Here is a 57,077-nt window from a genome sequence, read left to right as displayed (position 1 = left end):
ATCCGGGGTGGCCTCCGACAGGCCGAAAGACTGCCCGGACTCACCGTCGCAGTGCCGTGCGGCACTCGTCAAGGGTCCTCTGGGCAGCCTCTTTGATCGCCGCCGGACTCGGTCCCTGCCGGGCGATTTCGCGGGAATAGGACGGAATTGCCGCCACCGCCGCGCGTCCCAGAACACGTTTGAGGTCGGCCGGTTTGCCACCTTGCGCACCCATGCCCGGGACCAGAATCGGTCCATTGATCTTCATCAAATCGTGAGCGGAGTCACTCTGTGGTGTCGCGTGAGTGATTCCGTGTGTGTGCTCCCGCACAGCGGTGATCGACGCGGAGTTCTCCGCGCAGGCGCCCTTGACGGTGGCTCCGATGACGGCTCCGATCGAGCCCAGGGGCTCGGCGTCCTCATTGAGGCTCGCGATATCGTCCACAATGGACTGAGCCACGGTGCGGCCGTCGGAGCGCCGCGCCCGCTGCACCGAGGCGCCCTCGGGATTGGACGTCAGGGCGAGCACGAACACGCCGCGGTTGTGCGCTTCGGCGAGATCGAACATGGGGGTGAGGGAGCCGAAGCCGAGAAACGGACTCGCGGTCACCGCGTCGCACGACAGCGGGCTCGCCGGGTCGAGATAGGCCTGCGCGTAGGCCGACATGGTCGAGCCGATGTCGCCGCGCTTGGCGTCGACGATCACCAGGACGCCCGCGGAGCGCAAGTCGGAGATCACCTTCTCCAGGACCGCGATGCCCTTGGAGCCGAAGCGCTCGAAGAACGCCGACTGCGGCTTGGCGAAGGCGGCCGTCTCGGCGATCGCCTCCACCATGGTCCGGCAGAAGCGCTCAAGGCTCGCGACGTCGTCGGAAAGCCCCCAGTGCCGCAGCAGACCCGCGTGCGGGTCGATGCCGACGCACAGGGGCCCGCGTTTGGCGAGCGCGTTGTGGGCCTTGGCCCCGAAAGTCTTGTCAACCACTGGGTCTACTCCTTCAAAGTCGTTTGCGCGCGTCCAGCGCGATCTGCCGGGGCAGGGAGGGGCCTTGGTAGATGAATCCGGTGTAGAGCTGCACCAGACTCGCGCCGGCGTCGAACATCCGCGCCGCGGCGTCGGGCGTGTCGATCCCGCCGACGCCGATGATCGGCAGCTTCCCGCCGGTCTCACGGTGGGCGAAGGCGACAACGGCTCGTGCTCTGGCACCTAGTGGACGCCCGGACAGCCCGCCGGGTTCCACGCCGCGGGGGCGGTCGGATTCGGTGAGTCCGTCGCGTGACAGGGTGGTGTTGGTGGCGATGAGTCCGTCGACACCGACGTCGGCGCACACGTCGAGGACCTCCGCGACCGCCGACTCGGTCAGGTCGGGGGCGATCTTGACCAGCAGCGGCTTCACCTTGTCCGGCGCGCCGGGCGAGGTCTCCGCCAGTCGGGCGCCCTCCTCGCGCAGCGCCGCCAGAAGGGTGCGCAGCTGCTCCTTGTCCTGGAGGCTGCGCAGGCCCGGGGTGTTGGGCGAGGAGACGTTGACGGCGAAGTAGTCACCGAACTCGTAGAGGACCCGCAGCGAGGCCAGGTAGTCGCCGACGGCGTCTTCCAGGGGCGTCACCTTCGACTTGCCGAGGCTGATGCCCAGTGGGACCGGCAGGGGCTCCAGGTCGGCGAGCCTGGCGCCGAGGGAGATGGCCCCTCGGTTGTTGAAGCCCATCCGGTTGATGAGGGCCTCGCTGTCGCGCAGACGGTAGAGGCGGGGCCGCGGGTTTCCCGGCTGCGGGCGCCAGGTGACCGTGCCGACCTCGATGAAGCCGAAGCCCAGGGCGGGCCACGCGTGCAGGGCCCGTCCGTCCTTGTCCATGCCGGCGGCCAGGCCGACGGGGTTGGGGAACTTCAGCCCGAAGACCTCGGTGGGACGCGCGCGGGCGTTGAAGGACAGCAGCGTCTCCCGCAGCCTCGGCCGCCTTGCGACCTGCGAGAGCGCCCACATGGTGCGCTCGTGGGCGTCCTCGGGGTCGGGTCCGCCGAACTTGAACAGCAACGGCCTGAGCACCTGGCGGTAGAACACGGGTGTCCTCCTCATGGGTGGCCCGGCGCCCCGCGGCAATGCGCGGGACGCTCGGGCGTCGTGTCCCCGGCCGTCAGGCCGCCGGGGCATCGCCGTTCCCCTCGGCACCGGCGCGCAGCGCCGCGTGCAGCTTCTGCAGGGGCCGTACCGTCAGGTCGCCGCGGATCATCGCCTCGATGCCCATGACGGCGGCGGCGGCGCCCTGGATCGTGGTGATGCAGGGCGTGTCGGAGGTGACCGCGGCCGAGCGGATCTCGTAACCGTCGGTCCGCGGGCCCGCCGAGTTCGTCGGCGTGCTGATGACCAGGGAGAACTCCCCCGCCGAGATGAGCTCCACCGGGTCGGGCAGGGCCTGCTCGGCGACGGTGTCGGAGTGTCGCCGGACGGGCCGGAAGTCGATCCCGTGGCGGCGCAGCACCTCGCCGGTGCCGGTCGTGGCGTAGACGGTGAACCCGAGGTCGACGAGGCGCTTGACCGGGAAGACGACCGCGCGCTTGTCGCGGTCGGCCACCGACACGAAGACGTTGCCGCCGGTCGGGACGTGCCCGTACGTGGCGGCCTGCGCCTTGGCGAAAGCGTGCCCGAAGGCGGTGTCGATGCCCATGACCTCACCGGTCGACTTCATCTCGGGGCCGAGCAGCGCGTCGACTCCCTTGCCCTCAACGGTACGGAACCGCTTGAAGGGAAGCACGGCCTCCTTGACCGCGATCGGCGCGTGCGGGGGCAGGGCGCCGCCGTCGCCGGTGGGCGGGAGCAGGCCCTCGGTGCGCAACCGGGCGATCGTCGCGCCGAGCATGATCCGCGCGGCGGCCTTGGCGACCTGCACGCCCGTCGCCTTCGACACGAAGGGCACGGTGCGGCTGGCACGCGGGTTGGCCTCCAGCACGTACAGGGTGTCGTCCTTGAGCGCGTACTGGACGTTGAGCAGGCCGCGCACGCCGATGCCCTTGGCGAGCGTCTCGGTGTGGCTGCGGATGGCCCGCATGACCGAGGCGCCCAGGGTGATGGGCGGCAGGGCGCAGGAGGAGTCGCCGCTGTGCACGCCGGCCTCCTCGATGTGCTCCATGACGCCGCCGAGGAAGACCTCGTCGCCGTCGCAGAGCGCGTCGACGTCGATCTCGACGGCGTCGTCGAGGAAGCGGTCGACGAGGACCGGGTGCTCCGGGGAGATGTCGGTGGCCCGGGTGATGTAGGCGCGCAGCGCGTCGTCGTCGTAGACGATCTCCATGCCGCGCCCGCCGAGCACGTAGGACGGGCGGACCAGGACCGGGTAGCCGATCTCGTCGGCGATCTCCTTGGCCTCCGGGAAGGACGTGGCCGTCCCGTACTTCGGCGCGGGGAGGCCGCTGTCGGTCAGCAGGCGCCCGAAGGCGCCGCGGTCCTCGGCGAGGTGGATCGACTCCGGGCTGGTGCCCACGATGGGCACACCGGCGTCCTTGAGGCGCTTGGCCAGGCCCAGCGGGGTCTGCCCGCCGAGTTGGACGACGACGCCGACGACGCCGGGCCCGCCGGCGGCACGGCCCGAGGAGTCCTCGGCGTGGACGACCTCGAGGACGTCCTCGAAGGTCAGCGGCTCGAAGTAGAGGCGGTCGGCGGTGTCGTAGTCGGTCGAGACCGTCTCCGGGTTGCAGTTGACCATGACCGTCTCGTACCCGGCGTCGCGCAGTGCCATGACGGCGTGCACGCAGGAGTAGTCGAACTCGATGCCCTGGCCGATCCGGTTGGGCCCGGACCCGAGGATGAGCACCTTCGGGCGGTCGCTCGGCGACACCTCGGTCTCGTCCTCGTAGGTCGAGTAGTGGTACGGGGTGTTCGCGGCGAACTCGGCGGCGCAGGTGTCGACCGTCTTGTACACCGGGCGCAGGCCAAGGCGGTGGCGGAGGCGACGTACGCCGTCCTCACCGGCGAACTCCGGGCGCAGCGCGGCGAGCTGGACGTCGGAGAAGCCGGCCCGCTTCGCGCGGCGCAGCAGCGACTCGTCGAGGACGGCCGCGGCGGCGATCTCGTCGCGCTGCCCGAGCAGGGCGGCCAGCTCGTCGATGAACCACGGGTCGATGCTCGATGCCTCGCAGACCTCGGCGACGCTCGCGCCCAGGCGCAGGGCGCGTTCGGCGGTGTAGAGGCGCCCGTCGTGCGGGATGCGCAGCGCCGCCAGGGAGTTCTCCCTGGTCGCGCCCTCCGGGTCCGGCTTGGTCCACAGGCCGGGGGTGCCGGTCTCGGCCGAGCGCATCGCCTTCTGCAGCGACTCGCCGAAGGTGCGGCCGAGCGCCATGGCCTCGCCGACGGACTTCATCGTCGTGGTCAGCAGCGGGTCGGCGCCGGGGAACTTCTCGAAGGCGAAGCGCGGGATCTTCACCACGACGTAGTCCAGGGTCGGCTCGAAGGCCGCCGGGGTCGCCTTGGTGATGTCGTTGGGGATCTCGTCGAGGGTGTAGCCGATGGCCAGCTTCGCGGCGATCTTGGCGATCGGGAAGCCGGTGGCCTTGCTGGCCAGGGCCGAGGAGCGCGAGACGCGCGGGTTCATCTCGATGACGACGATGCGGCCGTCGGCGGGGTCGACGGCGAACTGGATGTTGCAGCCGCCGGTGTCGACGCCGACCTCGCGCAGCACCGCGATGCCCAGGTCGCGCATGTTCTGGAACTCGCGGTCGGTGAGCGTCATCGACGGCGCGACGGTCACCGAGTCACCGGTGTGCACGCCCATCGCGTCGATGTTCTCGATGGAGCAGACGACCACGACGTTGTCGTTGCGGTCGCGCATGAGCTCGAGCTCGAACTCCTTCCAGCCGAGCACGCTCTCCTCGATGAGGACCTCGGTGGTGGGGCTCTCGGCGAGACCGGAGCCGGCGATGCGCTCCAGGTCCTGCTCGGTGTGGGCCATGCCCGAGCCGAGGCCGCCCATGGTGAAGCTGGGGCGGATGACCACGGGGAGGCCGAGTTCGGCGACGGTCGCGCGGACCTCGTCCATGGAGTGGCAGACCGCGCTGCGCGGGACCTCGCCGCCGGCGCGGCGGACAACCTCCTTGAACAGCTGGCGGTCCTCACCGCGGCGGATCGCGTCGATGTCGGCGCCGATCAGCTCGACGCCGTACTTGGCCAGCGCGCCCGACTCGTACAGGGCGACGGCGGTGTTCAGCGCGGTCTGGCCGCCCAGGGTCGCCAGGATCGCATCGGGGCGCTCGGCGGCGATGACCTGCTCGACGAACTCCGGCGTGATCGGCTCGACGTAGGTCGCGTCGGCGAACTCCGGGTCGGTCATGATCGTCGCCGGGTTGGAGTTGACCAGGCTGACCCGCAGGCCCTCCTCGCGCAGGACGCGGCAGGCCTGGGTGCCGGAGTAGTCGAACTCGCAGGCCTGGCCGATGACGATCGGGCCGGAGCCGATGACGAGGACGTGCTTGATGTCGGTGCGCTTAGGCATTGGCCGGCTCCTGCTCCGCGAGTTCAACGAGCCGGTCGAACAGGTAGTCCGCGTCGCGCGGGCCGGCCGCCGCCTCCGGGTGGTACTGGACGGAGAAGGCGAGGACCTTCCCGTCGGGGTCGGAAAGTCGAAGCCCTTCGACGACGTCGTCGTTGAGGCAGATGTGGCTGACCTCGGCCGTCCCGTAGGGGGTGGCGAAGGTCGTGCCTGATTCGGGGGCCTTCACAGCGAAGCCGTGGTTGTGCGCGGTGACCTCGACCTTGCCGGTGGCGCGGTCGAGCACGGGCTGGTTGATCCCGCGGTGGCCGTAGCGGAGCTTGAAGGTGCCCAGGCCGAGCGCGCGGCCGAGGACCTGGTTGCCGAAGCAGATGCCGAAGATCGGCACACCGCGCTCCAGCAGGCCCTTGGTGAGCGCCAGGTCGGCCGTCGCCGGGTCGCCGGGGCCGTTGGAGAGGAACACCGCGTCGGGCTCGACCGCGAGGACGTCGTCGATGCCGGCGTCGGCGGGGAGCACGTGCGTCTCGATGCCGCGCTCGGCCATCCGGCGGGGGGTGTTGCGCTTGATGCCGAAGTCGATGGCGGCGACCGTGAGCCTCTTGTCCCCGACGGCCTCGACCACATAGGACTGTCGCGTTGAGACGTCGGCGAGCAGGTTCGCGCCCGACATCTGCGGCGCGCCGGTCACCTTGCGCAGCAGGGCTTCGACGTCGGTGTCCACACTGGAGATACCGGCGCGCATGGCCCCGCGTTCGCGGAGGTGGCGGGTCAGCGCGCGGGTGTCGACACCGCAGATCCCGACGATTCCCTGGTTGGCCAGTTCGTCCTCAAGGGACCGTTTCGCCCGCCAGTTGGAGGCGGTCCGGGACGGTTGGCGCACGACAAATCCGGCGACCCAGATGCGGGAGGACTCGTCGTCCTCGTCGTTGACCCCGGTGTTGCCGATGTGCGGGGCGGTCATGGTGACGATCTGCCGGTGGTACGAGGGGTCGGTCAGCGTCTCCTGGTAGCCGGTCATGCCGGTGGAGAACACCGCCTCCCCCAGGGTTTCGCCGACGGCTCCGTAGGCCTCGCCGTGGAACGTGCGCCCGTCTTCGAGCACCAGGACGGCCGGGGCCCTCCTGGTCGTGGAGAGTCCGGTCATTTCGTCGCCTTTCCTTCGAGTACCGTCGCTTCCCCGCGCAGGAAGGTCGCCCGCACCGTCGCGGGGAGCGTCATCTGCGCGTAGGGGGTGTTGCGGCTGCGGCTGGCCAGTTCGTTCGGGACGACCGTCCAGTTCGCGGCGGGGTCGACAAGGGTGAGGTTGGCCGGGACGCCGGGGGCCGGGTCGAGGCCGTGGCCTTCGAGGCCGGCGATGCGAGCCGGGCGGCGGGACATGCGCTCGGCGAGGCCGTCCCAGTCGAGCAGGCCCGGCTCGACCATGGTCTTGACCACGATCGACAGCGCCGTCTGGAGGCCGAGCATGCCCGGGCGGGCCGCGGCCCACTCGCACTCCTTGTCCTCGGCGGTGTGGGGGGCGTGGTCGGTGGCGACGATGTCGATGACGCCGTCGGCGAGCGCGGCGCGCAGGGCCTCGATGTCGGCGTTCGTGCGCAGGGGCGGGTTGACCTTGTTGACCGGGTCGTAGCTGGTGGCACGCTCGTCGGTGAGGAGCAGGTGGTGCGGGCAGACCTCGGCGGTGACGCGCCATTCCTTGGTCTTCGCCCAGCGCAGGATCTCCACCGAGCCGGCCGTGGAGACGTGGCAGACGTGCAGGCGGGAGCCGACGTGGCCGGTGAGCAGGCAGTCGCGGGCGATGATCGCCTCTTCGGCCACGGCGGGCCAGCCGGCGAGGCCGAGCTGGGCGGAGTAGTCGCCCTCGTGCATCTGGGCGCCCTGGGTGAGGCGGGGCTCCTCGGCGTGCTGGGCGATGATCCCGTCGAAGGCCTTGACGTACTCCAGTGCGCGGCGCATGAGCTTGGGGTCGGCGACGCAGAAGCCGTCGTCGGAGAAGATCCGCACGCGGGCGGCGGAGTCGGCCATGGCGCCCAGTTCCGCGAGCTGCTCGCCGGCGAGGCCGACGGTGACGGCGCCGATGGGCTGGACGTCGACGAGGCCGGCGTCGCGGCCGAGGCGCCAGACCTGCTCGACGACTCCGGCGGTGTCGGCGACCGGGGAGGTGTTGGCCATGGCGCACACGGCGGTGTAGCCGCCGAGGGCGGCGGCGCGACTGCCGGTGAGGACGGTCTCGGCGTCCTCGCGGCCGGGTTCGCGCAGGTGGGTGTGCAGGTCGACGAGGCCGGGGAGGGCGATGAGCCCTTCGGCTTCGAGAACCTCGGCCCCTTCGGGGGCGGTGAGGCCGGCGCCGACGGCGGTGATGACACCGTTCTCGACGGCGATGTCGGCGGTCTGGCGGCCGAGCACGGACGCGTTCTTGATCAGCCAGTCGTTGTTCACTCGGCCGTTCCCTTCTCTCCCGACAGCAGCAGATACAGGGCCGCCATCCGTACCAGTACTCCGTTGGCGACCTGCTCGACGATGGCCGAGCGGGGTGAGTCGGCGACCTCGGGCGCGATCTCCATGCCGCGCACCATGGGGCCGGGGTGCATGACCAGTCCGTGCTCGGGCAGCATCGCCGCGCGGCGGACGTCGAGTCCGTACCGGCGCGAGTACTCCCGCACGGAGGGGAAGAAAGAGTCGGTCATGCGTTCACGTTGCACCCGCAGCATCATGACGACGTCGGTTTTGGGCAACATCTCGTCGAAGTCGTAGGAGACCTTCGCCGGCCAGGACTCGACGCCGACCGGCAGCAGCGTCGGAGGGGCGACGAGGGTGACCTCGGCGCCGAGGGTGCGCAGAAGCAGGACGTTCGAGCGGGCGACGCGGCTGTGCAGGACATCGCCGACGATGGCGACGCGCAGCCCTTCGAGGCGGCCCATCCGCTCACGCATCGTGTAGGCGTCGAGGAGTGCCTGGGTGGGGTGCTCGTGGGTGCCGTCGCCGGCGTTGAGGACACTGCCGTCGACCCACTGGGCGAGCCGGTGCGGCGCGCCGGATGCGGGGTGGCGGATGACGACGGCGTCGGCGCCCATCGCCTGCAGGGTCCAGGCGGTGTCCTTGAGGCTCTCGCCCTTGGAGACGCTGGATCCCTTCGCGGAGAAGTTGACGACGTCGGCGGACAGGCGCTTGGCGGCGGCCTCGAAGGACACGCGGGTGCGGGTGGAGTCCTCGTAGAAGAGGTTGACCACGGTCCGGCCGCGCAGGGTGGGGAGCTTCTTGACCTCCCTGCCGGACAGGGCCGCGCCGAGCTGGCGGGCGGTGTCGAGCAGGAGCGTCGCGGTGTCCCGGTCGAGGTCGGCGGCCGAGAGGAGATGGGTGATCACTTGTCACCTCCGTTGAGGGGGTTCTTCTGCTCTCCGCCGGAGAGGAGGACGGCGTCGCGGTCGTCGATCTCGCGCAGCAGGACGCTGACCTTCTCGCTCTGCGAGGTGGGGATGTTCTTGCCGACGTAGTCAGCGCGGATCGGCAGTTCGCGGTGGCCGCGGTCGACGAGGACGGCGAGCTGGACCTGGAGGGGCCGGCCGACGTCGTAGAGCGCGTTGAGGGCGGCCCGGACGGTGCGCCCGGAGTAGAGGACGTCGTCGACGAGGATGACGCGGCGGCCGTCGATGCCGCCGGAGGGCACCGAGGTCGGGCCGAGCGGGCGGGCGCCGCGCATGCGGAGGTCGTCGCGATAGAGGGTGACGTCGAGTGCGCCGTGCGGGACTTCGACGCCCTCGAAAGAGCGGATGCGCTCGGCGAGTCGTACGGAGAGTGGTACACCGCGGGTGGGAATTCCGAGCAGCGTCACCTCACGGGCGCCGCGGGTTTTTTCCAGTATCTGATGCGCGATTCGGTCGAGCACTCGGCCGATATCGGCGTCGGACAGCAATTCTCGGGATGGTTCGGGCGTGTTCTGGACACGGTCCGCCATTCCGACCTCCCTTCTCCGCCTCACGGGACGGGTCTTTAAAGGTGATCGCCGCGGAGCCTATCAGCGCGCTGGTCACCGGGCATCCGCGGACCAGATGACCTGCGCCACTTGACCGGGGTACCCCCACCCGCCTAACCTCACTCTCCGTAGTGAAAACTGGGGTCCCCCCAACCTCGACAAGACTGGAGTCCTAGTCAATGCCGTCTGAGTACGCCAAGAGTCTCGGCAACCGCCTCCGCCAGATCCGGCAGCAACAGGGCCTGTCGCTTCAGGGTGTGGAGGAGAAGTCGGCCGGCAAGTGGAAGGCGGTCGTCATCGGCTCGTACGAGCGCGGGGACCGTGCGGTCACCGTCGCCCGACTGGCCGAGCTGGCCGCTTTCTACCGGGTGCCCGTCTCGGAGCTCCTCCCCGAGGGCACGCCCATGAAGTTCGAGCCCGCCGGGAAGATCATTCTCGACCTTGAGGCGCTCTATGAGCACCCCGCCGACGAGGTCGCGCCCATCGCCCGGTACGCGCGAGCGATTCAGCAGCAGCGTGGCGACTACAACGGCCGGATGCTCTCGATCCGCGCCGACGACCTCTCCGCCCTCGCCATTGTTTACGACACCACGCCCTCCGGCCTGGTGGAGCGGCTGACCGAGCTGGGTGTGCTGATCAGCGACCCGCACGAGTTCCTCAACCGCGAGAACTAAGCCCCACAGCGACGTGAAGAGCGGGCCCCACGGCAGGGGGCCCGCTCTTTATATATGTACGCGTTGCGGCCCTAGGCCTGGTTCCCGGCGAGGTGGTTGAGCACGCCGTTGATGAAGCCGGGCGAGTCGTCGGAGCACAAGATCTCGGCGAGCTTGACGGCCTCACTGATCACGACGGGGATGTCCACGTCGACCTGGTGGCGCAGCTCGTAGACGGCGACGCGCAGGATGTTGCGGTCGACGGCGGGCATGCGGGCCAGGGTCCAGCCGTGGGCGGCGCCGGCGATCTCGAAGTCGATCTCCTTGCGGTACATCGACACGCCCTCGACGAGGACGGTGGTGTACTCGGGGATCGTCGGCATCTCCTTGTCCCGCTCGCCGAGGTCGCGGCGATCGTCGAGCACCCGGGTGAAGGGCAGGTCGCGCTGCTCGGCCTCGTAGAGGACGTCGACGGCGCGCTTGCGCGCCTTGCGCCGCGCGGGGAACGACGAGAAGGACGAGGGCTTGCGGTCGGCGGGGGTCCGCTCCTGCTCAGGCACGGCCGAGGTAGCTGCCGTCACGGGTGTCGACCTTGATCTTCTCGCCGGTGGTGACGAACAGCGGCACGGCCACCTCGGCACCGGTCTCGACGGTCGCGGGCTTCGTGCCGGCCGAGGAGCGGTCGCCCTGCAGGCCCGGCTCGGTGTAGGTGACCTCGAGGACGACGGAGGTCGGCAGCTCGACGTAGAGCGGAACGCCCTCGTGCATGCCGATGGTGGCCTCGGACTCGGGGAGCAGGTACTTCGCGCCGTCGCCGATGGTCTCCTTCGAGACCGGGATCTGGTCGAAGGTGTCGGTGTCCATGAAGATGAAGTCGTCGCCGTCGACGTAGAGGAACTGGTAGGTCCGCTTGTCCACCGTCGCGGTGTCGACCTTGACGCCGGCGTTGAAGGTCTTGTCGACGACCTTCCCGGACAGCACGTGCTTGAGCGTGGTCCGCACGAAGGCACCGCCCTTACCGGGCTTGACGTGCTGGAACTTCACGACGGTCCACAGACCGCCGTCGAGGTTGAGCACCAGGCCGTTCTTGAGATCGTTCGTGGAAGCCATGCTCGCGGGTGTCTCTTTCAGTTGAGAAGCTACGGACCGACAGGCAAGTGTACCGACCTGCCCGAGGGCCCCACGCGCTGGCGTTGTCATCATCGTCGGATGACCCACACGAACGTGTACACCGCCGGGACCGAACTCTTCGCCGAACTCGGCCGGGTGAGCGCGGCCGCGCAGGAGCTGTTCGCGAGCGCCGGAATCCACCTGCCCGACGACGACCCGGAGGCGACCCTGCGGCACGCGTCGGCGGTGCTGGCCGCCGGTACTCCCCCGGTCGGGTTCGCCGCCCTGACCCTTGTCGACGGCGGCGTGCACCTGGAGGAGCTGGCCGTCGACCCCGCCTTCGGGCGCCGGGGTGTGGGGTCGGCGCTGCTTGAGGGGGTGTGCGACTACGCGCGGGAGAAGGGGTCGGCGGCGGTCACACTGACGACTTTTCGTGACGTCGCCTTCAACGGACCCTTCTACGCCTCCCGGGGCTGGCGGGAGTGGCCTCGCGAGGAATGGGGGCCGCAGATGCGCGAGCAGTGGGCCGCCGAGGAGGCCGCCGGGATCTTCGTGGCGCCGCGGATCGCGATGCGCCGGTCGCTGTGACCGCCGACGGGTGTGACGTGCGGCTCTGGCGCCGCTTGGGTAGCGTGCGCAGCGTGCGCCACCTGTGGAACACCCGACGCGAGCGGACCTTCGACCTCATCTTCGTCGGGGTGCTGTGGGCGCTGGTCGTCTTCTTCACCCTGATGTCGCCCGATGTGCCCGACACGTCGAGCCTCGGTTTCTGGAGCTGCCTGCTGCTCCACCTCGCCGTCGTGACCGCGCTGCTGTGGCGCCGGGCCCACCCGATCGCCGTCGGTGTGGTCGTCGCGGTGTTCACCGCCGCCCTGTGCCTGTCGATGTACACCGTTCCCGGCTGGCTGCTCGACGCGACGGGCAGGCCCGAGGACGTGTGGCTCTCGCTGGCCACTCCCATCGCGGCCTACGCGGTGATGATGTTCTCCGACCACCGCGTCGCATCCTGGCTGGTGGTCGCGAGCATGCTCGTCGTGCTCGCCCGGCCCTGGGACACCAACGTCTCCCTGATCACCGCGGCCCTGCTGTTCACCGTCCTGCCGGCCACCATCGGCCTGCGCCGCAGTGTCCAGCGCCGCCTCATCGACTCCCTCGCCGAACGCGCCGAACAGGCTGAGCGCGAGCAGCACCTGCTGGCCGAGGCGGCCCTCGCCGAGGAGCGCACGCGGCTGGCGGGCGAGGTCCACGACGTTGTCGGCCACCGCGTCGTGCTGATGATCCTGCACGCCGAGGCGCTGCGGCGCGGCTCCGCCGACGAGCGCACCCGCGAGGCCGCCGAGACGCTCGGCGAGGCGGGCCGGCAGGCCCTCGGGGAGATGCGCGAACTCGTCGGCGTCCTGCGCGGCGAACCGCTGCGCGAAGGGCAGGCGCCGCCCGGTCTCGACGAACTCGGCGAGCTGGCCGAGGAGGCGGCCGCGGTCGGCTTCCCGGTGCGGCTGGTCGAGGAGGGCGAGCGGCCCGCGACCTCGGCGGTGATCGGCCGGACGGTGCACCGGATCGTGCGGGAGGCGCTGACGAACGTGCGCAAGCACGCGCCGGGTGCGGCGGCGACGGTGTCGGTGCGCTACGAGGCCGAACAGGTGCGGGTCTCGGTGCGCAACAAGGCCGCATCACGCCTGCCGGGAGAGCTCGCCGGCAGCGGTTCGGGCAGCGGGCTGCTGGGCCTGCGGCAGCGAGCCGAGCTGGTCGGCGGGACCCTGCGCGCCGGGCCGGTCACCGGCGGGGGCTTCCTCGTGGAGGCCGAACTACCGGTGTACGTGGCGGTCGCCGAGGACCGCTAGGGCGCGCGGGCCGGTGAGCACGGGCGCTCTCGGCAGGCTCGTCGCGGTCGACTCCACAAGGTCAAGGCACATGAGCATGCCGCGAGCGGACTCACGCCGAGTCGACGCCGCCCGTCGAAGCCGTGACGATCCTGCCGGTCACCCGCCGGTGGACCGCCTCGATCACGCACCGGATCACTGTTTGACTGGCTTCGGTGACCTTGGCGCCGTGCGACTCACCAGAGCTGTGGCGGGGGGCTCTGGTGTCTCCGCACGGTCCTCGGGATCGCTTCGACCGGATCCATGCCCCGACCCATCCCCGGGAAACCTCTCAAAGGAGAACCCCTGTGGCAATATTCCAGCGCGTGTCGGACCGGCTGCTCGACAAACTGCTGACGCGTGGGCGTGCGCAGGCCGCATCCGCCGGCCCCACCGCCTGCGGCTCTTGGTACTGCGTCGGCTGCTCGTGTCCCGGCGGTTCCACCGGCTGCCGCGAATGCCGGGTCTGCAACGGTGTCCGGCAGTGCCAGAGCGGATGCAACTGCTGAGCCCGAATCGCCTCAGGGCCGCCGGTACTCGAGTACGGGCGGCCTTTGCCGTGGGGCCGGGTTCGAACCCCGAGAGTCGGCCCGGCTCGCGTCGTCCTTGATAGACCGAGCGCGCCCTAGACCTGGTCCTCCAGGTATTCGAGGGCTTCGCGGACGGCCGCGGCGGGGTCACCGTCGGCGATGGCGGCGACCAGGCGCGAATGGTCGATGTAGGCCTCTTCGGTGAGGTGCTGGCCGAAGTCCGCCTGCATGGCGTGGCGGATGGCGTCGCCGAGGTCGAAGTAGAGGTCGCGGAGCAAAGAGTTGTGGGCGGCCTCGACGATCGACTGGTGCAGGCGCACGTCGGCGTCGACCCAGGTCTCGACGTCGCCGACGGCCCAGGCCTCCTCACGGCGGGCGAGGGCCTGGCGGATGGCGTCGAGGTCGGCGTCGGTGCGGCGCACCGCGGCCAGCCGCACGGCCTCCATCTCCAGGGCGCGCCGGACTTCCAGGGCCTCGCGGCTGTGGCAGTCGGCGACCCTGCGGCGGACGGCGCCGGCGAGTTCGCTGGCGCCGCGCACGAAGGTCCCCGAGCCCTGCCGGATCTCCAGTAGCCCCGCGTGGGCGAGCGCCCGTACGCCTTCGCGGACGGTGTTGCGGCCGACGCCGAGCATGGCGACGAGTTCGGGTTCGGTGGGGATGCGCTCGCCGAGGGCCCATTCCCCGGCGGCGATCTGGGCCCGGAGCTGGCCGATGACCTGGTCGACGAGTGCCGACCGCCGGGCGGTTTGCAAGGCCATGGCGCGTCTCTCCTTCGGGGCGCTGGTTGTCGTAGCTCACAGCCCGGGCTTCCAAGGAAGCGCGCACGGTGTCCACGGGTTAATGTTGGCAGACGGAAATTCATCCCATCATTCGATGACCCTGTTAATCGTACCGTCACCGAGAGGACCAGCCCCGGATGAGCGTGCTGCTGACGAAGGACGCACCCGCCCCCGGCGGGCGCGCCGAACGCGCGATCTCCACCTCCTGGGTCCTCGTCGCCGGCATCCTCCTGACCGCCGCGAACCTGCGCACGGCCGTGACCAGCGTCGGTCCCCTCCTTGAGGAGATCCGCGAAGGCCTGGGCATGTCGGCCACCATCGCCGGGGTCCTCACGACCTTGCCGGTGCTGTGCTTCGCCCTCCTCGGCGGTGTGACCCCCGCGCTCGCCCGCCGTTTCGGTGAACGAAAACTCCTCACCGCGGCCCTGCTGACCATGAGCCTCGGCCTCGTCGTGCGCTCCCTGGTCGACTCCACCTCGGTCTTCCTCGCCGCCAGCGCCCTCGCCCTTGCGGGCGGCGCCGTCGGCAACGTCGCCATCCCCGCCGTGGTCAAGCGACACTTCCCCGACCGGGTCGGGCCCATGACCACCGCGTACTCGACCGCGCTCGCCGTGGGCACCATGGTGACCGCGGCCCTGACCGTCCCGCTGGAGCAGGCCTTCGACGGGAACTGGCACCTCGCGCTCGGGGTATGGGTAATCCCGGCGCTGCTGGCCGTCGTGCCGTGGGTGCTGTGGCGCAGCCCCTCCACCGAGGCCGCCGAGCAGGCCGAGGCCGCCGCCCCGGTTCGGAAGGTCTGGCGCAGCAAGCTCGCCTGGATGATGGTCGCCTTCTTCGCCATGCAGTCGCTGATCGCCTACGTCATGTTCGGCTGGCTCGCGCAGATCATGCGCGACTCCGGCCACACGGCAAGCCAGGCGGGCGTCATGCAGGCCGTGTTCACCGCCATCAGCATCCCCGTCTCGCTGATCGTGCCCTCGATGGCGGCGCGCATGCGCGACCAGCGGGTGCTGCTGGTGATCCTCGTCGGGCTCTACCTCGTCGGCCTGCCGGGCATGTGGCTCGGGCGCGGCGGCGTGCAGTGGCTCGCGCTCGTCGTCACCGGCGTGGCGATGGGCACCTTCCCGCTGATCCTGACCCTCTTCGGCCTGCGCACACGCACCCCGCAGGGAACGGCGTCGATCTCGGCCTTCGCGCAGTCCGGCGGGTACCTGATCGCCGGTTCCGGTCCGCTGCTGGTCGGCGTGCTCTACCAGGCGACCGGCGGATGGGCCGCGCCCTTCGTGATGCTGCTCGCCGCGGCGGCGATCGCGCTGGTCGTGGGCCTGCGCATCGCCCGGCCGCTGTTCCTGGAGGACGAACTCGCCGCGAAGGCGGCGCAGGGCGCGAAGGCCGCCTAGGCGGGGGTACGGCTGACGGGGCTTTCAGGCCTTCCGGGACCCTCACCGGTCAGTCGAGTTTCGGCGCGCCCCTGCGGTAGCCCTCGAAGAGCGGGCCTCCGGCGCTGTCGAGCACCTCGCGTGCGAAGCCGACGAGCCGCTCGCGGTCGTCGCGCGCGGCCAGCCACCGTTCGGCGAGGTCGGCGTCGAGTGCGCGCAACTCCCGCAGCAGCCACTTCCCGTTACCGGTCCAGGTGCCGCCGAACTCCAGCGCCGAGCGTCCGGCCGCCAGCCACAACTGCACGCCGATCACCACCGTCTCCCCCGCGTCGACGCTGTGGACGTAGTCGTCGAGGATGTCGCTGAGGCCGTAGCGGCTCCAGTCGCGGCTCTCGGCGGGCAGCGGACCGGGCCCTGCGGCGAGAGCCTTCGCGCACTCCCCGCGCAGCGCGGCCAGCTCCTCTCCGACTTCGCCCAGCGGCGTTCCCGTCGCGATCATGCGGTGCAGGGTCGGCTTCCGCGAGTCCGCCTCCAGGTCCAGGAAGTAGCGGTGGCCGCGCAGGTCGTTGGCGAAGGCCTCGACCGGCCAGCCCCGCCAGCCGTGCGACGAGCGGCCGGCGACCGGGTCGCCGTCGGGCAGCCGCACCACGATGTCGAGGTCCGAACCGGCCGTGCGCGCCGACGTCGTCACACTTCCCGCCAGCAACGCCCACAGCGCCTGCGGGAAGTGAGCGGCGACGAAGTCGCGGGCGTCGCCGTAGGGGTCGCGTCGGAAGTCCATGCCGACATCCTCACCGCGCGACGGGCACCGGACAAGCGCTTATGGCCGATCGCGGCCACCCTTCGGCGCCGGCCGCAAGGTCGGGGACGCAGACTGGATCAATGACCGACCCGCAGGCCGCGCCACTCGCCGAGCTCGCCTCCGTCCTGGCCGACAAGACCAGGGCGGCGATCCTGCTCGCCCTGCTCGACGGCCGGGCGTGGACCGCCGGGGAGCTGGCCCGCCACGCCGAGGTCGCGCCCTCCACCGTCAGCGGCCATCTGACCCGCCTGGCCGAAGCACGCTTCGTGACCTACTACAGCCAGGGCCGCCACCGCTATGTTCGGATCACCGACCCGGAGGTCGCCGAGCTGCTGGAGAACCTCACCTCCCGGCTGGACGCCCCCTTGCCGAAGGTCACCTCGTTGAAGGGTTCGAACCGGCAGCGCGCCCTGGCCACGGCCCGGACCTGCTACGACCACCTCGCCGGGCGGCTCGGTGTCGCGGTCGCCGATGCCCTGGTCCGCGAGAAGCTCGTCGAGGTCGACGAGCACCCGCTCGTCACCGGTGCGGGCGAACGGTGGTTCGCCGAACTCGGGGTCGACCTCGGGAGTCTGCGCGGCAAGCGACGCCCGGTCCTGCGGGAGTGCATCGACTGGACCGAGCGCCGCCCACACCTGGCGGGCGCGGCGGCCTCCGGGCTGCGCGAGACGGTGACCGATCGGGGCTGGGTCGTGCGCGTCGGTGATACGCGCGGCATGCGCGTCACCGAGGAGGGCTACGGCGCCTTCGCCGACCTGCTAGGCATCACCCGCCAGGAACTCATGGTCGGCTGAGTCCCGGCAGCGCCGCGCCCACCGCCGATGCGAGCGCCACCAGCCCGCAGGCCCCGACGACCGCGCCCGTCAGCGCCCACGGCACGACCACCGCACCCGTCCCTGTCAAGGTCAGCAGCGCCAACGACATCCCACCGAGGACCAGCACTCCGGCAAGGGCCGCCAGGAGCGTTCCGACGACCAGCACGAGCACCGTCTCCAGGGCCAGGACCTGAAGCAGCTGCCGGCTGGTCGCTCCGGCCATGCGCAGCAGCCGGCGTTCCGGGCGCCGGTCCCTCGTTGCCATGACGAGCGTTCCCGCGACGAACAGACCCGTGTAGGTCAGGGCGATGCCGAGGACCACCCGCATGCCCAGGCGGGTGGCGCCCCCGGCCTCGGCTCTCTCGGCCGACGCCCACTCCGCACGGCTCACGCTCTCCGCCCCGAGTGGTTCGAGTGCCGCCCGGAGTCCTGCGGCGACGACCGCGCTGTCACTCCCTTCGCCAGTCGAGACCAGCAGTTCACCGAGTTCGGCGCCGGGCGCGTTGGCGGCGGTGACGTAGGCGCCGTTGCCGCCCGCTCCTTCTCGCAGTACCGCGACGACCCGCAGGGTCACCGGGCTACCGTCGGCGCGCCAGATGGAGACCCGCTCGCCGAGTTCGCGGCCCCACTCGGTGTCGACGACGATGGAGTCGTCGTCGAGTTCAGCCGGCGCACCGGCCAGCACAGGGAGGGTCAGGGAGGCGCCGAACACGGCCGGATCCACCGCCCGCGCCTGTCTGCGCAGCAGGGCGGTGTCCTCCTCCAGGTCGAACAGGACGGTCTCCCGCGTCGCCGTCACCTCCGCGCCGGGGACCCCGGCGGCGGCGGTCGCCATCTCCTCTGTCAGGTGCGGTGAGAGCCCGGGTCCGATCACGTACTCGGCGGTGACCCGTGCGGCCTCCTCCTCGGTCCGGGCGTTGTCGACGGTCGCCGCGGCTCCGAGCAGGCAGACCGCCAGCCCGACCGTCAGCAGGACCGGCGCGGCCGTGGCCGCCGTGCGGCCCGATGCCGCGAGGGCCGACTCCCGGGCCAGCATGCCCGTCGCACCGCGCAGCCTGCTCAAGGGCCAGGTCACCAGCCGCGCGACAGGGGGCACCAGGACCGGTGCGAGCACGGCGAGCGCGATGAGGACCAGCAGGACCAGGGGCGTGTACTGCTTGCGTTTGAGCAGACTCGCCGGTCCTTCGAGGAGTGGTTGGACGAGCATCGCCAGCGCTCCCGCCAGGGCCGCCAGGCCGAAGACCCACCGAAGCGGTGACAGGCCACTCGGCTGCACGTGCGTCTCCCGCAGGGTCTCGGTCGGTCCGATCCCGCCGGCCCGGCGCGACGCCGCCCAGGCCCCGCACCAGGAGACCAGGACACCGACCGCGAAGGCGAGGTAGACCGGCGCCGGGGAGCTCCCCACCACGAACCACGGCGGCGCCATTCCCAGTTCCCGCAACCAGGCGGCGAGTTCCGGTCCACCGAGGTCCCCGAGCGCGCAACCGGCGGCGGAGCCCGCCAGCCCGAGCAGGGTCGCCTCCGTCATGACCGTCCGGCGGACCTGCCGGGGCGTCGCCCCCGCCGCCCGCAGGAGCGCGAACTCCCGCCTCCTCTGGCCCACGGCGAAGGCGAAGGTCGAGGCGACCACGAAGATCGAGACGAAGGCCGCGATCCCTCCCGCCGTGCCGACCAGGGAGTTCGCCGCCACCAGGGCCTCGGTGTCGCGCGCGTTCGCCGGGTCGAGCAGGCTTCGCTCGTCGCCGGCGAAGACCTCGCCCTCCGAGCCGACGATCCCGCGCACGGTCTCCTCGGCTGCGTCCACGACCACCAAGCGGACCACCGGGTCGAGCCGCGCGGCCTCGGCGTCGCTGAAGTACACCGTCGCCTCCTCGCCGACCGGCGCCAGGCCCACGACCTGGTAGCGGGCGGGGCCCAGTCCCGTGTAGACGGTGAGCTCATCGCCCACCTCCCCCGCGCCGGTGGCGAGCGTGACCTCTCCGGCCCCCACCGGGGCGCGTCCCGACACCGGTTCGGTGCCGGAGAAGCGGGCCGCCGCCCATGGCCGGCCGGTGGCGGGCCCGTCGGGCAGTCCGACCTCGAAGACCCGGTCGACGGTGACCTCCCCGGCCTCCGCGAGCCGGTCGAGCAGTGCCGGAGACAAGGGATGCGCACCGGGCAGCGGCTCGGTCCGGGGCCCGTGCTCGGCCTCGACGCGCAACTCGGCGAGCGAACGGACGACCACCGGCGCCTCGGCATAGCGCACCGGCTCACGGTCGGGCGCGCTGAAAGTACCGGCCAGGACCTGCCCCATGGCCGCGACCAGCCCGACGCCCAAGGCGAGCGCGACGAAGGTGGCGGCGAAGGTCGTCCAGCGCGAGCGCAACCCTCGCCAGGCCATCGTGATCAGGGTGAACGGAGAGGTCAGCATGCCGCCACCGCCGCCGTGCGCAGCCCGGCCAGGGCCGCAGCGACCCGCTCCGGGCTCGGCGAGCGCTCCTCGCCCGCAGGACGCCCGTCCGCCAAGAAGACCACTCGGTGCGCGTAGGAGGCCGCCACCGGGTCATGGGTCACCATGATCACGGTGAGGCCGTGCGCGTCGACCAGGCCCCGCAACAGGCGCAGGACCTGTCCGCTGGCCTCGGTGTCGAGAGCCCCGGTCGGCTCGTCGGCGAAGAGGACCGCCGGGCGGGTCACCAGCGCGCGAGCCAAGGCCACCCGCTGCTGCTGCCCGCCGGAGAGCTGATGCGGGCGGTGACCGCCCCTGCCCTCCAGGCCGACTTGGGACAGGGCCTCACGAAGCGCCGAACGGCGGACCCGCCGCCCGGCCAGCCGCACCGGAAGACCCACGTTCTGCTCGGCGGTCAGGGTCGGCAACAGGTTGAAGGACTGGAACACGAAACCGATCCGCTCCCGGCGCAGCACCGTCAGCCGCTTCTCCGACAGACCCGTCAACTCGACCGGGTCCCCGCCGCCGAGGAGCACCGAACCGGCATCCGGCCGGTCCAGCCCGGCCGCGCATTGGAGCAATGTGGACTTGCCCGAACCCGAGGGGCCCATCACCGCAGTGAACCCGCCGGTGGCGAAGGAGAGGGAGACGTCGGCGAGAGCGTGGACCGCGCTCTCACCTGCGCCATATGTCTTGCGGAGACCGGTCAGCCGGACTGCGTTCGTCATGGATAAAGCACACCGGAAAACCGGGCCGAACGCAGCGGAGGCAGTGCTAGTTCCGAGGTAGAAGAACTTCTACCCCACATGTAGAACCAGCACCAGTGACCCGCCTCCCACCAGCCCGTACGGTCGACTCATGAACAACTCGACGGCATGGGAGGCCCTCAGCTCGGGCCGCCTCCTGCGAGGCCGGTGGCCCTGGCGCTCCGCGGCCTACGTCGCCACCGGCGCCGTGGCCGGCTTCGCCGCGCTCGTCACGGTGACGAGCCTGGTGGTGCTCGGCGCGGCTCTCGCCGTCATCCTCATCGGCATCCCGCTGCTCGTCGCCGCCGCGCTCTCCGGAATCCCCGTCGGCGTCGTCGAACGCCTGCGCCTGCGCCTCGTCGACCCGAATCCCGCGCACGACCCGCACCGCGAACCGCCTCGCCCGGGCCTGAGCTCATGGGCCAGGACCCGCCTCACCGAGGCGAGCACCTGGCGCGCCCTCGGCTACACGCTCCTCCACGCCACCGTCCTGTGGCCCTTCGACCTGCTCGTCCTCGGCTTCGCCCTGATCGCCCCCACCAGCCTCATCGCCGCACCCGCGGCCCTCGCTCTCACCGGAGACGGCGAGGTCAAACTCGTCAAACTCTGGCTCATCGACGACCCACTCCAGGCCTGGCTCGCCGTGCCCGCCGGGATCGCCGGCCTGGCCGCCGGGCTCTACCTCGTCACTCTCTACGCGGCCGCGCGCGGAGCGCTCGCGCGCCTCCTGCTGTCGGTCCCCGCCGACGATGTCCGCGAACGCCTCACCGCCGTCACCCGTTCCCGCGCTCGCCTGGTCGCCGCCTTCGACGCCGAACGCCGCCGCATCGAACGCGACCTCCACGACGGCGCCCAGCAACGGCTGCTCGCCCTGAGCATGACCCTCGGGCTGGCCAAACTCGCCGAGGGCGAGGAACTCCAGGCCCTCCTCGACCGTGCCCGCGCCGAGTCCACCGCAGCGCTTGCCGAGGTCCGCGAACTCATCAACGGCGTGCATCCGCAGGTCCTCGTCGACCGCGGTCTCGGGCCCGCCCTGGAAGAGGCACTCGACCATGTCGGCATTCCCGTCGACACCGAGATCGCGCTGCCACCGGAGAGACCGCCATCGGAGGTCGAGACGGCCGTGTACTTCGCCGCGCGCGAGGCCATGGCCAACATCGCCCGCCATTCCAGCGCCACCACGATGCGACTCGCGGTGGAGGCCGACACCTCCTGGCTGCGTCTTGAGATCATCGACAACGGCAGTGGTGGCGCCGACCCGGCCAAAGGCACCGGTCTGACCGGCCTCGCCGACCGGATCGCCGTCGTCGACGGCACCTTGAGCCTGTCGAGTCCGCCCGGCGGCCCGACCCGAGTACATGTGGAGATCCCTTGGCATCGCAGCGAACGGCCCGCGTCGTCCTCGCAGAAGACGGGGTCCTGATCGCCGAGGGCATCGCCGGACTGCTGCGGCGCTTCGGTCATGACGTCGTGGCCGTCGTCGGCGACGCCGTGAAACTCCGCGACGCCGTCTCGGCCTACCTCCCCGACCTCGTCATCACCGACGTCCGCATGCCGCCGGGCTTCAGCGACGAGGGCCTAGTCGCCGCGATCGAGCTCCGCCGCAAGTACCCGGAGATGGCGGTGATGGTGGTCAGCCAGTACATCGAGGCGACCTACGCCGGTGAACTCCTCGACGTCGACGGGGAATCCGGAGTCGGCTACCTGTTGAAGGACCGCATCGCCGACATCACCGAGTTCGCCGCCGCCGTCGACCGTGTCCTCACCGGCGCCACCGTCGTGGACCCCCTCGTGGTCAAACAGCTGGTCCGCCGCAACCGCGACCCCCTCGCCGCCCTGTCCACCCGGGAGAAGGAGGTCCTCTCCCACATGGCGGAGGGCCGCTCGAACGCCGCCATCGCCAAGGCCCTCTTCGTCTCCGAAGCCGCCGTCGCCAAACACGTCACCGGCATCTTCACCCGCCTCGGCCTCATCGCCACCGAAGACGACAACCGCCGCGTCATGGCCGTCCTCCGCTACCTCCGCTAACGCCCGCACGAACGGAGAGCGGAGAGCGGAGAGTGGAGAGCGGAGAGTGTACGACAGGGAACGGAGAGTGTACGACGGGGAACGGAAGACGGGGAACTGGGAACGGAGGACCGGGAACGGAGGACCGGGAACGCCGGCCTGCGGCCCGCCGCGCCGGGCTGCGCAGGGCCGGGCCGGGCCGTATCGGGCCGGGCCGTACGATGCCGTGCCGGGCCGGAGGAATGGCGAGAAATGGGCGGCGGCAGAGACAGCGGTGACCACAGCGACCCCCGGCGACCGCAGCAACGGCAGACGGCATCGAGCCTGGATACGAGTACCCGGGCCAACAGCGGCCCCAGACAGTGGCCTCTGGCGGAAGCGTCCGAGTTCCTGTTGAGCACGACCTGAACGCGCCACCAACGCTGCCCGCGAAAGCCCGCCAGCCTCCCCGCAGCTCCGCTCGGCTCCGCTCGGCTCCGCTCGGCTCCGCTCGGCTCCGCTCGGCTCCGCTCGGCTCCGCTCGGCTCCGCTCGGCAGCATGGACGAGCCGGCCGGGCGGCTCAGGCATCCGGGCAGACCGATGCGAGACCGATGCTGTCGTGGCCCGCGGTGGCGCGCAGAGACTCGCCGAGACCGTAGGGATGGCGGTGACACGAGCGCGATGCGCGGGTCGCTCTCGCGCGCCTGGCACTGCTCTCCGAGCAAGCCATGCACAGCGCCGGGCCGGAAATGGTTGAGGGAGGCCGGAAGTAGACGCACAGCCCTCCGTCGGAACGAGACCACAAGCGGGCAAGCGGGCAAGCGGGCAAGCGGGCAAGCGGGCAAGCGGGCAAGCGGGCAAGCGGGCAAGCGGGCAAGCGGGCAAGCGGGCAAGCGGTGGGATGATGGCACGAGCACGGCGCGAGTGCGGGCGCGGGCCGTTCTGCGGTCTCCAGCACGTCGTCTTCGAACCGGTCGGCGGGGGCCCGGGCAAGGCCGTCTCACTGCGACGCCGGCGTCGCAGGTGGCGATGTAGTGCGGCGCGGAAAGTGCCGGTGACGAATACGAAGCGGTGACAGCCCATCTGGCGGCGGGCGTCCCCGTGGCCTGGGCCGTGACGTATGCGCAGATGCGCGAATGACGCTGTACCTTGAGCCACCCCGGTACCCGCGACGGCTCGCGCGACCGACGGGAGTCCGGTGCGGGCGTCGCGCGGAGAGGCGATGCAGCGCCGCCGCCAACCGACACCGGCACACAGCCAGCACTGCCGCTGGTGTGCGCGTCCGGTGCCGTTCCGGCAACCTACCCGTGGCTGACGCGCCAGCAAAGCCGCCACTTGAGCGGCGCCAGCGCCGACACCCCTCGCTGGTGCTGTGCCCGCGCTGGGTTGGTGCGGACGGTCTTTCCCACGCGACCCCGACCACCAGATCACCCCGCACCCCGCACCCCGCACCCCGCACCCCGCACCCCGCACCCCGCACCCCGCACCCCGCACCCCGCACCAACCTCACCGGTGCTTCGGACACCACTCCACGTGCACCTCCCCGTAAGGCCTGCGTCGTCCCGGTCGCCAGTACCCCCTGGAACCCATCTCGATCTCCGCGCAGAGGTGCACGTCGGGAGTGCGCGCGACGTCCGCCGGGCCTTCCTCAGCGAGGCGCCTCAACTGTTCGGCCTCCCACTCGAAGGCGCGCCGGCTCCCGATCAGGAACAGGGTGTCGGCTGCGAGGTCCCAGTGCAGAGCGTCTCGCGACTCCCGGTAGTGCGAACGCATGTGCTCCTCCCTGCCGAACGACGGCAGGGCACCAGGGGGCAGTCGCACCAGTTGCGGTGCACCGCCGCGCGTCCGGGCGCGCACCTCTTTCCACCGCGACACCGGGAAACCCAAGCTGTGGTGCAGCAGCACCAGGTCGAGGCGGGGCGAACCCTCCTCGGCTCCGCACTCTCCCACCGCCGTGCGCAGGGGGAGGTGCACCAGGCTGTGCCTTGAGCGCGCTGCCAGCCACCAGGCCGCCGCGAGTTCGGCAGCGGCCGCCCGGTCGACCATGAGCTGCCCGCCGCTCCAGGTCTGGTAGAGCGCGGCGTGGGCGGCGGTCGCGGCCGGACGCAGGACCCGGTACTCGCGCCCCTTGAACCGGGCCGTGCTCACCGTGATCCGCCATGGGTGATCGGTCAGGCGCATGGCATGAGGCTAGGAAACTCCCAACCCGGCGGCCACTGGTTTCGTGGCGCGAAGGCGATCCCGCCCCCGCCCCTCATCCCGCCTCACCCTCGGCCGAGCAGCTCCACGATGTGCTGGAGCGCCAGCCGGTACCCGTTGACGCCCGCGCCCACGATCACCGCGTCGGCGTGGGCCGACACGTACGAGTGGTGGCGGAACTCCTCGCGCTTGTGGACGTTCGAGATGTGCACCTCGACGAGTGGCGCGGTCAGCATGGCGCAGGCGTCGCCGATGGCGATGGAGGTGTGGGTGAGCGCCGCCGCGTTCAGCACGACCGGCACGTTCTCGTCGGCCGCTTCGTGGAGCCAGCCGAGCAGCTCGTGCTCGGCGTTGGTCTGCCGCACTTCGGCGACCAGCCCGAGGTACTTGGCGGCCTCCTCGCAGAGGGCCACGAGGTCGGCGTACGTCGAGTGCCCGTAGATCATCGGCTCGCGGGTGCCCAGCCGGTTGAGGTTGGGCCCGTTGAGGATCAGCACGTCGGCGGTGGTCATGAGCTCACCTCGGCGTAGGCGGTGCGGAGCTGATCGGCCGTCACATCGTCGACAAGGGACGGCGCGGCGAGGTCGTCGAGAAGCACGAAGCGCATGGTGGCGCCCACCGACTTCTTGTCGACGCGCATGGCCGCCAGCAGTTCGTCGAAGCGGCCCCCTTCGTAGCGGGCCGGCAGTCCGAGCGACTCCAGCAGGGTGACGGTCCGCTCCACGACGTCGACGCGGCCGGTGAGGCGCCCGAGGTGCGCGGCGAAGACCATGCCGACGGCGACGGCGTCCCCGTGCCGCCACCGGTAGTTCTCGACCTTCTCGATGGCGTGGGCGAAGGTGTGCCCGTAGTTCAGGAACGCCCGGCGGCCCGACTCGCGCAGGTCCTCGGTCACGACCTCGGCCTTGACGCGGATGGCGCGCGCCGCGATGTCGGCGAGGAGGGCCGAGTCGGCGGTCAGCGCGGCCTTCGGGTCGGCGGCGACGCGGCGCAGGATCTCGGTGTCGGCGATGAAGCCGCACTTGACGACCTCGGCGAGACCGGCGGCGAGGTCGGCCTGCGGGAGGCTGTCCAGGGTCGACAGGTCGCACAGTACGACCGCGGGCGCGTGGAAGGCGCCGACGAGGTTCTTGCCGGCCCCGATGTTGACGCCGGTCTTGCCGCCCACGGCGGCGTCGACCATGCCCAGCAGGGAGGTCGGCAGGTGGATGACGCGGACACCGCGCAGCCAGGAGGCGGCGACGAAGCCGGCGAGGTCGGTGACGGCCCCGCCGCCGAGGCCGATGACGACGTCGGTGCGGGTGAAGCCGGCGGCTCCGAGGCGGTCCCAGCAGTCGGCGGCGACCGCGACGGTCTTGGCGGCCTCGGCGTCGGGGACCTCGATGAGCAGTGGCTTGACGCCGGCCTCGGCGACGGTCTCGGAGAGGCGCGCGGCGCGCTCGGCGAGGTGCGAGGTGTGCAGGATCGCCGCCTGCGCGGCGCCCTGCAGGTGTTCGGGGAGCTGCGACCACAGGTCGCGGCCGACGACGGCGTCGTAGTGGGCGGCGCCGCCGAAGGAGATGCGCGCCGGTCCGGCGGCGAGGTTCGGCAGCAGCTCGTCGACGATGAGGGCGGGTTCGCGCTCGTCGGTCTCGACGGCGACGGTGGCGACCTCGCGGTAGAACGGCAGGCGCTGGTTCATCAGGACCTTCAGCGTCGCGCGCGGGTTCATCTCCAGCAGCGGGCGCCCGGCGCCGAGGCCGACGCGGCGGACGGCTTCGGACAGGCCGACATTGAGGAAGACGACGTGGTGCTCGCGCAGCAGCTCGCGGGTCGCCTCGGCGAGGATCGCGCCGCCGCCGAGGGCGAGGACGCCGCCGTGGCCGGTGAGGGCGGTGGCGATCGCCTCGCGTTCGAGGGCCCGGAAGTGGTCCTCACCGTCGTCGATGAAGATCTCCGGGATGGGCTTGCCGGCGAGGGCCTCGATGTCGAGGTCGGTGTCGCGGAAGGCGACGCCGAGGCGTTCGGCGAGGGCGGCGCCGACGGTGGTCTTGCCGGAGCCGGGAGGACCGACGATCACGCAGACGGGCTTCATCGGATCAGCAGATTCTCCAGGTAGCCGGTCAGGTTGCGGCGGGTCTCGCCCACCGAGTCGCCGCCGAACTTCTCCAGCGCGGCCTCGGCCAGGACGAAGGCGACCATGGCCTCGGCGACGATCGCGGCGGCCGGGACGGCGCACACGTCGGAGCGCTGGGCGATGGCCGCGGCGGCCTCGCCGGTGGTCACGTCGATGGTCGACAGTGGCCGGGTCAGCGAGGAGATGGGCTTCATCGCGGCGCGGACGCGGACGGGTTCACCGGTGGTGATGCCGCCTTCGAGGCCCCCGGCGCGGTCGGTGAGGCGCTTGACGCCCTCGGTGGTGCCGACGATCTCGTCGTGCGCGACCGAGCCGCGTGAGCGGGCCTGAGTGAAGGCGTCGCCGATCTCGACGCCCTTGATCGCCTGGATCGACATGAGCGCGGTGGCCAGGCGGGCGTCGAGTTTGCGGTCCCACTGGACGTGGGAGCCCAGTCCGGGAGGGGCACCGTAGGCGAGGACCTCCACGACACCGCCGAGGGTGTCGGCGTCCTGCTTGGCGGCGTCGACGGCGGCGACCATGCGGGCCGACGCGTCGGGGTCGAGGCAGCGCAGCGGGTCGCGGTCGATCTGGTCCTCGTCGCCGGGCTCGGGGAGGATCCCGGGCTTGGCGGCGACGTCGCCGAGGGCGACCACGTGCGACAGGATGTCGATGCCGACGGCCTGCTTGCAGAACGCCTTGGCGACGGTGCCGACGGCGACGCGCGCGGCGGTCTCCCGGGCGCTGGCGCGCTCAAGAATCGGTCGGGCGTCGTCGTGGGCGTACTTCTGCATGCCGGCGAGGTCGGCGTGGCCGGGCCGGGGCCTGGTCAGGGGCTTGTTGCGGGCCTGCTCGGCCAGCAGCTGCGGGTCGACCGGGTCGGCCGACATGACCGTCTCCCACTTGGGCCACTCGGTGTTGCCGACGCGGATCGCGACCGGCGAGCCGAGCGTGAGTCCATGGCGGACACCGCCGATGATCTCGACCTCGTCCCGCTCGAACTTCATTCGCGCACCGCGGCCGTAGCCCAGCCGGCGGCGGGCGAGTTCGGCGGTGATGGCCTCGGTGGTCACCTCGACGCCGGCGGGCAGGCCGTCGATGATCGCGACCAGGGCCGGTCCGTGTGATTCTCCGGCAGTCATCCAACGCAACACGCTGGCAAGTGTGTCACGCAGGCGGCGGTGTCCGATCAGCAGGTGGGCGGCGCGTCCCAGGTCGCGGGACGGTGCCGGTTAAGCCCGCGAGGACGGCCAGATAGGCCCCGACCAGCAGCGGCGGCCCGTAGGGCACATGGCTGCGGCCTCGGCGCAGGGCGTAGAACGCGGATAGGCCGCCGACGGCGAGTGTGGTCACCGTGGCCGCCGCCACAGCTTTCCACCCTAGCCAGCCGAGGGGCAGGGCGAGGAGCCCGGCGAGTTTGACGTCGCCGAAGCCGAGCGCGGAGGGCGCGACGAGGTGCACGGCGCCGTAGGCGGCCAGGCATGCGCCCGACGCGGCGAGCGCGCGGGTGAGGGCGGTGGGGTGGCCGGTGAGGGCGAGGGCGCCGATGAGGAGGGGGTAGGCGGGCAGGACGAGCGCGTCGGGAAGGCGGTGGGCGGCGGTGTCGACGGCGGCGAGTGCGACGCCGAGAACGGTGAGGGCGGCCAGTGCGGCGAGGACAGGCGGCGGGAGGCCGCCGCGCAGGGCGAGGGCGGTGAGGAGGCCGGCGGTGGTCATGGCGAGGGCGGGGGCCGAGGCGGCGGGTTGGTGCGGCCGGACGGCGCGGGTGAGCGGGCCGGTCGCGGCGAGGCCCAGGAATGCGGCGAAGAGCGCGGAGAAGATCACCCTCATGTGTACACATACGACGCAAATAGGACGGAGTCGATGTGAGGATCCGCGGTCGGGCATGCTGTCGTGATGCTGATTCGTCCGGCCCGGCCTGAGGACGCCGAGGAGCGCGCCGCCCTCACCGCCGTCTGCTATCCGCACGCACTCGTCGACGCCGCCGCCTTGCGTGACGAGAAACCGCCGCCGGAGCTGTGCCAGTTGAGCCTGGTCGCCGAGGAGAACGGCCGGATCGTCGCGTCGGGTTCGCTGTCGCTGAGCGACCATGGCCCCATCACCGCCTTGCAGGTGATCAGTGTGGCTCCCGGGGCCCGGCGCAAAGGCGTGGGCACGGCGATGCACGAGGCCCTCGACGCCCACCGCGCGACCCTTCCCGCGACGCGGGTCCGCGCGCGGGTCACCACCTCAGAGGGGCGTTCCTTCGCCGAGGCGAAGGGTTTCACCCCGGGAAGTCGCTGGCTGATCTCGGCCGTCGACCCGCGCGAGGTGCCGCCCGTCCCGCGCATCCCCGCCGGCGTCACGCTCAGCACACTCGCCGACATCGCCGAGTACGAGCCGGTCTTCGAGCTGTACCGCGCCGCCGGCGCCGACATGCCCGGGCGCGGCGACGGACCGGGCTTCACGTTCGAGTCCTGGCTGAAGTTCGCCGTCAACGGTTCCGTCAGCGACCGGGACTGCTCGATCGTCGCCTTCGAGGGCTCCGAGCCGGTCGCCCTGACCTTCCTCAACACCTGTGCGGGGCGCGGGTTCAACTCGCTGGCCGGTACGCGCGCCGACCGTCGCGGGCGCGGACTGGCGACGCTGGTGAAGACGGTCTCGCTGCACAAGGCCGCCGCCAAGGGCGTCGCCCTCGTCTACACCGCCAACTCCGACGCCAACGCGCCCATGCTCGCGGTCAACACCCGCCTGGGCTACGTCCCGGCGCTGGAGGAGATCAGCATGGGCCGCAGCGTCGCCAAATCGGAGTGACAGGCGGCGCACCGGGCGGGCAGAGTGGCCGGATGATCCTTCGCGAGGCCACGCCCGCAGACGACGCGGCGATCGTCGAGACGTATGCCGCCTGCTATCCCTCCCGGGTGCTGACGCCGGAGTCGGTGCGGGCCGACCATGAGGCCGCCCCGCCGCAGGAGCATCCGCTGACGGTCCTGGCCGAGGACGGCGGGAAGGTGGTCGGCCTGGCCCGCAGCCATGTCGACCTGGAGTCGGAGTTCACCGACCTGGCCGTCACCACCGTGATGGTCCTGCCCGGGCACCGCCGCAAAGGCGTCGGCACCGCGCTTCAACGGCGGGTCGCCGAGCACCAGCGCGCCATCGGGATGCGCCGGACGGTCGCCCGCACCGCCGACGCCGACGGCGCCGCCTTCGCCAGCGGGCTCGGCCTGGCCGAGAGCCGCGTCGAACGCATTTCCTTCATCGATCCCTCCACCGTCGAGGCGCCGGGGCCGCTCCCGGAGGGGATCACCTTGCGGTCGCTGGGCGAGATCGACGACCTGCGGCCGGTCTACGACCTCGACTGCGCCGTCAGCGCCGACGTCCCCAGCGCCACGCCCTTCCAGCCCTACTCCTACGAGCAGTGGACGGTGTCGATCGTGGGCACACCGCTGCTCGACCGGGACTGCTCGCTGATCGGCTACGCCGACGGTGAACCGGTGGTGATGGTGTTCTGCGATACCGCAGGGACGCGCATGTTCAGCGGCCTGGCCGGCACCCGCGCCGACCATCGCGGGCGGGGACTCGCGCGCGTCGTCAAGGCGCACGCCCTGCGCCGCGCCGCCGGGAAAGGCGTCCGGGAGGCGTACACGAACAACGACGACACCAACGCCGCCATGCTCGCGGTCAACACCGCGCTGGGATATCGCGAGCACTCTCGCCAGACGCTCGTGCTCGGGCCGATCTAGCGCGCGGCCGCCGCCGCGCGCAGCGCCTCGCGCATCGCGTCGACCGGAGCGGTCGCGCCGGTGAACAGCTCGAACTGCAGGACGGCCTGTGCCAGCAGCAGCGCCAGCCCGTCGACGACGATGCAGCCGGCCTCGATCGCGCCCGCGGCCAGCGGGGTCGGCCACGGGTCGTAGAGGACGTCGAACAGCGTCGTGTCCGAGCCCCACGAGACCGCCAGGTCGTCGGCGACACCGCGCGGGACGGTCGAGATCACCAGGTCGGCCGCCGAGCAGGCCGGGGCCTGCGTCCAGGTGCCGCCGGTGAAGCGGTGCGCGCCGAGATCCTCGGCCACCGCCGTCAGGTCCGCCAGCGACTCCGGGCGCCGCGCGTAGGCGACGATGTCGTCGGCGCCGAGGGCCACCGCGGCCGCGACCGCCGCCCTCGCGGTCCCGCCGGCGCCCAGGATCGCCACCGTGTTCGCCTTCTCGATCCCGGCGTCCAAGAGCGCGTCGACCATGCCCGGCGCGTCGGTGTTCTCGGCGAACCGGGCCCCGTCACGCAGGACCAGCGTGTTCGCCGCGCCGATCGCGCGAGCCGTCGGCGACACCTCGGCCGCCACGTCGAGCGCGACCTCCTTGAGCGGCATCGTCAGCGACAGGCCCGCCCAGGACTCGTCGAGACCGTCGACGAAGGCGGCCAGCTCGTCCTCGGCCACCTCGTGCCGTTCGTAGGCCCAACCGGACAGCCCGGCGGCGAGGTAGCCGGCGTTGTGGATCACCGGGGACAGCGAGTGCGCCACGGGTGAGCCCAGCACGGCCGCCTTCCGGGTCGCCTCGGTCATGTCACAGGACCCCGTTCTTCTTTGCTTCCTCGATGTTGGCCTCGTGCTCGGCGAGGGTCGCGGCGAACTTCGTGGTGCCGTCCTTGTCGACGGCCACGAAGAAGAGCCAGTTACCGTCGGGAGGGCTCGCCGCACCTTCCAGGGCCGCCCTGCCGGGGCTGCCGATCGGTGTGGGAGGCAGGCCCGGGTGCGCGTGCGTCGACCACTTGTTGCTGTCAGGGTCGCGCAGGTCCTCCATGTTCATGTCCTTCGACGCCAGCGCCTTGCGACCCTCGACGAGTTCACCATAGTTCCACGTCACGTCGTATTCGAGCAGCCCGCCGATGTACTCGCCGCCGGTGTTGTCGAAGATCCGGTTGTAGCCCACCCGGGAGACCTTGCCCATGTCCTCGTCGTGCAGTGCCTCGGCCTGCGACAGCGAGGCCATGTTCAGCGCCTCCCACGGGCTGACCTCGCCACCGAAGCTCGCCTCGACGGTGCCCTGGAAGTCGATCTCCTCGGCCACCGCCATGAACCGCGACACCATCTCGCTCAGCATGCTCTCGGCCGTGGCGTCCTTGCCGAAGTCGTAGGTGTCGGGGAACAGGAAGCCCTCGACGCTCTTGACGATCTTCTCGTCGTCGGTCTTGCGGTCGAACCACGAGTCGTCGATGCCCAGCGCCTCGGTGTCCTTGGCGGCCTGCTCGAAGTCCTCGACATCGACACCGGTCCCCTCCGACAAGATCTTGTAGATGTCGAAGGTGTGCCGGCCCTCCGGAATGGTGATCCCGTTCTTCACCCGGCTATCCGACGAGAGCATCAGCTCGATCGCCGACGCCGCCGACATCTCCTTGCGCAACCGGTAGGTGCCCGGCTGGATGTTCTTCGCGTCGGGATTGGCCTCGGCGGCCTCCACGAACGCGGCGCCGCTCTTGACCACACCGGCGTTGAAGAGCTCGTTGGCCATATCCGCCAGCAACGCGCCCTCCGGAATGGTCACCTCGACCTCACCGGTTCCCGTACCCTGATAATCCGGCGCCCCGAACGCGTCCTGGAGCTTCCCGAAGCCCCACCAGCCGCCACCGACCAGCCCGCCCAGCAGGACCACCACCAGCAGCAGCGTCACACCGGTGCGGCCCTTCTTCTTGCGGCGGTGGCTCTTGGGACGAGGACGGTCCTCTCCCGTGCGCGCGAAATCGTCAAGCACGGACACGGCGCTCTCCCAACGGGTTCGGTCTGTCGACCACGGCTACCAGGACGGTCACGGCACGGACGTCAAAGACGCCGCAGCCGCTCCAGATACTGCTGGAGGATCTCGACGGCCGCCGCTTGGTCCACGACGGCCTTCCGGCGTCGGCCTTTGACGCCCCGCTCTGCCAGCCTACGGCTAGCCGACGCCGTCGTGAGCCTCTCATCGGCCAAACGGATCGGAACGGGCTCGACCGAACGGCCAAGAACGCGAGCATAATTTCGACACTCACGCGCCGCGAAGCTCTCGGTACCAGCCAGGGTGACGGGAAGTCCCACGACGATCTCCACCACCTCATGCTCCTCGACCAGCGAGACGAGTGCGGCGATATCGGTGGGAATGCCCTTCTTTGTAGCCAGATCACGCGCCAAGGTCACCAAAGGCGACGCGAGGACGCCGTCGGGGTCGCTCAAAGCGACCCCGACGCGAACCTTTCCCACATCCACGGCCAGCCGGCGTCCACGAACGAACGCGGCCGACTCAGGCTCGGTCTCCGACACGTCGCCGATCTTAACCACGTCCGTGACGTGCGTCGACGCGGTCGGCACCGAGCACTCCGGGCTACTCTCCCGCGACGATCCGGCCGACCTGCTCACCCACGGTGCTCAACAGACCGTTCGCCTCCGACGCCGGAGCACCGCCGCCCTGCGCGACATCGTCGCTGCCGCCGCCGCGCCCACCGAAGGCCGCCTTGACCAGCTCCTTGGCCGACAGGCCCTTCGCCTTGGCCGCCGCGTTGACCGTCACCACCAGCGACGCCTTGCCGCCCTTGGTCGCGGCCACGGCCACCACACCCGGACGACTCTGCGCGATGTGATCACGGATCGCCTGCGCCAGCTTGCGCGAATCGTGACTGTCGTCGACCACGGCCACGAAGGCCGCACCCGCGATGTCGGACGCGCTCGCCGCGCGCTCGGCCGCCTCGGCGCCCAGCAGCTGCTCGTTGAGCTTCGCCGACGCCCGCTCGGCGTCCTTGAGCCGCGCCACCAGCGCCGAGACGCGCTCGGCGAGCTCGCCTCGGGGCGCGCCCAGCTCCTCGCTGATGCGCGTCACCAGGTCGCGCTCGCGCGCGAGGTACTGGTAGGCCTCGATACCGGTGGCCGCCTCGATGCGCCGCTGGCCCGAGCCGACCGAGGACTCTGCGGTCACGACCATCGGGCCGATCTGCGAGGAGTGCGCCACGTGCGTGCCACCGCACAGCTCGCGGGACCACTCGCCGCCGATCTCGACGACGCGGACCTCTTCGTCGTAGGTCTCGCCGAACAGCGCCAGGGCGCCCAGTTCGCGAGCGCGGCCCAGCGGCATGTACTCCACCGCGACGGGGAGGTCCTTGCGGACCGCCCGGTTGGCGACCTCTTCGACCTCGCTGCGGGTCTCGTTCGACAGGCCCTTGCGCCAGGAGAAGTCCAGGCGCAGGTAACCGGGCCGGTTGAAGGAACCCGACTGGAGCGCGCTCGGCCCGAGAACCTGGCGCAGCGCCGCGTGCACGACGTGCGTGCCGGAGTGCGCCTGGCGCGCGCCGACGCGCCACTCGGGGTCGACCGCGGCGTGCACGGTCTGCCCGACGGCGATCTCGCCGCCGGTGACCTGGACCTTGTGCGCGATGAGCTTCTTCACCGGACGCTGGACGTCGAGGACCGAACCGGTGAAGCCCTGGCCGGTCAGACTGCCGGCGTCGGCGTGCTGACCGCCGGACTCGGCGTAGAAGGGCGTGCGGTCGAGGATGATCTCGACGATGTCGCCCTCGCCCGCCGACTCGACCGGCTTGCCGGCCGCGAGGATGCCGAGCACCTTCGCGTCGGACTCAAGGGTCTCGTAGGCGACCCAGTCGGTGGGGCCGTGCTCGGTCAGGAAGGTGCCGTAGGCCGACATGTCGGCGTGGGCGGACTTGCGCGCCGCCGCGTCGGCCTTCGCACGCTGCCGCTGCTCGGTCATGAGCGCGCGGAAGCCCTTCTCGTCGACGGTCAGGCCCTGCTCGGCCGCCATCTCAAGGGTCAGGTCGATCGGGAAGCCGTAGGTGTCGTGCAGCTCGAAGGCGCGCTTGCCCGGCAGTTCGGACTTGCCCTCGCCCTTGAGGTCGGCCACCGCGGTATCGAGGATGGTCGTGCCCGCGCGCAGCGTGGACAGGAACGCCTCCTCCTCGCCGTAGGCGTACTGGCTGATCCGCTCGTAGTCGGATTCGAGTTCCGGGTAGGACGGCGACATGCAGTCGCGCGCGACCGGGAACAGGTGCGGGAACGCCGGCTCCTCGAAGCCCAGCAGGCGGATCGCGCGCACCGCGCGGCGCAGGATGCGGCGCAGCACGTAGCCGCGGCCCTCGTTGGAGGGCGTCACACCGTCGCCGATGAGCATCAGGCCGGTGCGGACGTGGTCGGCGATGACGCGCAGGCGCACGTCGTTGGGGTGCGACTCCGAGGCCACCTGCGACTTCGACACGCCGTACTTGACGCCGGTCAGCTCGGTCGCGCGGTCCAGGATCGGGCGGACCTCGTCGATCTCGTAGAGGTTGTCCACGCCCTGGAGAACCGAGGCCATGCGCTCAAGGCCCATGCCGGTGTCGATGTTCTTGGCGGGCAGGTCCCCGAGGATCGGGTAGTTCTCCTTGTCGGTGCCCTCGCCGCGGATGTTCTGCATGAACACGAGGTTCCAGAACTCCATGTAACGGTCCTCGTCGACCGCAGGGCCACCCGCCTCGCCGTACTGGGGACCGCGGTCGTAGAACAGCTCCGAGCACGGCCCGCACGGGCCGGGAATCCCCATCGACCAGAAGTTCGGTCCCTTGCCAAGGCGCGTGATGCGCTCCTTGGGCAGGCCGATCTCCCTCTCCCAGATGTCGAAGGCCTCGTCGTCCTCGAAGTAGACGGTGGGCCAGATGCGATCGGGGTCGAGGCCGTAACCGCCCTTGTCGACCGGCGTGGTGCACAGGTCCCACGCGAAGCGGATCGCCTCGGACTTGAAGTAGTCGCCGAAGGAGAAGTTGCCGTTCATCTGGAAGAACGTTCCGTGGCGGCTGGTCTTGCCGACCTCGTCGATGTCGGGCGTCCGGATGCACTTCTGCACCGAGACGGCGCGGGAGTACGGCGGCGTGGCCTGTCCGAGGAAGTAGGGCACGAACTGCACCATGCCGGCGTTGATGAACAGCAGGTTCGGATCATCGATTGCCGGAAGCGGTGCGCTGGGCACCACGGTGTGTCCGTTCTTCTCGAAGTGAGCCAGGAACCGTCGCTTGACTTCCGCGGTCCTCATCGCCGATGGCCACCCTCTCGTTCGTCGTACGGGTCGTCGTCTTCGTCCGCGCTGAAATCGATCAGGTGGCCCTCGGCCATCGCCTGATGGATCTCGGCCTCACGCTCGTGCATGTTGTCGAAGACCTCTGAGACAAAGCTACGTGCGGAGCCGACCACCCCGACAGCGCTTTTGCGCGCCGAGTCGGCGATGCCGCCGGGGGTGAACTTCTCCGCCTTCTTGGTCAGCTGGCGCACCACGAGCGCGCCGGCCGCCAGGCCCAGTCCGAGCCAGAAGAGACGCTTGACCATCACAGCCCCTTGGCGTGACGGCCGCTGCGGCGGCTCGCCTTCGCTTCGGCCTTGCGGGCCTTGATCGCGCCGCGGACCTCACGGTCCTCGTCGGCGGCCTTGCGCTGGGAAACGGTCTTGCGCAGCCCGTAGCCGAAGGCGGCGACCTTGACCAGCGGGTTGGAGGCCGCGGCGCCGACGATCGAGGAGATGTTGGCGACGTTGGCGCTGACCGCCTGGGCGTGGTTGGTGATGGTGTCCAGCCGCTCCAGCTGGATGTTCACGCCGTCCAGAGAGGAGTGGACCTGAACGAGCGCGGTGTTGATGTTGTCGACGGTGGTGTTCACGTTGCCGAGGATCGGCACGATCTGCTTGTCGATGTCCTGCACGGTCTTGGTCGCCGCGTCGATCGTGGCCCCGAGCTTCCACAGGGGCCTGATGATGAACAGCACGAGGACGACGAACGCGCCCGCCGCGATCAAACCGGCGATTTCTCCAGCCGACACTGGTCCCCCTTGCGTGGCGAGGTGAGGTCTTAGGGAAGTGGCCGCCCGAAACGGACAACGACGCTGACCTTACCGCTCGCGCGGAAACCACCCTCTAGCGGCGTAGGGCTACTCCCGTCAAGTCCGGCCGCTGACCGGCCGCCTCGTGTCGGCCACCCGGTTGCGGACCACGGCCGTGGCCATCGCCCCCGTGCAGCGGTCGCGAGCCGCCAAGTCCGTGGCGTCGCACGGCAGCGGCCGCACCCACAGATCCAGCACGTACTCGTCGCGCGACCAGCAGGCGTACACGCCGATCACGTCCACCGACGGCGGGCAGCCCTCCACCACCAGCGGCTCCCAGGCTCCGTGCGCGAGGGCGGCTCCGAAGGCCTCCCGCGTCTCGGGCAGGTCCCGCTGCGACGTCCACGTCCGCTCACGGGTGCGGCACTCCCCCACGCACCAGCGGTTGCCGTGCGCCGAATCCGACGGCGAACCCGCCGCCCAGGCCGGCAGGGCCAGGTCGTCGAGGGCCTCGAACACCGGGTCGTCGCTGGCCTCGCGCGCCACCAGGACCACCGGCACCACGCCCAGGACCGCTGCGGCGGCCACCGCGTACGTGGTCAGTCGCAATCGCCGCTCGCGCGCGCTCTGCCGGCGCGCCTCCCGGGCGACCGGCTTCACGTCGCCTCACCCCGCACGATCCGCCGCAGTTTCGCCACCCGCTCCCCCAGGTCGCGCTCTGCGCCATGAGGACTCGGCTCGTAGTACGTGCGCCCCCGCACCGGCTCCGGCGCGTAGTCCTGTGTCACCACGCCACGGGGGTCGTTGTGCGGGTACTTGTACTCCACACCGTGCCCGACCTTCTTCGCGCCGCTGTAGTGCGCGTCGCGCAGGTGGGCCGGGATCGAACCGATCCTGCCCTCCTTGACGTCGGTCAGTGCCGCACCGAGCGCCGACACCACCGCGTTCGACTTCGGCGCGGTCGCGCAGTGGATCACCGCGTGCGCCAGGTTGATCCCGCCCTCGGGCATCCCGATGAAGGCCACCGCGTCGGCGGCGGCCGTGGCCGTTTGCAGCGCCGTCGGGTCGGCCATGCCGACGTCCTCGCTGGCGAAGATGACCAGCCGCCGCGCGATGAACCGCGGGTCCTCCCCCGCCACGATCATCCGCGCGAGGTAATGCAGGGCCGCGTCGACGTCCGAACCGCGCATGCTCTTGATGAACGCGCTGGCCACGTCGTAGTGACTGTCGCCGTCGCGGTCGTAGCGCACCGCGGCGGTGTCGACGGCCTTCTCCGCCACCTCGACCGAGATGACCGTCTCGTCGGTCGCCCGCACCGAACTGGCCGCCGCCTCCAGCGCCGTCAGCGCCTTGCGGGCGTCTCCGGCGGCGAGGCGGACGATGTGGTCCTCGGCCTCCGGCGACAACGACACCTCGCCGTTGAGGCCGCGCTCGTCGGTGACCGCACGCTGCACCAGCGTGCGAATGTGCTCGTCGGTCAGCGGCTCCAGCGTCAGCAGGACGCAACGGGACAGCAGCGGTGAGACCACCGAGAAGTACGGGTTCTCCGTGGTGGCCGCCAGCAACGTGACCGTGCGGTCCTCGACCGCCGAGAGCAACGAGTCCTGCTGCGTCTTGGTGAAGCGGTGCACCTCGTCGATGAACAGCACGGTCTGCACGCCGCTGCGGCGGCGCATCTTCGCCTCGCCGATGACGGCCCGGACCTCCTTCACGCCGGCCGACAGCGCCGAGAGAGGCACGTACCGGCGCGATCCCGACCCGGCGACCAGCTGCGCGATCGTCGTCTTGCCGGTGCCCGGCGGACCCCACAGGATCACCGAGAGCGGCGCCTCGCCGGTCACCAGCTGCCGCAGCGGGCCGCCCGGGACCAGCAGGTGCTCCTGCCCGATCAACTCGTCGATCGTGCGCGGCCGCATCCGCACCGCGAGGGGCGCGTTGGGGTCCACCTCCACGGGCTTCGCCGGACCCGAGGTCTCACCGACGTCGAACAAACCAGGCTCATCCACGCCCGCAGACGATACCGGCACGGTGTGACAGCGTGATCACGCCGCCGACCTCACACCGCCAGCATCTCCGGCAGCGGCTCGGTGTGCACGATCGTCAGCCGCGACACCGCGCGGGTCAGCACGACGTAGAGCCGGTGCAGTCCGCGAGCCTCGGCCGCCACGATCCGGGCGGGTTCGGCGACGATCACATGGTCGAACTCCAGGCCCTTGGCCAGCGACGCCGGCATGAGGGTGACGCGCTCGTCATCGGTGGGCAGCATCGCCCGCACGGCGTCGAGGGTCTCCTCGGTGCCGATCACGCCGACCGAGCCCTCGTAGGCGAGCGCGTCGGTGACGGCCTTGGCGAGTTCGCCGTCCAGGGTGGTCGTCTCGCGCAGGTCGAGCAGGCCGTCACGGCGCAGGGAGCGGGCCTCGGGGACGTCGACGTCGAGGGCCGGCAGGAGCCGGTTGGCGAGGGTGATGATCGATTCGGGGACGCGGAAGCCGGTGGTCAGCGCCACGACGCGGCCGTCGGGCTTGCCCATGTGCTCCATGGACACCGTCCAGTCGCGCGCGGCCCACGGCGAGGTGCCCTGGGCGAGGTCGCCGAGGACCGTGACGGAGCCGTGCGGGCTGCGGCGGGCGATGGCGCGGCACTGCATGGCCGACAGGTCCTGCGCCTCGTCGACGACGACGTGCCCGAAGCCGGCGGGCCGGTCGAGGAGGCCGGCGATCTCGTCGGCGAGGACGGCGTCGGCGCGCGCGAACTTCGGGGCCTTGGTGCGCGAGGCGAGCAGGTCGAGCTCTTCTGGCGTGAACAGGTCGCGGTTGAGTTCGGCGCGCCATTCGGCGTCGGTGAACAGCCTGGTGAGGAGCTTGCGGGGGTCGAGGGCGGGCCATACGGCGTCGAGGACGGCGGTGACGGTCTTGGAGCGGCCGAGTTTGCGCAGCCAGCTCTCGGTCGGCGACTCGCCGGTGCGGCGCTCGATGCTGCGCTGGACCGCGTTGACGGTCAGCGCGCGGACCCGTTCACGTCCGAGGTGGTAGGGCAGGCCCTCGCGGCGGGTGTCGTCGATGAAGCGGAGGATCTCGTCTTCGCCGATGCGGTGACGCCAACCGCCGTCGGTGACGGTCGTGGTGCCTTCGGGGCGCCGGATGTGGCTCCACACGGCGCGTCGGAGGAGTTCGGCCATGCGCACGTCGTGTTTGAGGATCTCGACGTTCTCGGGGTCTGCGCCCTTCAGGGGCAGGGGCGTCATCAGGTCGTCGACGGTCACCTGGGTCACGTCGACCTCGCCGAGGGTCGGCAGGACCTGGTCGATGTAGGACATGAAGGCGGTGTTGGGGCCGACGACGAGGACGCCGTTGCGTTTGAGGCGGTCGCGGTGGCCGTAGAGCAGGAAGGCCGCGCGGTGCAGGCCGACGGCGGTCTTTCCCGTGCCGGGCGCGCCCTGGACGCAGATGGAGTCGGCGAGTGCGGCGCGGACGAGGTCGTCCTGCTCGGGCTGGATGGTGGCGACGATGTCGCGCATGGGCCCGACGCGGGGGCGTTCGATCTCGGCGGCCAGCAGGGCGCTGCCGGTCTCCTCACCGCCGGCGGTGAGCTTCTCGTCCTCGAAGCTGGTGAGGTGCCCGCCGTCGAAGCCGAAGCGGCGGCGCAGGTCGACCTCCATGGGGTCGCGCACGCTGGCCTGGTAGAACAGGCGCGAGACGGGTGCGCGCCAGTCGAGGACGAGCGGTTCGCCGGTGTCGTCGACGACGTGGCGGCGGCCGACGTGGAAGCTCTCGACGGGGAAGTCGAGGCGCCCGAAGAACAGTGGGATGTCGGGCAGGTCGACGAGGTCTTTGAGTCGCAGCGCGCGGGCCTTGCCGAGTGCCTCACTGGAGAAGGCGTTGCCACCGACGTCGACGAGGCCGGTGGTGCGGTCGCGCATTCGCGCCAGGGCGACGTGGGAGGCGGCGAGGTGGGCGCGCTCGGCCTCGAGTTCGGTGGTCAGGTTCGTCTCGTGGGCGGCGTCGGTCGACGGGGCTTGAGGCATGGTGAAGCGGCCTTCGGCTCGGTGGTTTGTGGGGCCCACTGCCTTAGGCCCGGCCGTGCTCGGCGGCACGTCCGGAACGCCCGGCTGCGACGGGGGTAGCGAGCCTACACTCTCCCCTCGCGCACGCGCCGGACCAGGTCGGCGGCCGCGAGCCGCCACCGGGGGTGGGCGAAGGCGAAGCCTGCCTCGGGGAGTCTGCCGGCGATGACGCGGCGGCTCTTGAGGAGCAGTTCGGTGTCGGAGCGCATCGCGACCGCGCCCAGTTCGGCCATCCACTTGGTGGCGGGCAGGCCGATGGGCGTCTTCGCGGCGGCGCGCAGTCCGCGCATGAGTTCGCGTTGCGGCAGCGGGTCGGGGGCGGCGAGGTTGACCGGGCCGGTGAAGTCCTCGCGGTCGATGAGGAACTCGACGGCGCGGCTGAAGTCGTCTCCGTGGATCCAGGAGACGTACTGCGCGCCGCCGGCGACCGGTCCGCCGAGGCCGAGACGGGTCATGCGCAGCAGGACGTCGAAGACGGAGCCCTTGTCGGGGCTCATGACCATCGCCGCGCGCAGGGCGACCTTTCGGGTGGTGGGAGTGTCGGCCTCGGACTGCGCGCGTTCCCAGGCGCGGGCGATGTCCACGCTGTACTTCCAGTAAGCGGGGACGTCCGGCTCGAAGCCGCCGAGCGTGCCGGACTCGTCGTTCGGCGGGTCGGCGGGCTCGCCCGCGAAGTGGGCGTAGATGGTGGCGGTGCTCATCTGAAGCCACACGCGCGGCGGTTTCACCGCCGTCGCGATCGCCTCCCCGACCGCGCGGGTGGAGTCGACGCGCGAGTCCATCATCGCCCGCAGGTTCTCGGCGGTGTAGCGGCAGCTGACGCTGCGTCCGGCGAGGTTGACGACGGCGTCGCAGCCGTCGATCTCGGCGGCCCAGTCCCCCAAGGTGCGACCGTCCCAGGCGACGGTCCGGACGGGCTTCGCTCCGCCGGCGTGACGGCTCACGTGGACGACTTCATGGCCCTGGGCGAGCAGGGCGCGGGTGAGCACGGCGCCGACGTGGCCGCTGCCTCCGGGGATGACCACCTTCATGAGGGGGAGCCTAGCGCGAAGTTGAACGTGTTCAAAATCGGCTCTCGTCGCTGCCGTGCTCTTCCTCGGGCACAAGACGAGGATCCAGATGTGACATAAGTAAGGGTTATCGACCGTCATGGTTCTGCGGGAGGACCTTTTCGCCGCTTCCCGCTACTCCCCCAGGAACTCCCGCGCCCCACGCAGCCTCGTATGCAGCGTCCTCGCCGCCAGGCCGCTGTTCAGCGTCGTGTCCGGCGCCCGCGGCACTCCCGCCTCGGATCCCTTCCCGGCCGGCACTTCGGCGGGGTCGAGCCCCTCCCCCACCGCGATCAGGCACCCGATGGTGTGGCGGTCGAGCGCGTCGGCGCCGCCGAGATGGATGACCCCTGCGAAGTCGCCAACCGCGAGTTCCAGCAGGGCCGCGGCGAGGTCGTGCGGATGGACGGCGCTGCGGACCTCGTCGGCGAACAGCACGCCCTCGGCCCGCCCGCGAGCCAGGTCGAGGCTGAAACGCTCGTGTTTGCTGCCGCCGTCGCCGAGGACCAGCGAGGTCCGCGCGACGACGGCGGACGGATCGACGGCCCGCACGACCGTCTCGGCCGCCGCCTTCGCGGCACCGTAGCGGTTCACGGGCTCGGGCAGCGCCGACTCGTCGTAGGGAGCACGCCGGCCGGAGAACACCGCGTCGCTCGACAGGTGCACCAGCCGCAGGCCGTTCGAGGCCGCGGCGACCGCCACGTTCGCGGCGCCGTCGGCGATGCTCGCCCAGTCGTCGAGGTCCGCACTGACGGCGGTGTGCACGACGGCCTCGACGCCCGCGCCCGCGACCAGGGCGGCGACCGCCGCGCGGTCGCGGATGTCGAGCCGGGACCACGCCACGCCCGGAATGTCCCCGGGCGAGCGGTGGTAGGTGCCGGTCACGCGGTGCCCGGCGTGCAGCGCACACCGGGCGACCGCGCCACCGACGTAACCGCTGGCACCGGTGACCAGCAGATGGACCATGTCCCTAGGAGGCGGTCTGCTCCGCGGCGGCCTTCTCGGGCACCGCGTCGACACCGGCCTCCTTGCGCTGGGCGGCCGTGATCGGCGTGGGCGCGCCGGTCAGCGGGTCGTGCCCGCCGCCGCTCTTGGAGAAGGCGATGACCTCGCGGATCGAGTCGACACCGGACAGCAGCGCGCAGATCCGGTCCCAACCGAAGGCGATGCCCGCGTGCGGCGGGGGCCCGTACTGGAAGGCGTCGAGGAGGAAGCCGAACTTGTCGGCGGCGTCCTCGTCGGTGATGCCGAGGGTCGAAAAGACCCGGCGCTGCATCTCGGCGGAGTGGATACGCACCGAGCCGCCGCCGATCTCGTTGCCGTTGCAGACGATGTCGTAGGCGTAGGCGAGGGCGTCACCGGGGTTGTCCTGGAAGCTGTCGGCCCACTCCGCGTTCGGCGAGGTGAACGGGTGGTGCAGGGAGGTCCAGCCCTCGTCGGTCTCGCCGAACATGGGGGCGTCGACGACCCAGAGGAACGACCAGGCGTTCTCATCGATGAGGCCGCAGCGGCGGCCGATCTCCAGGCGGGCCGCGCCGAGCAGTTCCTGGGCGTCGACGCGCTTGTTCCCGGCCGCGAAGAAGATCGCGTCGCCGGGCTTGGCGCCGGCGGCGTCGGCCAGGCCCGCGAGGTGCGCCTCGGAGAGGTTCTTGGCGACCGGGCCGCGCGCCTCGCCGGTCTCGCCGTCGAGGACGACGTAGGCCAGGCCGCGGGCGCCGCGCGCCTTCGCCCAGTCCTGCCAGCCGTCGAGCTGCTTGCGGGACTGCGAGGCGCCGCCGGGCATGACGACCGAGCCGACGTAGCCGCCGGACTCGATGGCCTGCGCGAAGACGCGGAACTCGGTGCCGCGCAGGTAGTCGGTGAGCTCGGTGATCTCCAGGTCGAGCCGCAGGTCGGGCTTGTCGGAGCCGTAGCGGTTCATCGCGTCGTGCCAGGTGAGCCGCTGGATCGGGCCCTCGATCTCGTGGCCGGCGAGCTTGCTCCACAGGGAGGTGATGATCTTCTCGCCGAGCGAGATGATGTCGTCCTCGGTGACGAAGGAAGCCTCGATGTCGAGCTGGGTGAACTCCGGCTGCCGGTCGGCGCGGAAGTCCTCGTCGCGGTAGCAGCGGGCGATCTGGTAGTACCGCTCCATCCCGGCGACCATGAGCAGCTGCTTGAACAGCTGCGGGGACTGCGGGAGGGCGTACCAGGTGCCGGGCTTGAGCCGGACCGGCACGAGGAAGTCCCGGGCGCCCTCGGGCGTCGAACGCGTCAGCGTCGGCGTCTCGATCTCGGTGAAGTCGAGGTCGTGGAGCAGGTTGCGGGCGATCCGGTTGGCCTCGCTGCGCAGCCGCATCGCGCCGGACGGGCCGGTGCGGCGCAGGTCCAGGTAGCGGTAGCGGTGCCGGACGTCGTCGCCGACCTCGACGTTGTCGTCGATGGGCAGCGGAAGCGGCGCGGCGACGCTGAGCACGGTGAGCGTGTCGGCGACGACCTCGACCTCGCCGGTGTTCAGCTCGGTGTTCTCGTTGCCCTCGGGGCGGCGCGCGACGGTACCGGTGATCTTGACGCAGAACTCGTTGCGCAGGGCGTGCGCGGCCTCGGCGACCTCGCCCTCCCGGAACACGACCTGGACCACGCCGGAGGCGTCCCGCAGGTCGATGAAGTCGACACCGCCGTGATCGCGGCGGCGCGCCACCCAACCGGCGAGAGTGACCTGCTCGTCGACGTGCGTGGCGCGAAGCGCGCCCGCCTCATGACTGCGATACAAGGGACGGTCTCCTTAAGGACTGCTGTGGCAGGAATGCTCGGCCGTCATTGTTTCAGGCGGCCTCGGGCAGCGCGTCACCCGCCCGCACCGGCGCGACCGGCTCGCCCGGCGAGGCGTTCTTCCCCGTCCACAGCACCATGAGCAGCCAGCCCGCCAGGGCGATCAGGACACCGGCGCCGCCCGCGACGACGAAGCCCCACCCGGGGCCGAAGCGGTCGATGATCGCGCCGACGACGGGGGCGCCGATGGCACCGCCGATCGTGATCGCCGAGCCGTGCAGGCCCATCGCCTCGCCGCGCACGGCGGCGGGCACGATCTGGCTGACCCGGTCGACCATCGAGGTCAGCGCCGGCGCGCACAGCAGCCCGGCGGGGATGAGGACGATCGCCATGATCCACCACTGGGTCGCCAGCGCGATCGGAAGAAGCCCGAGGCACATCGCGGCCAGCAGCGCCATGGGGTGGAACTCGCGGGCGAGCGAACCGTAGAGGAAGCCGCCGACGAGTGAGAAGGCCGCCCACATGCCGAGCACGATGCCCGCCTGCGAGGCCTGGCCGTGCGCGGTGAGCAGCGCGACCATCGACACCTCGCCGCCGGCGAGGGCGACGGTGGCCGCGACGGCGCCGATCAGCATGGCGACCATGGGGCCGCGCAGCCAGGTGCTGCGCGGCGGGCGCGCCTGGCCGGCCATCTCGGCGAGCTCGGCGGCGGACTTGGTCGGCGGGTTGAGCCAGATGAGCAGGCTGCCGGAGACGGCGACGAGGCAGCCGACGCCGATGAGGGCGATGTGGCTGTTGGCGGTCGCGACGAAGATGGCCGCGGCGGGAGCGACGATGAAGGCGAACTCGACGCCCATGGAGTCCAGCGAGTAGGCGGTGCGGCGCATGTCGACGGGGACCATGGCGGCCAGGCCCTGGCGGATGGCGCCGAAGGCGGGCAGGCTGAGCAGCCCCGCGGGGAACGCGACGGCGAGCAGGGCCTCGTAGGGCAGCAGGGTCGCCGACAGCCAGAAGGCGCTGGCGGTGATCGTCGTGGTGATCATGACCGGGCGAAGGCCGATCTTGTCGATGATCCGGCCGCTGACGGTGGAGCCGACGGCGGCGCCCACGGTGAGCGCGGCGGCCACGAGGCCCGCCTGCAGGTAGTTGCGGCCGAGGGTGTCGCGGATGTGGAAGAGCAGCGTCATGCCCGCCGCGGCGACCGGGAAGCGCGCGGCGGATCCGACGAGGAGAAGCATCGTCACGCCGGGCAGCGCGAAGACCTTCTTGTAAGGGGTGAGATTCATGCGGGTGGTGACCTCCGCGATCAATCCTCGCGGCTGGGTACGACCTTTGTCTTGTGCGTTGGGCGGTGATTCCACTCACCATGATCCAGAGTTGCCGCGATGCGGACCGTGGCGGCGTCGGCATAGAGTGCTCCACAATGCCCGGATGTAGTGCAGCCCGGCCGTCGCACCGTTCTCGCAGGGCGGAGGACGCGGGTTCGAATCCCGCCGTCCGGGCAGGTTCCACCTTCGAGGGCCCGGTAGCGCAGAGGTCGTCGCACCGCCCTTCAAGGCGGAGGACGCCGGTTCGAATCCGGCTCGGGTCCACACTTCGTCCTCTGGGAGGAACAGCGGTGGACGTGCCCACGCCCGACGAGATGGCCGCCTTCCACGCCATGCTCGGCCGGCTTCGCGAACTGCCCGCCGACCACGACGTGCGCCTGCGTGCCGAGCATGCCGCCGGGTCCTTCGCCCGCGACGGGCGCCTGCGCCGCCGCAAGGCGAAGGAGGCGATGGACTCGGTCGCCGACAGAGGTCTGCTGGCCGCGACCGCCACGGGTGCGGCGGAGCGGGCCGAGGACACCGCTCTGACCACTGTGGACGGTACGGCGGGCGAGTTGCGCCGGTCGCACCGCTGCTACGTCTGCAAGGGCCACTACCGCCACGTGCACGCCTTCTACCACCGCCTGTGCCCCGAGTGCGCCGTCGACAACGCCCGCCGCCGCGACGCCGGCACCGACCTGTCGGGCCGCCGTGTCCTGCTCACCGGCGGCCGCGTGAAGATCGGTTTCCGGCTGGCGCTGATGATGCTGCGCGACGGCGCCGAGGTCGCGGTCACCACGCGCTTCCCCCACGACGCGCTGCGCCGCTTCCACGCGGCGGGCGCGCCGGTCGAGCGGCTGAGCGTGATCGGCGTCGACCTGCGCGACCCCCGCCAGGTCCTGGCCCTCTGCGAGCGCGTGGCCGCCGCCTGGGGCGGTCTGGACGCGCTGGTCAACAACGCCGCGCAGACGATCCGCCGTCCCGCCGGGGCGTTCGCGTCCCTGGCCGCGCGGGAGACCGGTGCGCTGCCGCCCGGCGCGTGGATCGCTCCCGGCTTCGCGCAGGGCCAGGCGGCGCTGCCCGCCGCAGCGAGCGCCGCCGTCCTCGACGAGTCGGGCCTGCTGCCCGACCTGTCGCCGGACAACTCCTGGTCGGCCGAGCTCGGCGGTCTCGACCCGGCCGAACTCCTCGAAGTGCAGCTCGTCAACGCCGTGGCCCCCGCGCTGCTCTGCGACCGGCTCCTCCCGCTGCTGCGGTCGTCGAAGGCGAAGCGCCGCTACATCGTCAACGTGACGGCCGTGGAGGGCCGCTTCGCGGTGCGGCGCAAGACCTCACGGCACCCGCACACGAACATGGCCAAGGCCGCGCTGAACATGCTCACCCGCACCAGTGCCGGCGAGCTGGCCGGCGAGGGCGTCTACATGTGCGCGGTGGACACCGGCTGGATCACCGACGAGAACCCCGCGCCGAAGAAGGCACGACTGTCGGCCGCCGGGTTTCGCACCCCGCTCGACATCGTCGACGGTGCCGCCCGCGTCTACGACCCCATCCTGCGCGGGGAGGCCGGGGACCCCGTGTGGGGCGTGTTCCTCAAGGACTACCGGGAGGCCGAGTGGTGATCGAAGAGCACGCCGGGATCGGGCCGGTCGCCCCCCGGCCCGCCGCCGACCTCGCTCACCTGCTCGCGTGGCTGCGCACCGGGGAGGCCGTCGCCGAGCGCGTCGACTTCCCCGCCGGCACCGCGCTGCCCGACGGCCGCCTCGACCTGTGCAAGCAGGACCTGGGGCCGCAGGGCGCCGCTCTGGTCGCCGGCGCGCTGCGTCCCGGCCCGGTCAAGCACCTCCTGCTGGGCACCGACGGCCTCGGCGACGCCGGTGCCGCCCGCTTCGCCACGGCGGCCGTCGGCATCAGCGCCGAGACCCTCTACCTCGGCTGCAACGGCATCACGCCGAGAGGCGCGCACGCCGTCGCCGACGGGCTGCGCGCCTCACCGCAGGCGCTGTCGGGCGTGTGGCTCAAGCGCAACCCGCTGGGCACGGAGGGCGGGAGCGCCGCCGCCGGGATCATCGACGCGGTGACCGGCCTGCGCAGCCTCGACCTCGTCCAGACCGGTCTCGACGCCACCGGGCTCGGCCCGCTGGCCGACGCGGTCGTCGCCGCGCACGCCGCCGGGCGCGGCCTGGAGCGGCTTTACGTGGGCGGGAACCCCTTCGGCCCGGCCGGGGCGGAGCCGCTGGCCCGGATCGTCGCGGCGGGCGCCGTGGGCGAGCTCTACGTGTCGGCGGCGGGGCTGGGCGACGCGGGTGCGTTCCTGCTGGCGGAGGTGTTGGGGACCGCTCCGCGCGGTGCGCTGCGGCGGCTGTCGCTGGCGAGCAACGGGATCGGGCCCGATGCGGCGGCCCGTGTCGTCGAGGCCTGCGCGGCGGCGGGTGTGGAGGCCCTCGACCTGGGCCGGGTGCTGATGGCGCGGCCGCTGGGAGCGCTCGGCAACCGTCTCGACGAGGCCGCGGCGCGACGGGTCGGGACGGCCCTGGCGGCGCGACCGCACGAGCTGTCGGTGCTGGTCTTGTCGCAGACGGGCCTGGACAGCCGCTCGGCGAAGTGGCTGCTGGAGGGCGCGCGGCGGGCGGTGTCGCCCACCCGGTTCATGCTCGGCAAGGGAATCGCGCGCACGATCCGCAGGGAGCTCACCGCGCTGGCCGCGAGCGTGCCCGAGCGGGAGATCCCGCCCGGCGTGACCGCGATCCGCAGCGTGCACCGCACGGCGGCCGAACCGCCGGAGTAAGGCGGACATGAGAGGGCCGCCGGTCGCCCGGCGGCCCTTTCGGCGGCTCTATTCCCCCGCGCCCTGGACCTGCGGGCGCAGGTCGGCGGCAGGCGGGGTCCACGACTCGACGTCGACCGGGACCTGCTCGCCGCTGCGGATGTCGCGCAGTTCCGGGCCGCCCGACTCCCCTTCGGGGAACAGGACGTAGGGGATCTGGCGCCGCTGCGCGAAGCGGATCTGCTTGCCGTACTTCTGCGCCGCGGGGGCGACCTCGGCGGCGATGTCGCGGGTCCGCAGCGCCCGGGCGAGGCGGTCGCAGTCGCGGCGGCGCTCCTCATCGGGAAGGGCGACGAGCACGCACGTGGGGGTGTCGCGCGTCGCCGACAGCTGCCCGCCGCCGAACAGCGCGCCCAGGATCCGCGAGACGCCGATCGACAGCCCCACGCCCGGGTAGGTGCTCTTGCCGTCCGAGGCGAGGGTGTCGTAGCGCCCGCCGGAGCAGACCGAGCCGAGCCGCTCGAAACCGTCGAGGGTCGTCTCGTAGACCGTGCCGGTGTAGTAGTCGAGGCCGCGCGCGATGCGCAGGTCGGCGGTGACCAGGCCCGGCGCCTCCTCGGCGGCGGTCGACACGACGACGGCCAGCTCCGCGAGCCCTTCGTCGAGCAGCTCGTCGGTGACGCCCAGCGCGCGCACGGACTCGACGAAGGACTCGTCGGGCGCCGAGATCTCGGCCATCGCCAGGCATGCCTTCACCTGCGCGTCGGACAGGCCCAGCTGCTCGGTGAGGAGCTTGCCGACCCCGTTCGGGCCGATCTTGTCGATCTTGTCGACGACGCGGATCGCCTCCATGGGGTCGGCGACGCCGAGCCCGCGGAAGAAGCCCTGGGAGACCTTCCGGTTGTTGACGTGCATCCGGATCGGCGGGATCGGCAGCCCTCGCAGCGCGTCGGCGATGACCAGCGGCAGCTCGACCTCGTAGTGACCCGGCAGGGAGTCCTTGTCGATGATGTCGATGTCGGCCTGCCAGAACTCCCGGTAGCGGCCCTCCTGCGGGCGCTCACCCCGCCAGCAGGGCTGGATCTGGTAGCGGCGGAAGGGGAACTGGAGCTTGCCGGAGTTCTCCAGCACGTAGCGCGCGAACGGCACGGTCAGGTCGAAGTGCAGGCCCAGACCGGAGTCGGTGTTGTCGCCCTCCTCGGCCTGGAGGCGGCGCAGGACGTAGACCTCCTTGGAGGTCTCGCCCTTGGCGAGCAGGTGCGCCATGGGCTCGACGGCGCGGGTCTGCACCGAGGCGAAACCGTGCAGTTCGAAGGTGCGCTGGAGTTTCTCGATGAACCGCTGCTCGACGATGCGCTGCTGCGGAAGCCATTCGGGGAAACCCGAAAGGGGCGTGGGACGTTCCATGGGATTTTTCTCCTGTACGCGGAGGAATCGGCGACGGGCAGGCAGCGGCGCCGGACGACGGGCCTAGAGGCCGCGTCTCGGCGCCGACATATGCTCCGGGCCGCCGCCCAGGAAGTCCGGGCGCAGGAAGGGGTTGGCGCGACGCTCGGCGCCGATCGAGGTACCCGGGCCGTGCCCGGGCAGGACGTCGATGCCGTCGTCGAGAGGCAGGATCGTGCGGCGCAGGCTGTCGCGCATCGCGTCCATGCTCCCGCCGGGCAGGTCGGTGCGGCCGATGGAACCGGCGAAGAGCACGTCCCCGGTCAGGAGGGTGCCGGTGTTCCCGCCCTCACCGGGCAGACCGAACATCACCGAGCCGCGAGTGTGGCCGGGCGCGTGCGTGACAGTGAAATCGAGCCCGGCGAGGCGCACCGGGGCGCCGTCGGTGAGTTCGGCGACGTCGTCGGGCTCGGTCCAGGTCAGCCGGCCGCCGAAGAACGCGCGCGTCTCCGGCGACAGCCCCTTGAGAGGGTCGGCCAGCAGCTCGGCGTCGTCGGGGTGGATGTAGGCGGTGATGCCCCTGGCCCCGCAGACGGGCGTGACGGAGAAGGTGTGGTCGAGGTGCCCGTGCGTGAGCAGGACCGCGACCGGGCGGAGCCGGTGGCGGGAGAGGACCTCGTCGAGGCGCGCGTCGATGCCCAGTCCGGGATCGACGATCACGCATTCCTCGCCTTCGCCGGGAGCGACCACATAACAATTCGTGGCGAACGCGTCGGCGACCAGGCTGGTGACGAGCACCTTTCGTCCCTCTCTAGACCTCTTCGGGAGAATCCGCGGTTCCTTTCCCGCCGATTCCCCGGTAGCCTACCGACTCTCCGAGCGCCGATGAATTGAGTATGTACGTATACACTCGCCGTCGTCGCAGACACCAGAACGATTGTGCTGCCGCGCACCCCTCGATCAGCGGGGACGCGTGCCCGCAGTGCCCAGGAAGCAGCGAGGAGTACGACTGTGCCGTCGTCGAAGGGCAAGGCCCGGGAGCGCGAGCTCGCCCGAGCCAAGGCCGAACGCCAGCTGGCCCGACGCGCCGCCGCCGCGCGCAGGCGCCGCCAGTGGCAGGCCGGGCTGGTCATCGGCCTCATCATCGTCGCCGCCGTCGGTGTGGCCATGATCTTCGACTGGGGCCCTTTCGCCGACGACAAGTCCAACGAACAGCCGGACGTGACGACGTCGACGTCGACCGACCCGAGTTCGACCCCTTCGGAGGACACGTCTCCGAACCCCTCAGACGAACCCTCCGACGACAAATAGCCGTCCACTCGGCCAACACACACTTAGGAGTGAAGGGTGCCTTCAGCCCGGGACAAGCGCGCTGCCGCACGTGCGCGCCTTGAACAGCTCATGGCCGAGAAGGCCACTGCGGCGCGCAAGCGCCGCAAGATCCAGGTCACGGCGGCGACCGCGCTCGCGGTCGTCATCGTCCTGGGGCTCGGCACGCTCCTCGCGGTCACGCTCCTCAACAAGGACGACGACTCGACCGGCACCAACACTGCGTCGGGCAACTGCACGTACACCCCGCAGGCCATCGACGGCAGCAACCCCAACATGGTCGCCACCGGTACCCCTGAGGCCCAGCAGCCCGACGCCGGTACGCAGGACTTCACCATGCAGACCAACCACGGTGACGTCACCTTCCAGATGGACCTGACGGCCGCGCCCTGCACCTCGGGCGCCTTCGCGTTCCTCGCGGGGCAGAACTACTACACCGACAGCGTCTGCCACCGGCTGACCACCTCGGGCCTGTTCGTCCTCCAGTGCGGCGACCCGTCCGGCACCGGCATGGGCGGCCCCGCCTTCTCCATCCCGGACGAGAACCTCCCCACCCCGGACGAGACCGGCACCGGCGACTACCCGGCCGGCACCGTCGCGATGGCCGAGGGCCAGGGCCAGGATCCCGGCAGCCAGTTCTTCATCGTCTACAAGGACACCAAGCTGCCCGCCGACTACACCCGCGTCGGCTTCGTGACCAAGGGCCTCGACGTCGTCGAGGACATCGCCAAGAAGGGCGTCAACGGCGAGGACCCCGGCGCCAACGGTCCCGAGGACGGTCCGCCGAAGGAGCCGGTGACCGTCGAGGGCACCTCCGTCGGCGACCCCGACCCGGCCGGCGTCCCGGCCAACCCGTGGTCGGTCCCCGCCGACGGCACCAGCGGCGACCCGAGCACCAAGCCCGACGACGAGCCCAGCGACGGCTAGCGCTCACGCGTCACGAAAGGCCGGCGACCCCGAGGGGTCGCCGGCCTTTCGCGTTCCGGCCGACCCGTACCGCCGGTCGCGAGCCGCAAGTACGCTGCCCCGATGGATCCGCACCGCCTTGTCGAGGAACACACCGTCTACGCCTGCGTGGTCGGTTCCCGCGCCTACGGGCTCGCCCGTGAGGGCAGCGACGTCGACCGGCGCGGCGTCTACCTCGCGCCGACGCCTCTCTACTGGCGCTTCGACAAGCCGCCGACCCACGTCGACGGCCCCGGCGAGGAGCGGTTCTCCTGGGAGCTGGAGCGCTGCTGCGAGCTGGCCCTGGTGGCCAACCCCACCGTGCTGGAGTGCCTCTGGTCCCCCGTCGTCGAGCGGGTGACGCCCGTCGGCGAACGGCTGCTGGCGATCCGCAGGGCCTTTCTGTCGACCCGTGTGGCGCAGACCTTCGGGTCCTACTCGCTGGCGCAGTTCCACAGACTGACGGCCAGGCGCGAGCGCGACGGGACCGTCAAGTGGAAGCAGGCGATGCACATGCTGCGGCTGCTGCGCGCGGGCGCGCACGTCCTGGCCACCGGCGAGGTGCTCGTCGACGTCGGCGACGAGCGCGAACAGCTGCTCGCGGTACGCGACGGGCTGGTCGACTGGGACGAGGTGGTCGCGTGGATGGAGCGCCTGCGCGGGGAGCTGGAGACCGCGGCCGAGGCGACGCGCCTGCCCGCCGAGCCCGACCGGGACGCCGTCGAGGCCTTCCTGGTCGAGGCCCGCGCCGAGAGTGCGAGGGTGGACGTATGACGCTGACAGTGCCCGACTGGGCCGGGGAGACCGTCGCCGAGGTGCCGTGTCCGGTGGTGTTCGCGACGGTGAGCGGCGCGCACCTCTACGGGTTCCCGTCGGCCGACTCCGACGTGGATCTGCGCGGCGTCCACCTCCTCGGGCTGCGCCAGGTCGTCGGTCTGCGCACCGGGCCGCAGACGCTGACGCGCGGCGGGATCCGCGACGGCGTCGAGCTGGACGTGGTGACGCACGACCTGGCGAAGTTCGCGCGGCTCATGCTCAAACCCAACGGCTACGTCCTCGAACAGCTCACGTCGCCGCTGGTCATCGCGACCGGCGAGACACACGAGGAGCTCAAGGCCCTGGCCCCCGACTGCGTCACGCGCGGCCACGAGCGGCACTACGAGGGCTTCGCGCGCGGGCAGTGGGAGCTGTTCGGGCGCACCGGTGAGCTCAAGCCGCTCCTCTACGCCTTCCGGGTGCTCCTGACGGGTGTCCACCTCATGCGCACGGGCGAGATCGAGGCGAATCTGACCCGCCTCGAAGGCGGCCCCGGCTACCTCGGCGAGCTCATCGAGGCCAAGCGCTCGGCCGAGCACGGTGGGCTGGGCGAGATCGTGTCGAGGGAGAAGGTCGAGGCGGACGTGGCGGCGCTGCGGGTCGCGCTGGTGGAGGCCGCGGCGGGCAGCCGTCTGCGCGGTGAGCTCGCCGAGGCGACGGTCGCGGCGATGGACGACCTGGTCGTCCGCCGGCGGCTGGAGCCACCCGCGGACGCCTGAGGTCCTATCCCCCGCTCGACGTGACGCGGTAGGCGTCGTAGACGCCCTCGACGCGGCGTACGACGCGCAGCAGGTGCCCGAGGTGCTTGGGGTCGGCCATCTCGAAGGTGAAGCGGCTGACGGCCACGCGGTCGCGGGTGGTGGTGACGGTCGCCGAGAGGATGTTGACCTTCTCCTCGGACAGGACCTTCGTGACGTCGGCGAGCAGCCGGTGCCGGTCGAGGGCCTCGACCTGGATGGCGACCAGGAAGGTCGAGTCGGACGAGGGCCGCCAGCTCACGTCGACGAGCCGTTCGGGCTGGTCGAGGAGGTCGTCGGCGTTCTCGCAGTCGACGCGGTGGACGCTGATGGCGCCGGCGCGGGTCACGAAGCCGAGGATCTCGTCGCCGGGCACCGGGGTGCAGCAGCGGGCGAGTTTGATCGGCACGTTGGAGTCCTCGACCCCGGCGGCGACGACGCCGGTGTCGTGGGTCTTGCCGCGCTCGCGGGGGCCGGGTTTGGTCGGGACGGCCGTCTCGGCGATGTCCTCGACGGCGCCCTCGGTGCCGCCGTAGGAGGCGACCAGGCGCTGTACGACGGTCTGCGCGGAGAGCTGGTTCTCGCCGACGGCGGCGTAGAGCGCGGTGACGTCGGAGAGGTGCTGTTCGCGGGCGATGGCGGTGAGGCCGTCGGTGGTGAGCATCCGCTGGAGCGGGAGACCCTGCTTGCGCATGGCCCGGGTGATGAGGTCCTTGCCCTGCTCGATGGCCTCGTCGCGGCGTTCGCGGTTGAAGTACTGGCGGATCTTGGTGCGGGCGCGTGGCGAGCGGACGAAGCCGAGCCAGTCCTGCGAGGGGCCGGCGGTCTCCGACTTCGAGGTGAAGATCTCCACGACGTCGCCGTTGACCAGCTGCGACTCCAGGGGGACGAGTTTCCCGTTGACGCGGGCGCCGATGCAGCGTTGTCCGACCTCGGTGTGCACGGCGTAGGCGAAGTCGACGGGCGTCGCGCCCTTCGGCAGGGCGATGACGTCGCCCTTGGGCGTGAAGACGTAGGCCTCGGAGCTGGACAGGTCGAAGCGCAGCGCGTCGAGGAACTCGCTGGGGTCGGCGGCCTCGCGCTGCCAGTCCAGGAGCTGCCGGAGCCAGGCCATCTCGTCGATGTGGGCCGGTGGGCCGACGATCGTCGCGCCCTTGGTCTCCTTGTACTTCCAGTGCGCGGCGATGCCGTACTCGGCGGTGCGGTGCATCGCCCAGGTGCGGATCTGCATCTCGACGGGCTTGCCGGTCGGACCGATCACCGTGGTGTGCAGCGACTGGTACATGTTGAACTTCGGCATCGCGATGAAGTCCTTGAACCGGCCGGGTACCGGCTGCCAGTTCGCGTGGATCACGCCGAGCGCGGCGTAGCAGTCGCGCAGGGAGTCGACGAGGATGCGGATGCCGACGAGGTCGTATATGTCGGAGAAGTCGCGGCCGCGCACGATCATCTTCTGGTAGATCGAGTACAGGTGCTTCGGCCTGCCGGACACCATCGCCTTGACCTTCGCGGCGCGCAGGTCGGCGTTCACCTTGTCGGTGACGCGCGCCAGCAGCATCTCGCGCTGGGGGGTGTGCTCGGCGACCAGTCGTGCGATCTCGCTGTAGCGCTTGGGGTACAGCGTCGCGAAGGACAGGTCCTCCAGCTCCCACTTGATGGTGTTCATACCGAGCCGGTGGGCCAGCGGCGCCAGGATTTCGAGCGTCTCGCGCGCCTTCTGCTCCTGCTTGGGGCGCGGCAGGAAGGTCAGGGTGCGCATGTTGTGGAGGCGGTCGGCGAGCTTGATGACCAGGACTCGCGGGTCCTTGGCCATCGCGACGACCATCTTGCGGATCGTCTCGGCCTTGGCCGCGTCGCCGAGTTTGACTTTGTCGAGCTTGGTGACGCCGTCGACGAGGAGCGCGACCTCGCCGCCGAAGTCCTTCTCCATCTGCTCAAGGGTGTAGTCGGTGTCCTCGACGGTGTCGTGCAGCAGGGCCGCGATCAGCGTCGTGGTGTCCATGCCCAGCTCGGCGAGCACGGAGGCGACGGCGAGCGGGTGGGTGATGTAGGGGTCGCCGGACTTGCGGTACTGGCCGTTGTGCCAGTAGGCGGCGGTGTCGTAGGCGCGCTGGAGGAGCTTGACGTCGGTGCGCGGGTGGCTGGCCCGGTGCGTGGCGACGAGAGGTTCGAGGACCTCCGACACCTGCTGCGCCTGCCAGGGCGCGTTGAAGCGCGCGAGGCGGGCTCGGACGCGTCTGCCGGTGGGCGCACCGCCGAGACCGCTCGCCTCGACCGGTGCGGGCCGGGAGGGGACGGGCGCTGCCGTCGCCGGTTCCCCGGCGGACTGGCCGTTGGACGAGCCGGGCGCAACGTCGTTGGCCACCGCTGCTCCTGTCGCAGGCATGGGAGATCAGGTCAAAGGCCAATGTTAGCCGTCCGCCTCGAAGCGCTTGGTGCTTGGCACCGCTTCGAGGAGTTGCGGACCCTTCGACCCGAAAGGGACGCGCCGGGCGCGCACGACCGGGAGAGACGGAATGATTTCGTACAGTGACGAAATGCTGGATTTCTCACCTGATGTCAGATTCGCGACGGCCGGGTGGGTGATCGCGTGGTGAGCGAGGCGCCCACCGCCGCGAGCCTTCCGGACGTGTGCCGCAAGGTCGCCACCTCGGGGTGGTTCCAGACCCTGACGAGCGCGGCGATCGTCGGCAACGCCGTCACCCTGGGTCTGGCGACCTATCCGGCGAAACGCGAGAGCATGGGAGGCACGCTCGAACTGCTCGACACGGTCTTCATCGGCTTCTTCGTCGTGGAGCTGGTCATCCGCATCGTCGCGCACGGCAGGAATCCCGGGGGCTTCTTCCGGGACGGCTGGAACGTGTTCGACTTCCTCGTGGTCACCGCCGCGTTCATCCCCGGGATCCGCGAGAACATCACGCTGCTGAGGCTGGCACGGCTGGCCCGGGTGCTGCGGCTGATCCGCGTCTTCCCGACGCTGCGGATCATCGTCGTCGCGGTGGGGCGCAGCCTGCCCGGCGCGCTCGGCCTCTTCGCGGTCGCCGGGGTGGTGCTGTACCTGTACGGGATGGTCGGCTGGCTGATGTTCGCCGACACCTATCCCGAGCAGTTCGGGACCATCGGCCAGGCCGCCCTGACGCTGTTCCTGCTGCTCACCCTCGAAGGCCTCGGCGACCTGGTGCGCGAGGGCCTGGTGGTGTCGCCGTGGAGCCTCGCCTACTACGTCACCTTCGTCCTGTTCGGCGCGTTCGTGCTGGTCAACATCCTCATCGGCGTCGTGCTCAACTCGATGGAGGAGGCACGGCGCATGGAGGCCGAGGAGGACGAGAAGG

50 protein-coding genes, 2 tRNA genes and 1 pseudogene (1 of these 53 only partly in view) are annotated in these 57,077 nt (G+C 71.2%); 18 read left to right on the top strand and 35 right to left on the bottom strand.

The features are described 5' to 3' along the window. Window positions 1-40: 40 nt before the first annotated feature. The 7 genes from pyrF to pyrR form a co-directional block, all read right to left on the bottom strand. Complete coding sequence (gene pyrF / locus AB0I28_RS26305) at window positions 41-961, bottom strand: orotidine-5'-phosphate decarboxylase (RefSeq protein ID WP_357497611.1); 921 nt, start codon at window positions 959-961, stop codon at window positions 41-43. A gap of 13 nt (window positions 962-974) precedes the next feature. Next, the gene (locus AB0I28_RS26300) at window positions 975-2,036 is read right to left on the bottom strand and encodes a quinone-dependent dihydroorotate dehydrogenase (RefSeq protein ID WP_357497609.1); all 1,062 of its coding nucleotides are present in this window, start codon (window positions 2,034-2,036) and stop codon (window positions 975-977) included. A gap of 73 nt (window positions 2,037-2,109) precedes the next feature. After that, window positions 2,110-5,457 carry a carbamoyl-phosphate synthase large subunit gene (gene carB / locus AB0I28_RS26295; RefSeq protein WP_357497607.1) on the bottom strand — a complete coding sequence of 1,116 codons (3,348 nt, stop codon included), beginning with the start codon at window positions 5,455-5,457 and terminating at the stop codon, window positions 2,110-2,112. Then, window positions 5,450-6,598: a glutamine-hydrolyzing carbamoyl-phosphate synthase small subunit gene (carA, locus tag AB0I28_RS26290; RefSeq protein ID WP_357497605.1), complete on the bottom strand. Its 1,149-nt coding sequence runs from the start codon at window positions 6,596-6,598 to the stop codon at window positions 5,450-5,452. The genes carB and carA overlap by 8 nt, the downstream gene beginning before the upstream one ends. Further along, window positions 6,595-7,890, bottom strand: a complete 1,296-nt coding sequence (locus AB0I28_RS26285) for a dihydroorotase (protein ID WP_357497603.1) — start codon at window positions 7,888-7,890, stop codon at window positions 6,595-6,597. The genes carA and AB0I28_RS26285 overlap by 4 nt, the downstream gene beginning before the upstream one ends. After that, window positions 7,887-8,816, bottom strand: a complete 930-nt coding sequence (locus AB0I28_RS26280; RefSeq protein ID WP_357497601.1) for an aspartate carbamoyltransferase catalytic subunit — start codon at window positions 8,814-8,816, stop codon at window positions 7,887-7,889. The genes AB0I28_RS26285 and AB0I28_RS26280 overlap by 4 nt, the downstream gene beginning before the upstream one ends. Next, complete coding sequence (gene pyrR, locus AB0I28_RS26275) at window positions 8,813-9,406, bottom strand: bifunctional pyr operon transcriptional regulator/uracil phosphoribosyltransferase PyrR (protein WP_357497599.1); 594 nt, start codon at window positions 9,404-9,406, stop codon at window positions 8,813-8,815. The genes AB0I28_RS26280 and pyrR overlap by 4 nt, the downstream gene beginning before the upstream one ends. Window positions 9,407-9,603: 197 nt before the next feature. Between pyrR and AB0I28_RS26270 the strand changes: the two genes are divergently transcribed. Further along, entirely contained in the window at window positions 9,604-10,098 is a 495-nt protein-coding gene (locus AB0I28_RS26270; protein ID WP_184792549.1) for a transcriptional regulator, read from the top strand. 71 nt (window positions 10,099-10,169) lie between these two features. On the opposite strand, the gene nusB is transcribed toward AB0I28_RS26270, so the two are convergent. Both nusB and efp read right to left on the bottom strand, forming a co-directional pair. Further along, the gene (gene nusB / locus AB0I28_RS26265; protein WP_357497786.1) at window positions 10,170-10,637 is read right to left on the bottom strand and encodes a transcription antitermination factor NusB; all 468 of its coding nucleotides are present in this window, start codon (window positions 10,635-10,637) and stop codon (window positions 10,170-10,172) included. After that, window positions 10,630-11,187 carry an elongation factor P gene (efp, locus tag AB0I28_RS26260; protein ID WP_357497596.1) on the bottom strand — a complete coding sequence of 186 codons (558 nt, stop codon included), beginning with the start codon at window positions 11,185-11,187 and terminating at the stop codon, window positions 10,630-10,632. Before efp ends, nusB begins: the two co-directional genes overlap by 8 nt. 99 nt (window positions 11,188-11,286) lie before the next feature. On the opposite strand from efp, the gene AB0I28_RS26255 reads away from it, so the two are divergent. Both AB0I28_RS26255 and AB0I28_RS26250 read left to right on the top strand, forming a co-directional pair. Beyond that, window positions 11,287-11,775, top strand: a complete 489-nt coding sequence (locus tag AB0I28_RS26255; protein WP_357497594.1) for a GNAT family N-acetyltransferase — start codon at window positions 11,287-11,289, stop codon at window positions 11,773-11,775. A gap of 53 nt (window positions 11,776-11,828) precedes the next feature. After that, window positions 11,829-13,028: a histidine kinase gene (locus AB0I28_RS26250; protein ID WP_357497592.1), complete on the top strand. Its 1,200-nt coding sequence runs from the start codon at window positions 11,829-11,831 to the stop codon at window positions 13,026-13,028. Window positions 13,029-13,671: 643 nt separating this feature from the next. On the opposite strand, the gene AB0I28_RS26245 is transcribed toward AB0I28_RS26250, so the two are convergent. Beyond that, window positions 13,672-14,334, bottom strand: a complete 663-nt coding sequence (locus AB0I28_RS26245; protein WP_357497590.1) for a FadR/GntR family transcriptional regulator — start codon at window positions 14,332-14,334, stop codon at window positions 13,672-13,674. Window positions 14,335-14,492: 158 nt separating this feature from the next. On the opposite strand from AB0I28_RS26245, the gene AB0I28_RS26240 reads away from it, so the two are divergent. Further along, window positions 14,493-15,755 (top strand): MFS transporter, encoded by a 1,263-nt coding sequence (locus AB0I28_RS26240; RefSeq protein WP_357497588.1) that lies wholly within the window; start codon window positions 14,493-14,495, stop codon window positions 15,753-15,755. A 49-nt stretch (window positions 15,756-15,804) separates the two neighbouring features. On the opposite strand, the gene AB0I28_RS26235 is transcribed toward AB0I28_RS26240, so the two are convergent. After that, on the bottom strand, window positions 15,805-16,515 hold the full coding sequence (locus AB0I28_RS26235; RefSeq protein ID WP_357497586.1) for a nucleotidyltransferase domain-containing protein: 711 nt from the start codon (window positions 16,513-16,515) through the stop codon (window positions 15,805-15,807). A gap of 101 nt (window positions 16,516-16,616) precedes the next feature. Between AB0I28_RS26235 and AB0I28_RS26230 the strand changes: the two genes are divergently transcribed. Further along, on the top strand, window positions 16,617-17,330 hold the full coding sequence (locus AB0I28_RS26230; RefSeq protein WP_357497584.1) for a winged helix-turn-helix domain-containing protein: 714 nt from the start codon (window positions 16,617-16,619) through the stop codon (window positions 17,328-17,330). On the opposite strand, the gene AB0I28_RS26225 is transcribed toward AB0I28_RS26230, so the two are convergent. Beyond that, on the bottom strand, window positions 17,317-19,761 hold the full coding sequence (locus tag AB0I28_RS26225) for an ABC transporter permease (RefSeq protein ID WP_357497582.1): 2,445 nt from the start codon (window positions 19,759-19,761) through the stop codon (window positions 17,317-17,319). The two genes, AB0I28_RS26230 and AB0I28_RS26225, sit on opposite strands and share 14 nt — an antisense overlap. Next, window positions 19,755-20,507 carry an ABC transporter ATP-binding protein gene (locus tag AB0I28_RS26220; RefSeq protein WP_357497580.1) on the bottom strand — a complete coding sequence of 251 codons (753 nt, stop codon included), beginning with the start codon at window positions 20,505-20,507 and terminating at the stop codon, window positions 19,755-19,757. The genes AB0I28_RS26225 and AB0I28_RS26220 overlap by 7 nt, the downstream gene beginning before the upstream one ends. A gap of 130 nt (window positions 20,508-20,637) precedes the next feature. Here AB0I28_RS26220 and AB0I28_RS26215 point away from each other — a divergent pair, with 130 nt between their 5' ends. Continuing rightward, window positions 20,638-21,948, top strand: a complete 1,311-nt coding sequence (locus tag AB0I28_RS26215) for a sensor domain-containing protein (RefSeq protein ID WP_357497578.1) — start codon at window positions 20,638-20,640, stop codon at window positions 21,946-21,948. Continuing rightward, window positions 21,897-22,553 carry a response regulator transcription factor gene (locus tag AB0I28_RS26210; RefSeq protein ID WP_357497576.1) on the top strand — a complete coding sequence of 219 codons (657 nt, stop codon included), beginning with the start codon at window positions 21,897-21,899 and terminating at the stop codon, window positions 22,551-22,553. The genes AB0I28_RS26215 and AB0I28_RS26210 overlap by 52 nt, the downstream gene beginning before the upstream one ends. Before the next feature lie 1,465 nt (window positions 22,554-24,018). Here AB0I28_RS26210 and AB0I28_RS26205 read toward each other — a convergent pair. The 6 genes and pseudogenes from AB0I28_RS26205 to AB0I28_RS26180 form a co-directional block, all read right to left on the bottom strand. Further along, on the bottom strand, window positions 24,019-24,693 hold the full coding sequence (locus AB0I28_RS26205) for a hypothetical protein (protein ID WP_357497574.1): 675 nt from the start codon (window positions 24,691-24,693) through the stop codon (window positions 24,019-24,021). An 83-nt stretch (window positions 24,694-24,776) separates the two neighbouring features. Then, entirely contained in the window at window positions 24,777-25,223 is a 447-nt protein-coding gene (aroQ, locus tag AB0I28_RS26200; protein WP_357497572.1) for a type II 3-dehydroquinate dehydratase, read from the bottom strand. Continuing rightward, complete coding sequence (gene aroB / locus AB0I28_RS26195; RefSeq protein ID WP_357497784.1) at window positions 25,220-26,305, bottom strand: 3-dehydroquinate synthase; 1,086 nt, start codon at window positions 26,303-26,305, stop codon at window positions 25,220-25,222. The genes aroQ and aroB overlap by 4 nt, the downstream gene beginning before the upstream one ends. Continuing rightward, a pseudogene (locus AB0I28_RS26190) lies at window positions 26,294-26,785 on the bottom strand (shikimate kinase); the annotation flags it as partial. The pseudogene AB0I28_RS26190 and the gene aroB, both read right to left, overlap by 12 nt. Beyond that, entirely contained in the window at window positions 26,782-27,960 is a 1,179-nt protein-coding gene (aroC, locus tag AB0I28_RS26185; RefSeq protein WP_357497570.1) for a chorismate synthase, read from the bottom strand. The gene aroC and the pseudogene AB0I28_RS26190, both read right to left, overlap by 4 nt. Before the next feature lie 13 nt (window positions 27,961-27,973). Next, a complete protein-coding gene (locus tag AB0I28_RS26180; protein WP_357497568.1) occupies window positions 27,974-28,636 on the bottom strand; it encodes a prepilin peptidase in 663 nt (220 codons plus the stop codon). Window positions 28,637-28,702: 66 nt separating this feature from the next. On the opposite strand from AB0I28_RS26180, the gene AB0I28_RS26175 reads away from it, so the two are divergent. Next, entirely contained in the window at window positions 28,703-29,599 is an 897-nt protein-coding gene (locus tag AB0I28_RS26175) for a GNAT family N-acetyltransferase (RefSeq protein ID WP_357497566.1), read from the top strand. A gap of 32 nt (window positions 29,600-29,631) precedes the next feature. Then, window positions 29,632-30,528 (top strand): GNAT family N-acetyltransferase, encoded by an 897-nt coding sequence (locus AB0I28_RS26170; RefSeq protein ID WP_357497564.1) that lies wholly within the window; start codon window positions 29,632-29,634, stop codon window positions 30,526-30,528. Here AB0I28_RS26170 and AB0I28_RS26165 read toward each other — a convergent pair. The 13 genes from AB0I28_RS26165 to AB0I28_RS26105 all read right to left on the bottom strand — a co-directional run bounded on the left by AB0I28_RS26165 (window position 30,525) and on the right by AB0I28_RS26105 (window position 45,747). Beyond that, on the bottom strand, window positions 30,525-31,349 hold the full coding sequence (locus AB0I28_RS26165) for a shikimate dehydrogenase (RefSeq protein ID WP_357497562.1): 825 nt from the start codon (window positions 31,347-31,349) through the stop codon (window positions 30,525-30,527). The two genes, AB0I28_RS26170 and AB0I28_RS26165, sit on opposite strands and share 4 nt — an antisense overlap. Window position 31,350: 1 nt before the next feature. Beyond that, window positions 31,351-32,541, bottom strand: a complete 1,191-nt coding sequence (gene mltG, locus AB0I28_RS26160) for an endolytic transglycosylase MltG (protein WP_357497560.1) — start codon at window positions 32,539-32,541, stop codon at window positions 31,351-31,353. 62 nt (window positions 32,542-32,603) lie between these two features. Beyond that, window positions 32,604-33,077, bottom strand: coding sequence for a Holliday junction resolvase RuvX (ruvX, locus tag AB0I28_RS26155; RefSeq protein WP_357497782.1), 474 nt, complete (start codon window positions 33,075-33,077; stop codon window positions 32,604-32,606). A 61-nt stretch (window positions 33,078-33,138) separates the two neighbouring features. Then, the gene (gene alaS, locus AB0I28_RS26150; protein ID WP_357497558.1) at window positions 33,139-35,823 is read right to left on the bottom strand and encodes an alanine--tRNA ligase; all 2,685 of its coding nucleotides are present in this window, start codon (window positions 35,821-35,823) and stop codon (window positions 33,139-33,141) included. Further along, window positions 35,820-36,113, bottom strand: a complete 294-nt coding sequence (locus AB0I28_RS26145; protein ID WP_357497556.1) for a hypothetical protein — start codon at window positions 36,111-36,113, stop codon at window positions 35,820-35,822. Before AB0I28_RS26145 ends, alaS begins: the two co-directional genes overlap by 4 nt. Beyond that, the gene (locus AB0I28_RS26140; protein ID WP_357497554.1) at window positions 36,113-36,598 is read right to left on the bottom strand and encodes a DUF948 domain-containing protein; all 486 of its coding nucleotides are present in this window, start codon (window positions 36,596-36,598) and stop codon (window positions 36,113-36,115) included. Before AB0I28_RS26140 ends, AB0I28_RS26145 begins: the two co-directional genes overlap by 1 nt. A 117-nt stretch (window positions 36,599-36,715) precedes the next feature. Next, window positions 36,716-37,258, bottom strand: coding sequence for a hypothetical protein (locus AB0I28_RS26135; RefSeq protein WP_357497552.1), 543 nt, complete (start codon window positions 37,256-37,258; stop codon window positions 36,716-36,718). Beyond that, the gene (locus tag AB0I28_RS26130; RefSeq protein ID WP_357497780.1) at window positions 37,255-38,589 is read right to left on the bottom strand and encodes a replication-associated recombination protein A; all 1,335 of its coding nucleotides are present in this window, start codon (window positions 38,587-38,589) and stop codon (window positions 37,255-37,257) included. Before AB0I28_RS26130 ends, AB0I28_RS26135 begins: the two co-directional genes overlap by 4 nt. 65 nt (window positions 38,590-38,654) lie before the next feature. Beyond that, the gene (locus tag AB0I28_RS26125) at window positions 38,655-40,622 is read right to left on the bottom strand and encodes an AAA family ATPase (RefSeq protein WP_357497550.1); all 1,968 of its coding nucleotides are present in this window, start codon (window positions 40,620-40,622) and stop codon (window positions 38,655-38,657) included. 104 nt (window positions 40,623-40,726) lie between these two features. Further along, window positions 40,727-41,692, bottom strand: a complete 966-nt coding sequence (locus AB0I28_RS26120) for a DUF1731 domain-containing protein (RefSeq protein ID WP_357497548.1) — start codon at window positions 41,690-41,692, stop codon at window positions 40,727-40,729. A gap of 153 nt (window positions 41,693-41,845) precedes the next feature. Beyond that, on the bottom strand, window positions 41,846-42,676 hold the full coding sequence (locus AB0I28_RS26115) for a sugar nucleotide-binding protein (RefSeq protein WP_357497546.1): 831 nt from the start codon (window positions 42,674-42,676) through the stop codon (window positions 41,846-41,848). A gap of 4 nt (window positions 42,677-42,680) precedes the next feature. After that, on the bottom strand, window positions 42,681-44,462 hold the full coding sequence (gene aspS / locus AB0I28_RS26110; protein ID WP_357497544.1) for an aspartate--tRNA ligase: 1,782 nt from the start codon (window positions 44,460-44,462) through the stop codon (window positions 42,681-42,683). A gap of 52 nt (window positions 44,463-44,514) precedes the next feature. After that, the gene (locus AB0I28_RS26105; protein ID WP_357497542.1) at window positions 44,515-45,747 is read right to left on the bottom strand and encodes an MFS transporter; all 1,233 of its coding nucleotides are present in this window, start codon (window positions 45,745-45,747) and stop codon (window positions 44,515-44,517) included. A 141-nt stretch (window positions 45,748-45,888) separates the two neighbouring features. Between AB0I28_RS26105 and AB0I28_RS26100 the strand changes: the two genes are divergently transcribed. The 4 genes from AB0I28_RS26100 to AB0I28_RS26085 all read left to right on the top strand — a co-directional run bounded on the left by AB0I28_RS26100 (window position 45,889) and on the right by AB0I28_RS26085 (window position 48,553). Continuing rightward, window positions 45,889-45,963: transfer RNA gene (locus AB0I28_RS26100), tRNA-Ala, on the top strand. A 17-nt stretch (window positions 45,964-45,980) separates the two neighbouring features. Beyond that, window positions 45,981-46,052 (top strand) — tRNA-OTHER (locus tag AB0I28_RS26095). A 27-nt stretch (window positions 46,053-46,079) separates the two neighbouring features. Then, entirely contained in the window at window positions 46,080-47,387 is a 1,308-nt protein-coding gene (locus AB0I28_RS26090; protein ID WP_357497540.1) for an SDR family NAD(P)-dependent oxidoreductase, read from the top strand. Then, window positions 47,381-48,553: a gala protein gene (locus AB0I28_RS26085; RefSeq protein ID WP_357497538.1), complete on the top strand. Its 1,173-nt coding sequence runs from the start codon at window positions 47,381-47,383 to the stop codon at window positions 48,551-48,553. The genes AB0I28_RS26090 and AB0I28_RS26085 overlap by 7 nt, the downstream gene beginning before the upstream one ends. A 48-nt stretch (window positions 48,554-48,601) precedes the next feature. Here the strand turns inward: AB0I28_RS26085 and hisS are convergent, their stop codons facing one another. Beyond that, a complete protein-coding gene (gene hisS / locus AB0I28_RS26080; RefSeq protein ID WP_357497536.1) occupies window positions 48,602-49,939 on the bottom strand; it encodes a histidine--tRNA ligase in 1,338 nt (445 codons plus the stop codon). Between the two features lie 63 nt (window positions 49,940-50,002). Further along, window positions 50,003-50,716 (bottom strand): MBL fold metallo-hydrolase, encoded by a 714-nt coding sequence (locus AB0I28_RS26075; protein WP_357497535.1) that lies wholly within the window; start codon window positions 50,714-50,716, stop codon window positions 50,003-50,005. Window positions 50,717-50,929: 213 nt separating this feature from the next. Between AB0I28_RS26075 and AB0I28_RS26070 the strand changes: the two genes are divergently transcribed. The 4 genes from AB0I28_RS26070 (at window position 50,930) to AB0I28_RS26055 (ending at window position 53,727) form a co-directional block, all read left to right on the top strand. After that, on the top strand, window positions 50,930-51,229 hold the full coding sequence (locus tag AB0I28_RS26070) for a hypothetical protein (protein WP_357497533.1): 300 nt from the start codon (window positions 50,930-50,932) through the stop codon (window positions 51,227-51,229). 36 nt (window positions 51,230-51,265) lie between these two features. Continuing rightward, window positions 51,266-52,174, top strand: a complete 909-nt coding sequence (locus AB0I28_RS26065) for a peptidylprolyl isomerase (protein WP_357497531.1) — start codon at window positions 51,266-51,268, stop codon at window positions 52,172-52,174. A gap of 102 nt (window positions 52,175-52,276) precedes the next feature. Next, window positions 52,277-52,966: a nucleotidyltransferase domain-containing protein gene (locus AB0I28_RS26060; RefSeq protein WP_357497529.1), complete on the top strand. Its 690-nt coding sequence runs from the start codon at window positions 52,277-52,279 to the stop codon at window positions 52,964-52,966. Then, window positions 52,963-53,727 (top strand): nucleotidyltransferase domain-containing protein, encoded by a 765-nt coding sequence (locus AB0I28_RS26055; protein WP_357497527.1) that lies wholly within the window; start codon window positions 52,963-52,965, stop codon window positions 53,725-53,727. The genes AB0I28_RS26060 and AB0I28_RS26055 overlap by 4 nt, the downstream gene beginning before the upstream one ends. A gap of 4 nt (window positions 53,728-53,731) precedes the next feature. Here the strand turns inward: AB0I28_RS26055 and AB0I28_RS26050 are convergent, their stop codons facing one another. Then, window positions 53,732-56,110: a bifunctional (p)ppGpp synthetase/guanosine-3',5'-bis(diphosphate) 3'-pyrophosphohydrolase gene (locus AB0I28_RS26050; protein ID WP_357497525.1), complete on the bottom strand. Its 2,379-nt coding sequence runs from the start codon at window positions 56,108-56,110 to the stop codon at window positions 53,732-53,734. A gap of 228 nt (window positions 56,111-56,338) precedes the next feature. Between AB0I28_RS26050 and AB0I28_RS26045 the strand changes: the two genes are divergently transcribed. After that, window positions 56,339-57,077, top strand: partial view of an ion transporter gene (locus AB0I28_RS26045; protein ID WP_357497523.1) — the 5' portion only. 167 nt of this gene lie beyond the right edge of the window; 739 of the gene's 906 nt are visible here — the first part of the coding sequence; it begins with the start codon at window positions 56,339-56,341; its stop codon lies off the right edge, out of view.

The organism is Phytomonospora sp. NPDC050363 (assembly GCF_040655735.1).
Classification (GTDB): Bacteria; Actinomycetota; Actinomycetes; order Mycobacteriales; family Micromonosporaceae; genus Phytomonospora.
Note: the sequence above shows the minus strand (reverse complement) of the source record. Positions and strands in the feature narration are given on the sequence as shown.

Coding starts and splice junctions, on each gene's coding strand:
- AB0I28_RS26165 (WP_357497562.1), bottom strand. CDS start 31,349: ATGACCGAGGCGACCCGGAAGGCGGCCGTGCTGGGCTCACCCGTGGCG.
- AB0I28_RS26105 (WP_357497542.1), bottom strand. CDS start 45,747: ATGAATCTCACCCCTTACAAGAAGGTCTTCGCGCTGCCCGGCGTGACG.
- AB0I28_RS26220 (WP_357497580.1), bottom strand. CDS start 20,507: ATGACGAACGCAGTCCGGCTGACCGGTCTCCGCAAGACATATGGCGCA.
- AB0I28_RS26120 (WP_357497548.1), bottom strand. CDS start 41,692: ATGAAGGTGGTCATCCCCGGAGGCAGCGGCCACGTCGGCGCCGTGCTC.
- pyrR (WP_357497599.1), bottom strand. CDS start 9,406: ATGGCGGACCGTGTCCAGAACACGCCCGAACCATCCCGAGAATTGCTG.
- AB0I28_RS26180 (WP_357497568.1), bottom strand. CDS start 28,636: ATGAGGGTGATCTTCTCCGCGCTCTTCGCCGCATTCCTGGGCCTCGCC.
- AB0I28_RS26125 (WP_357497550.1), bottom strand. CDS start 40,622: ATGCCTCAAGCCCCGTCGACCGACGCCGCCCACGAGACGAACCTGACC.
- AB0I28_RS26235 (WP_357497586.1), bottom strand. CDS start 16,515: ATGGACTTCCGACGCGACCCCTACGGCGACGCCCGCGACTTCGTCGCC.
- AB0I28_RS26170 (WP_357497564.1), top strand. CDS start 29,632: ATGATCCTTCGCGAGGCCACGCCCGCAGACGACGCGGCGATCGTCGAG.
- AB0I28_RS26230 (WP_357497584.1), top strand. CDS start 16,617: ATGACCGACCCGCAGGCCGCGCCACTCGCCGAGCTCGCCTCCGTCCTG.
- AB0I28_RS26255 (WP_357497594.1), top strand. CDS start 11,287: ATGACCCACACGAACGTGTACACCGCCGGGACCGAACTCTTCGCCGAA.
- hisS (WP_357497536.1), bottom strand. CDS start 49,939: ATGGAACGTCCCACGCCCCTTTCGGGTTTCCCCGAATGGCTTCCGCAG.
- aroQ (WP_357497572.1), bottom strand. CDS start 25,223: ATGACCACCGCCGACGTGCTGATCCTCAACGGGCCCAACCTCAACCGG.
- efp (WP_357497596.1), bottom strand. CDS start 11,187: ATGGCTTCCACGAACGATCTCAAGAACGGCCTGGTGCTCAACCTCGAC.
- AB0I28_RS26145 (WP_357497556.1), bottom strand. CDS start 36,113: ATGGTCAAGCGTCTCTTCTGGCTCGGACTGGGCCTGGCGGCCGGCGCG.
- AB0I28_RS26060 (WP_357497529.1), top strand. CDS start 52,277: ATGGATCCGCACCGCCTTGTCGAGGAACACACCGTCTACGCCTGCGTG.
- AB0I28_RS26205 (WP_357497574.1), bottom strand. CDS start 24,693: ATGCGCCTGACCGATCACCCATGGCGGATCACGGTGAGCACGGCCCGG.
- AB0I28_RS26175 (WP_357497566.1), top strand. CDS start 28,703: ATGCTGATTCGTCCGGCCCGGCCTGAGGACGCCGAGGAGCGCGCCGCC.
- AB0I28_RS26115 (WP_357497546.1), bottom strand. CDS start 42,676: ATGGTCCATCTGCTGGTCACCGGTGCCAGCGGTTACGTCGGTGGCGCG.
- AB0I28_RS26270 (WP_184792549.1), top strand. CDS start 9,604: ATGCCGTCTGAGTACGCCAAGAGTCTCGGCAACCGCCTCCGCCAGATC.
- AB0I28_RS26215 (WP_357497578.1), top strand. CDS start 20,638: ATGAACAACTCGACGGCATGGGAGGCCCTCAGCTCGGGCCGCCTCCTG.
- carA (WP_357497605.1), bottom strand. CDS start 6,598: ATGACCGGACTCTCCACGACCAGGAGGGCCCCGGCCGTCCTGGTGCTC.
- AB0I28_RS26055 (WP_357497527.1), top strand. CDS start 52,963: ATGACGCTGACAGTGCCCGACTGGGCCGGGGAGACCGTCGCCGAGGTG.
- carB (WP_357497607.1), bottom strand. CDS start 5,457: ATGCCTAAGCGCACCGACATCAAGCACGTCCTCGTCATCGGCTCCGGC.
- alaS (WP_357497558.1), bottom strand. CDS start 35,823: ATGAGGACCGCGGAAGTCAAGCGACGGTTCCTGGCTCACTTCGAGAAG.
- AB0I28_RS26225 (WP_357497582.1), bottom strand. CDS start 19,761: ATGCTGACCTCTCCGTTCACCCTGATCACGATGGCCTGGCGAGGGTTG.
- AB0I28_RS26245 (WP_357497590.1), bottom strand. CDS start 14,334: ATGGCCTTGCAAACCGCCCGGCGGTCGGCACTCGTCGACCAGGTCATC.
- AB0I28_RS26240 (WP_357497588.1), top strand. CDS start 14,493: ATGAGCGTGCTGCTGACGAAGGACGCACCCGCCCCCGGCGGGCGCGCC.